Source organism: Rhizobium leguminosarum bv. trifolii WSM2297 (assembly GCF_000271845.1).
Map to the genome: position 1 here is coordinate 3,945,104 of NZ_JH719395.1, position 54,313 is coordinate 3,999,416.

General features: G+C 62.6%; 54 protein-coding genes and 1 pseudogene (1 of these 55 only partly in view). 18 read left to right on the forward strand and 37 right to left on the reverse strand.

Annotated elements, in window-relative coordinates; genetic code table 11:
* Positions 1-23: 23 nt before the first annotated feature.
* On the forward strand, positions 24-494 hold the full coding sequence (locus RLEG4DRAFT_RS34260) for a nucleoside deaminase (protein ID WP_003583744.1): 471 nt from the start codon (positions 24-26) through the stop codon (positions 492-494).
* Between the two features lie 255 nt (positions 495-749).
* Here the strand turns inward: RLEG4DRAFT_RS34260 and cysK are convergent, their stop codons facing one another.
* Positions 750-1,712, reverse strand: coding sequence for a cysteine synthase A (cysK, locus tag RLEG4DRAFT_RS34265; protein WP_003583747.1), 963 nt, complete (start codon positions 1,710-1,712; stop codon positions 750-752).
* A gap of 143 nt (positions 1,713-1,855) precedes the next feature.
* Positions 1,856-2,473, reverse strand: a complete 618-nt coding sequence (locus RLEG4DRAFT_RS34270) for a LysE family translocator (RefSeq protein WP_003583749.1) — start codon at positions 2,471-2,473, stop codon at positions 1,856-1,858.
* 231 nt (positions 2,474-2,704) lie between these two features.
* Between RLEG4DRAFT_RS34270 and RLEG4DRAFT_RS34275 the strand changes: the two genes are divergently transcribed.
* On the forward strand, positions 2,705-3,223 hold the full coding sequence (locus RLEG4DRAFT_RS34275) for a Dps family protein (RefSeq protein ID WP_003583751.1): 519 nt from the start codon (positions 2,705-2,707) through the stop codon (positions 3,221-3,223).
* A gap of 45 nt (positions 3,224-3,268) precedes the next feature.
* Here RLEG4DRAFT_RS34275 and RLEG4DRAFT_RS34280 read toward each other — a convergent pair whose 3' ends face one another.
* A complete protein-coding gene (locus RLEG4DRAFT_RS34280; protein WP_003583753.1) occupies positions 3,269-4,171 on the reverse strand; it encodes a DMT family transporter in 903 nt (300 codons plus the stop codon).
* Between the two features lie 112 nt (positions 4,172-4,283).
* Between RLEG4DRAFT_RS34280 and RLEG4DRAFT_RS34285 the strand changes: the two genes are divergently transcribed.
* Positions 4,284-4,748 (forward strand): Lrp/AsnC family transcriptional regulator, encoded by a 465-nt coding sequence (locus RLEG4DRAFT_RS34285; protein WP_003583755.1) that lies wholly within the window; start codon positions 4,284-4,286, stop codon positions 4,746-4,748.
* Positions 4,749-4,866: 118 nt separating this feature from the next.
* On the opposite strand, the pseudogene RLEG4DRAFT_RS34290 reads toward RLEG4DRAFT_RS34285, so the two are convergent.
* From RLEG4DRAFT_RS34290 to dut, 3 genes and pseudogenes are all read right to left on the reverse strand, one after another.
* Positions 4,867-5,755, reverse strand: a pseudogene (locus RLEG4DRAFT_RS34290) (GNAT family N-acetyltransferase).
* A gap of 125 nt (positions 5,756-5,880) precedes the next feature.
* The gene (locus RLEG4DRAFT_RS34295) at positions 5,881-6,651 is read right to left on the reverse strand and encodes a hypothetical protein (RefSeq protein ID WP_003583759.1); all 771 of its coding nucleotides are present in this window, start codon (positions 6,649-6,651) and stop codon (positions 5,881-5,883) included.
* A 72-nt stretch (positions 6,652-6,723) separates the two neighbouring features.
* Complete coding sequence (gene dut / locus RLEG4DRAFT_RS34300; RefSeq protein ID WP_003583761.1) at positions 6,724-7,194, reverse strand: dUTP diphosphatase; 471 nt, start codon at positions 7,192-7,194, stop codon at positions 6,724-6,726.
* A 90-nt stretch (positions 7,195-7,284) separates the two neighbouring features.
* Between dut and RLEG4DRAFT_RS34305 the strand changes: the two genes are divergently transcribed.
* On the forward strand, positions 7,285-8,868 hold the full coding sequence (locus RLEG4DRAFT_RS34305) for a peptide chain release factor 3 (protein ID WP_003583763.1): 1,584 nt from the start codon (positions 7,285-7,287) through the stop codon (positions 8,866-8,868).
* 21 nt (positions 8,869-8,889) lie between these two features.
* On the opposite strand, the gene RLEG4DRAFT_RS34310 is transcribed toward RLEG4DRAFT_RS34305, so the two are convergent.
* A complete protein-coding gene (locus tag RLEG4DRAFT_RS34310; protein ID WP_003583766.1) occupies positions 8,890-9,783 on the reverse strand; it encodes a LysR substrate-binding domain-containing protein in 894 nt (297 codons plus the stop codon).
* Between the two features lie 114 nt (positions 9,784-9,897).
* Between RLEG4DRAFT_RS34310 and RLEG4DRAFT_RS34315 the strand changes: the two genes are divergently transcribed.
* A complete protein-coding gene (locus RLEG4DRAFT_RS34315; RefSeq protein WP_003583768.1) occupies positions 9,898-10,605 on the forward strand; it encodes a glutathione S-transferase family protein in 708 nt (235 codons plus the stop codon).
* A gap of 74 nt (positions 10,606-10,679) precedes the next feature.
* Here RLEG4DRAFT_RS34315 and RLEG4DRAFT_RS34320 read toward each other — a convergent pair whose 3' ends face one another.
* From RLEG4DRAFT_RS34320 to RLEG4DRAFT_RS34335, 4 genes are all read right to left on the reverse strand, one after another.
* Positions 10,680-11,081, reverse strand: a complete 402-nt coding sequence (locus RLEG4DRAFT_RS34320) for a GFA family protein (protein ID WP_003583771.1) — start codon at positions 11,079-11,081, stop codon at positions 10,680-10,682.
* 10 nt (positions 11,082-11,091) lie between these two features.
* On the reverse strand, positions 11,092-12,624 hold the full coding sequence (locus tag RLEG4DRAFT_RS34325) for a S10 family peptidase (RefSeq protein ID WP_037095004.1): 1,533 nt from the start codon (positions 12,622-12,624) through the stop codon (positions 11,092-11,094).
* 124 nt (positions 12,625-12,748) lie between these two features.
* Positions 12,749-14,038 (reverse strand): CynX/NimT family MFS transporter, encoded by a 1,290-nt coding sequence (locus tag RLEG4DRAFT_RS34330; RefSeq protein WP_003583774.1) that lies wholly within the window; start codon positions 14,036-14,038, stop codon positions 12,749-12,751.
* Positions 14,035-14,712, reverse strand: coding sequence for a FadR/GntR family transcriptional regulator (locus tag RLEG4DRAFT_RS34335; protein ID WP_003583776.1), 678 nt, complete (start codon positions 14,710-14,712; stop codon positions 14,035-14,037). Before RLEG4DRAFT_RS34335 ends, RLEG4DRAFT_RS34330 begins: the two co-directional genes overlap by 4 nt.
* Positions 14,713-15,220: 508 nt before the next feature.
* On the opposite strand from RLEG4DRAFT_RS34335, the gene RLEG4DRAFT_RS34340 reads away from it, so the two are divergent.
* Positions 15,221-16,033, forward strand: coding sequence for a class II glutamine amidotransferase (locus RLEG4DRAFT_RS34340; RefSeq protein ID WP_003583778.1), 813 nt, complete (start codon positions 15,221-15,223; stop codon positions 16,031-16,033).
* A gap of 29 nt (positions 16,034-16,062) precedes the next feature.
* Here the strand turns inward: RLEG4DRAFT_RS34340 and coaBC are convergent, their stop codons facing one another.
* The 3 genes from coaBC to RLEG4DRAFT_RS34355 form a co-directional block, all read right to left on the reverse strand.
* On the reverse strand, positions 16,063-17,268 hold the full coding sequence (gene coaBC / locus RLEG4DRAFT_RS34345) for a bifunctional phosphopantothenoylcysteine decarboxylase/phosphopantothenate--cysteine ligase CoaBC (RefSeq protein ID WP_003583780.1): 1,206 nt from the start codon (positions 17,266-17,268) through the stop codon (positions 16,063-16,065).
* A gap of 139 nt (positions 17,269-17,407) precedes the next feature.
* The gene (locus RLEG4DRAFT_RS34350; protein ID WP_003583782.1) at positions 17,408-18,157 is read right to left on the reverse strand and encodes an SDR family oxidoreductase; all 750 of its coding nucleotides are present in this window, start codon (positions 18,155-18,157) and stop codon (positions 17,408-17,410) included.
* A 111-nt stretch (positions 18,158-18,268) separates the two neighbouring features.
* Positions 18,269-19,033: an SDR family oxidoreductase gene (locus RLEG4DRAFT_RS34355; RefSeq protein WP_003583783.1), complete on the reverse strand. Its 765-nt coding sequence runs from the start codon at positions 19,031-19,033 to the stop codon at positions 18,269-18,271.
* A 124-nt stretch (positions 19,034-19,157) separates the two neighbouring features.
* Here RLEG4DRAFT_RS34355 and RLEG4DRAFT_RS34360 point away from each other — a divergent pair, with 124 nt between their 5' ends.
* The 3 genes from RLEG4DRAFT_RS34360 to RLEG4DRAFT_RS34370 are packed head-to-tail and all read left to right on the forward strand — an operon-like array spanning position 19,158 to position 21,720.
* The gene (locus RLEG4DRAFT_RS34360) at positions 19,158-20,069 is read left to right on the forward strand and encodes a LysR family transcriptional regulator (RefSeq protein WP_003583785.1); all 912 of its coding nucleotides are present in this window, start codon (positions 19,158-19,160) and stop codon (positions 20,067-20,069) included.
* Between the two features lie 20 nt (positions 20,070-20,089).
* The gene (locus tag RLEG4DRAFT_RS34365; RefSeq protein ID WP_003583786.1) at positions 20,090-21,337 is read left to right on the forward strand and encodes an MFS transporter; all 1,248 of its coding nucleotides are present in this window, start codon (positions 20,090-20,092) and stop codon (positions 21,335-21,337) included.
* Positions 21,334-21,720 carry a VOC family protein gene (locus RLEG4DRAFT_RS34370; protein ID WP_003583788.1) on the forward strand — a complete coding sequence of 129 codons (387 nt, stop codon included), beginning with the start codon at positions 21,334-21,336 and terminating at the stop codon, positions 21,718-21,720. Before RLEG4DRAFT_RS34365 ends, RLEG4DRAFT_RS34370 begins: the two co-directional genes overlap by 4 nt.
* Here the strand turns inward: RLEG4DRAFT_RS34370 and RLEG4DRAFT_RS39550 are convergent.
* The 9 genes from RLEG4DRAFT_RS39550 to ubiE form a co-directional block, all read right to left on the reverse strand.
* Positions 21,666-21,938, reverse strand: coding sequence for an AbrB/MazE/SpoVT family DNA-binding domain-containing protein (locus RLEG4DRAFT_RS39550; RefSeq protein ID WP_003583790.1), 273 nt, complete (start codon positions 21,936-21,938; stop codon positions 21,666-21,668). The genes RLEG4DRAFT_RS34370 and RLEG4DRAFT_RS39550 overlap by 55 nt on opposite strands.
* A gap of 50 nt (positions 21,939-21,988) precedes the next feature.
* Positions 21,989-23,650: a urocanate hydratase gene (locus tag RLEG4DRAFT_RS34375; protein ID WP_003583792.1), complete on the reverse strand. Its 1,662-nt coding sequence runs from the start codon at positions 23,648-23,650 to the stop codon at positions 21,989-21,991.
* 237 nt (positions 23,651-23,887) lie between these two features.
* Complete coding sequence (locus tag RLEG4DRAFT_RS34380) at positions 23,888-24,217, reverse strand: TfoX/Sxy family protein (protein ID WP_003583794.1); 330 nt, start codon at positions 24,215-24,217, stop codon at positions 23,888-23,890.
* Positions 24,218-24,220: 3 nt separating this feature from the next.
* Positions 24,221-25,318 carry a DUF917 domain-containing protein gene (locus RLEG4DRAFT_RS34385; RefSeq protein ID WP_003583796.1) on the reverse strand — a complete coding sequence of 366 codons (1,098 nt, stop codon included), beginning with the start codon at positions 25,316-25,318 and terminating at the stop codon, positions 24,221-24,223.
* Positions 25,299-26,579 (reverse strand): Zn-dependent hydrolase, encoded by a 1,281-nt coding sequence (locus RLEG4DRAFT_RS34390; protein WP_003583798.1) that lies wholly within the window; start codon positions 26,577-26,579, stop codon positions 25,299-25,301. The genes RLEG4DRAFT_RS34385 and RLEG4DRAFT_RS34390 overlap by 20 nt, the downstream gene beginning before the upstream one ends.
* Positions 26,576-27,955 carry a dihydroorotase gene (locus RLEG4DRAFT_RS34395; RefSeq protein WP_003583800.1) on the reverse strand — a complete coding sequence of 460 codons (1,380 nt, stop codon included), beginning with the start codon at positions 27,953-27,955 and terminating at the stop codon, positions 26,576-26,578. Before RLEG4DRAFT_RS34395 ends, RLEG4DRAFT_RS34390 begins: the two co-directional genes overlap by 4 nt.
* 13 nt (positions 27,956-27,968) lie before the next feature.
* Positions 27,969-29,558 carry an aromatic amino acid lyase gene (locus RLEG4DRAFT_RS34400; protein WP_003583801.1) on the reverse strand — a complete coding sequence of 530 codons (1,590 nt, stop codon included), beginning with the start codon at positions 29,556-29,558 and terminating at the stop codon, positions 27,969-27,971.
* A gap of 90 nt (positions 29,559-29,648) precedes the next feature.
* Entirely contained in the window at positions 29,649-31,223 is a 1,575-nt protein-coding gene (gene ubiB, locus RLEG4DRAFT_RS34405) for a 2-polyprenylphenol 6-hydroxylase (protein ID WP_003583804.1), read from the reverse strand.
* A gap of 50 nt (positions 31,224-31,273) precedes the next feature.
* Positions 31,274-32,050, reverse strand: a complete 777-nt coding sequence (gene ubiE / locus RLEG4DRAFT_RS34410) for a bifunctional demethylmenaquinone methyltransferase/2-methoxy-6-polyprenyl-1,4-benzoquinol methylase UbiE (protein ID WP_003583805.1) — start codon at positions 32,048-32,050, stop codon at positions 31,274-31,276.
* 149 nt (positions 32,051-32,199) lie between these two features.
* Here ubiE and mutM point away from each other — a divergent pair, with 149 nt between their 5' ends.
* The 5 genes from mutM to RLEG4DRAFT_RS34435 all read left to right on the forward strand — a co-directional run bounded on the left by mutM (position 32,200) and on the right by RLEG4DRAFT_RS34435 (position 38,072).
* Positions 32,200-33,105, forward strand: a complete 906-nt coding sequence (gene mutM / locus RLEG4DRAFT_RS34415) for a bifunctional DNA-formamidopyrimidine glycosylase/DNA-(apurinic or apyrimidinic site) lyase (protein WP_003583807.1) — start codon at positions 32,200-32,202, stop codon at positions 33,103-33,105.
* Between the two features lie 20 nt (positions 33,106-33,125).
* Positions 33,126-33,899 carry an enoyl-CoA hydratase gene (locus RLEG4DRAFT_RS34420; RefSeq protein ID WP_003583809.1) on the forward strand — a complete coding sequence of 258 codons (774 nt, stop codon included), beginning with the start codon at positions 33,126-33,128 and terminating at the stop codon, positions 33,897-33,899.
* A gap of 191 nt (positions 33,900-34,090) precedes the next feature.
* Entirely contained in the window at positions 34,091-34,369 is a 279-nt protein-coding gene (rpsT, locus tag RLEG4DRAFT_RS34425) for a 30S ribosomal protein S20 (RefSeq protein ID WP_003570835.1), read from the forward strand.
* An 857-nt stretch (positions 34,370-35,226) separates the two neighbouring features.
* Entirely contained in the window at positions 35,227-36,777 is a 1,551-nt protein-coding gene (gene dnaA / locus RLEG4DRAFT_RS34430) for a chromosomal replication initiator protein DnaA (RefSeq protein ID WP_003583811.1), read from the forward strand.
* 212 nt (positions 36,778-36,989) lie between these two features.
* Positions 36,990-38,072 (forward strand): saccharopine dehydrogenase family protein, encoded by a 1,083-nt coding sequence (locus RLEG4DRAFT_RS34435; protein WP_003583813.1) that lies wholly within the window; start codon positions 36,990-36,992, stop codon positions 38,070-38,072.
* A 65-nt stretch (positions 38,073-38,137) separates the two neighbouring features.
* Here the strand turns inward: RLEG4DRAFT_RS34435 and hemW are convergent, their stop codons facing one another.
* The 4 genes from hemW to rph are packed head-to-tail and all read right to left on the reverse strand — an operon-like array spanning position 38,138 to position 41,136.
* Positions 38,138-39,340, reverse strand: a complete 1,203-nt coding sequence (gene hemW, locus RLEG4DRAFT_RS34440) for a radical SAM family heme chaperone HemW (protein WP_003583815.1) — start codon at positions 39,338-39,340, stop codon at positions 38,138-38,140.
* 9 nt (positions 39,341-39,349) lie between these two features.
* Positions 39,350-39,994 (reverse strand): RdgB/HAM1 family non-canonical purine NTP pyrophosphatase, encoded by a 645-nt coding sequence (gene rdgB, locus RLEG4DRAFT_RS34445; RefSeq protein ID WP_003583816.1) that lies wholly within the window; start codon positions 39,992-39,994, stop codon positions 39,350-39,352.
* The gene (locus RLEG4DRAFT_RS34450; RefSeq protein WP_003583818.1) at positions 39,995-40,420 is read right to left on the reverse strand and encodes a VOC family protein; all 426 of its coding nucleotides are present in this window, start codon (positions 40,418-40,420) and stop codon (positions 39,995-39,997) included. It abuts the gene before it with no gap.
* Entirely contained in the window at positions 40,417-41,136 is a 720-nt protein-coding gene (gene rph, locus RLEG4DRAFT_RS34455; RefSeq protein WP_003570827.1) for a ribonuclease PH, read from the reverse strand. The genes RLEG4DRAFT_RS34450 and rph overlap by 4 nt, the downstream gene beginning before the upstream one ends.
* 127 nt (positions 41,137-41,263) lie before the next feature.
* On the opposite strand from rph, the gene hrcA reads away from it, so the two are divergent.
* Positions 41,264-42,352 (forward strand): heat-inducible transcriptional repressor HrcA, encoded by a 1,089-nt coding sequence (gene hrcA / locus RLEG4DRAFT_RS34460; RefSeq protein WP_003583821.1) that lies wholly within the window; start codon positions 41,264-41,266, stop codon positions 42,350-42,352.
* Positions 42,353-42,461: 109 nt separating this feature from the next.
* Complete coding sequence (gene grpE, locus RLEG4DRAFT_RS34465; protein WP_003583823.1) at positions 42,462-43,094, forward strand: nucleotide exchange factor GrpE; 633 nt, start codon at positions 42,462-42,464, stop codon at positions 43,092-43,094.
* A 40-nt stretch (positions 43,095-43,134) separates the two neighbouring features.
* On the opposite strand, the gene RLEG4DRAFT_RS34470 is transcribed toward grpE, so the two are convergent.
* A complete protein-coding gene (locus RLEG4DRAFT_RS34470) occupies positions 43,135-44,079 on the reverse strand; it encodes a nucleoside hydrolase (protein ID WP_003583825.1) in 945 nt (314 codons plus the stop codon).
* A 292-nt stretch (positions 44,080-44,371) separates the two neighbouring features.
* On the opposite strand from RLEG4DRAFT_RS34470, the gene RLEG4DRAFT_RS34475 reads away from it, so the two are divergent.
* Both RLEG4DRAFT_RS34475 and RLEG4DRAFT_RS34480 read left to right on the forward strand, forming a co-directional pair.
* Positions 44,372-44,797, forward strand: coding sequence for an Hsp20 family protein (locus tag RLEG4DRAFT_RS34475; protein ID WP_003583826.1), 426 nt, complete (start codon positions 44,372-44,374; stop codon positions 44,795-44,797).
* Positions 44,798-44,844: 47 nt separating this feature from the next.
* Positions 44,845-45,102, forward strand: coding sequence for a DUF1150 family protein (locus tag RLEG4DRAFT_RS34480; RefSeq protein WP_003570822.1), 258 nt, complete (start codon positions 44,845-44,847; stop codon positions 45,100-45,102).
* A gap of 143 nt (positions 45,103-45,245) precedes the next feature.
* On the opposite strand, the gene RLEG4DRAFT_RS34485 is transcribed toward RLEG4DRAFT_RS34480, so the two are convergent.
* The 9 genes from RLEG4DRAFT_RS34485 to miaB all read right to left on the reverse strand — a co-directional run.
* Positions 45,246-45,776: a dihydrofolate reductase family protein gene (locus tag RLEG4DRAFT_RS34485; protein ID WP_003583829.1), complete on the reverse strand. Its 531-nt coding sequence runs from the start codon at positions 45,774-45,776 to the stop codon at positions 45,246-45,248.
* Positions 45,777-45,961: 185 nt separating this feature from the next.
* Positions 45,962-46,663 carry a tRNA (guanine(46)-N(7))-methyltransferase TrmB gene (gene trmB, locus RLEG4DRAFT_RS34490; protein ID WP_003583830.1) on the reverse strand — a complete coding sequence of 234 codons (702 nt, stop codon included), beginning with the start codon at positions 46,661-46,663 and terminating at the stop codon, positions 45,962-45,964.
* An 8-nt stretch (positions 46,664-46,671) separates the two neighbouring features.
* On the reverse strand, positions 46,672-47,910 hold the full coding sequence (metK, locus tag RLEG4DRAFT_RS34495) for a methionine adenosyltransferase (protein ID WP_003583832.1): 1,239 nt from the start codon (positions 47,908-47,910) through the stop codon (positions 46,672-46,674).
* 177 nt (positions 47,911-48,087) lie between these two features.
* Positions 48,088-48,507 carry a helix-turn-helix domain-containing protein gene (locus RLEG4DRAFT_RS34500; RefSeq protein ID WP_003583833.1) on the reverse strand — a complete coding sequence of 140 codons (420 nt, stop codon included), beginning with the start codon at positions 48,505-48,507 and terminating at the stop codon, positions 48,088-48,090.
* A 148-nt stretch (positions 48,508-48,655) separates the two neighbouring features.
* Positions 48,656-50,260, reverse strand: coding sequence for an apolipoprotein N-acyltransferase (lnt, locus tag RLEG4DRAFT_RS34505; RefSeq protein WP_003583835.1), 1,605 nt, complete (start codon positions 50,258-50,260; stop codon positions 48,656-48,658).
* Between the two features lie 66 nt (positions 50,261-50,326).
* Positions 50,327-51,481 (reverse strand): hemolysin family protein, encoded by a 1,155-nt coding sequence (locus RLEG4DRAFT_RS34510; RefSeq protein ID WP_003583836.1) that lies wholly within the window; start codon positions 51,479-51,481, stop codon positions 50,327-50,329.
* Entirely contained in the window at positions 51,478-51,993 is a 516-nt protein-coding gene (ybeY, locus tag RLEG4DRAFT_RS34515) for an rRNA maturation RNase YbeY (RefSeq protein ID WP_003583837.1), read from the reverse strand. Before ybeY ends, RLEG4DRAFT_RS34510 begins: the two co-directional genes overlap by 4 nt.
* Positions 51,993-53,048: a PhoH family protein gene (locus tag RLEG4DRAFT_RS34520; protein WP_003583838.1), complete on the reverse strand. Its 1,056-nt coding sequence runs from the start codon at positions 53,046-53,048 to the stop codon at positions 51,993-51,995. Before RLEG4DRAFT_RS34520 ends, ybeY begins: the two co-directional genes overlap by 1 nt.
* Positions 53,049-53,066: 18 nt before the next feature.
* Positions 53,067-54,313, reverse strand: partial view of a tRNA (N6-isopentenyl adenosine(37)-C2)-methylthiotransferase MiaB gene (gene miaB / locus RLEG4DRAFT_RS34525; protein ID WP_003583839.1) — the 3' portion only. 163 nt of this gene lie beyond the right edge of the window; 1,247 of the gene's 1,410 nt are visible here — the last part of the coding sequence; its start codon lies beyond the right edge, outside the window; it ends in the stop codon at positions 53,067-53,069.

The window sequence follows — 54,313 nt, forward strand, 5'->3', positions numbered from 1 at the left end:
CTCTAGCTTTTTCGGGGACTCTGATGGAAAACCACGAGCCGTTTTTACGCGAGGCGATTGCGCTCTCGAAATCCGCCATGGAACGCGGCGACGAACCGTTTGGCTCGGTGCTGGTGAAGGACGGCGTCATCCTGCGCGCCGAAAACAGCGTCTTCACCGGCCACGACATGACCAACCACGCCGAGATGAATCTGGTTAAACTGGCGGCGCAGCATTACGACACTGCTTTTCTCGCTGACTGCACGCTCTACACCAGCACGGAACCGTGCGCGATGTGCTCCGGGGCGATTTACTGGTCGGGCATCGGGCGGATAGTGTTTGCCTGCTCTGAAACGCGGCTTGGCGAGATCGCCGGGATCGGGTTGAACGTGCCGAGCCGGGCGGTGTTGCAAACCGGCGCACGCGTTGTCACTGTGGTTGGCCCAACGAACCTCGAAGACGAAGCCGCCGAAATACATCAGGAATTCTGGCCGAAGCATCTGGGCAAGGCTTGAGCCTAGGACTCATTGATTAAAGAGGGGCAGCTATGATGGGTGCACCCGCACAGTGTGCCCCTCGCTCTTCAATCGCCGTCATCCTCGGCCTTGTGCCGAGGGCCTGCTGCGTATGATATTGACCGGCGCAGATGCTTAGGGCCCAAGCCCGAGCATGACGATAGAGGAGTTGGCCAAAGGTCTGAAGGTGGACGCCGAAGCGCGCCGATACTCCTTGAGATCAATTGACCGGGAACGCCCCGGCCAAAGCCAATCTCAGCTCCCGAGCCCCTCAAACAGCGCCGTCGACAAATAACGCTCCGCAAAGGACGGGATGATGATGACGATGTTCTTGCCGGCATTTTCGGGACGCCTGCCGACCTTGATGGCGGCGGTCAGTGCTGCACCTGAGGAGATGCCGACCGGCACACCTTCCAGCCGTGCGACCAGGCGCGCCTGTTCGAAGGCCTCGTCGTTGGTGACGGTGACGACTTCGTCGTAGATGCCGGTGTCGAGGATTTTTGGGGCGAAGCCGGCGCCGATGCCCTGGATCTTGTGTGGACCGGGATTGCCGCCGGAGAGGATCGGTGAATCGGCCGGTTCGACGGCGATGATCTGGATCTCGGGCTTGCGGCTTTTCAGCACCTGGCCGACGCCGGTGATCGTGCCGCCGGTGCCGATGCCGGAGACGACGATGTCGACCGTGCCGTCGGTGTCGTTCCAGATTTCCTCGGCCGTCGTCTTTCTATGGATTTCGGGATTGGCCGGGTTTTCGAACTGCTGCGGAATGACGGCGTCGGGAAGCGACCCCGCCAGCTCCTCGGCCTTGGCAATGGCGCCCTTCATGCCTTTCGGTCCCTCGGTCAGCACCAGTTCGGCGCCGAGCAGCGCCAGCATCTTGCGGCGCTCGACCGACATGGTTTCCGGCATTGTGAGGATCAGCCGATAGCCCTTGGCGGCGGCGGCAAAGGCAAGCGCGATGCCTGTATTGCCGGAGGTCGGCTCGATCAGCACGGTCTTCCCGGGGGTGATCTTTCCCTGGGCTTCGAGGCTTTCGATCATCGCGACGCCGATGCGGTCCTTGACGGAGGCGATCGGGTTGAAGAATTCGAGCTTGCCGATCAGGTTGGCGACGACGCCCTTTTCCCGCGCCAGCTTGTCGAAGCGCACGAGCGGCGTGTTGCCGATGGTCTCGGTGATCGAGGAATAGATACGGCCGCGGCCGGGCTTGTGCGACATGAGTGCCTCCCTTTGAAATCCTGTTCGTAAAATCGAGGAGGAGAATAGGGTCAAAGGCGTGAAGAGGCCAGACCGCGTTCATGCCGGCGGAGCGGGGTGCGGAGAAAAAACCTTTGGAAACCGCTTCTTGCCGAATGTTTATTTCAGGCCGCCCGGGTGGCGATGAAGGCCGCCGTGCCGGCGAGGATGCCGGCCGCGACCCGATTCAGCACCTGCAAGGCGCGTGGCTTTTTCAGCATCGTCCGGGCCCGCGAGGCAAGCAGCATGTAGGGCACCAGTACGACGATCAGCACCACGAAGGTGACGGCGAGCAGCATCGCGTAGTCGCTGAGGCCGATATTACCGATATCGATCAGCGTCGGTGCCAGCGCGACATAAAACAGCATGGTCTTCGGATTGCCGAGCGTCACCAAGAGGCCCGAGAGAAAGGATAGGCCGATATTGCTGGATTTCTTCGCCGCGATATCCTGCGGCAGCAGTCCCGCCGTCCATAGTTTCCAGGCGATATAGCCGAGATAGAGTGCGCCGGCGATCTTGATGACGATGAAGACCTCGGTGAAGGTCTGCGCCACGAAGGCAAGGCCGAGGATGACGGCGGTGAGGTAGGTCATGTCGCCGAGCACCAGGCCGAGACCCATGAAGAAAGTCTCGCGGAAATTCGAGCCGAGCGCGCGTGCGACGATCGCGGTGATCCCGGGTCCCGGAATGGCGGCGGCGATGAACAGTGCTCCGGCATAGGCGATGAGGGCGGTAAGGCTCATCTTTCATATCCATTGGATTGCGTGAACTCTCTATAGGCACGCATTGCGGTGTCATCAATGCTTCGGCGCTGATCGGTCCATCACCATGAGGAATAGGTCTGCGGCACCATGATCCACTTGGAAAGCGATCCGGCCTTGCTAGTTTTCCCTCTGCACCCGCCCCATCCTCATTCCTTGCACGTTTGAGGACACGCGGCGCTGTCGAGATTTTCATCACCAAGGAGAGAATGGATGTCCCCGACCTCAGCCGAAACCCGCAGGCTTTCGCCGCTCAAGACGCCCACCAGCCTGTCGACCAACGCCGTCACCGATATTTCGGCAGCGTTGACCGCCCTGCTTGCCGATGTCTTCACGCTTTATCTGAAAACCAAGAACTTCCACTGGCACATGTCCGGCCCGCATTTCCGCGACTACCACCTGCTGCTCGACGAGCAGGCAGAGCAGATCTTCGCCATGACCGACGACATTGCCGAGCGCGCCCGCAAGATCGGCGGCGTGACGCTGCGCTCCATCGGCCAGATCGCTCGCCAGCAGCGCATCGCCGACAATGACGCGGATTTCGTCACGGCCGAGGACATGCTGTCGGAACTGCGCGAGGATAACGGTCAGCTCGTTTCGCTGCTGCGTGAGGTGCACGATCTCTGCGACGAGCACAATGATGTCGCAACCGCCAGTCTGATCGAGAACTGGATCGACGAGTCCGAACGTCGCACCTGGTTCCTGTTTGAAACGACCCGGCCGCAGAAATAATATTGGCAGCCGGGCGCGGTGTCATCTGTGCGGCGCGCCCGCCTCTCAGCTCTGAAGCGCTCTCGGCCGCAGCCATCTCGGGCTCCAGCCGAGGTTCATGCCGGCGGCGGCAATGAGGATGATGGCGGCGCCTGCGACCTGCATCGGCTGCAGCGCGTGGCCGAAGGCCAGCCGGTCGACAAGGATGGCCGCGATCGGATAGAGGAAGGAGAGCGCGCCTGTCAGATGTGTCGGCAGCCTCTGGATGGCGCCGTAGAGCAGCACATACATCAGTCCGGTATGGACGACGCCGACGGTAATGAGGATCGCCCATGTCCCCGCATCCGCGGGCGGATGGGAAAAGTCAGTCATCGGCGCCAGCATCAGCATGCCGGTTGCGACCTGGATCAGCGCGATCAGATGCGGCGGCGTGCCTTTCAGCCATTTCGCGGCAAGCGCTGCCAGCGCGTAGAAGAAGGCCGCACCCAGCGCCATCAAGATGCCGAGGCCGTAGCCGTCGAAGGTATTGCCGCTCCCACCCGGTTTCGCCTGGACGATCGCCACCATGCCGGCGAAAGCGAGCGCCAGCCAGAACAGCTTGGTGGCGGTGATCTTTTCGCCGAGAAACAGTGCGCCGAGCATCAGCAGCATGAAGGGCTGGGTGTTGTAGACCGTCGTGGCGATCGAGATCGTCGCATGCGAATAGGACGCAAACAGCAGCAGCCAGTTCAACACGATGGCGACGCCGCCGAAGACGGCAATGCCGAAGGTGCGCAGGGTGAGGATACCGGGCCGCAACAGCCCGAGAGCCCCGCATATGACGAGCAGGGTCAGCGCGCCGAACAGGCAGCGCCAGAAGACCACACCGCTGACCGGCTGGCCCGACATGACCACGAACCAGCCGATCGTCCCCGAGATCAGCATCGCTGCCGTCATTTCCGCTGTGCCCCTTTTGATGTCGCTGCTCATGATCGCCTCCGTTTTCAATGACATCAGAATATTGCGGCGACGAACGATTTTATATAATCATAGAAAGGAGTATAATCAAAATCTCCTAATCATATGAGGAAAGACGGACGTTATGCCTAATGATGTGCAATCGCTCGACGAAACAGATCAGGCCATTCTGGAAGCGCTGGCCGGCAACGCCCGTATCTCGCTGAAGGAGCTGGCGCAGCAGGTGGGGCTTTCCTCGCCAAGCGCTGCCGAGCGCCTGCGGCGGCTGGAGGAGCGCGGCGTCATCAAGGCCTTCACCATCGATCTCGATCCTGCCGCCGTCGGTTATCCCCTGCAGGCGATCGTCCGCGTTCGCCCGTTGCCGGGACAGCTGCACATCGTCGAGCGGCTGATCCAGGAAATTCCCGAAATCGTCGAATGCGACAAGGTGACCGGCGAGGATTGTTTTATCGCCCGCCTGGTGATCCGCTCGATGGCGGAACTCGATGGCCTCCTCGACAGGGTTGCAGAACGGGCGGAGACCAACACCGCGATGATCAAAGCCTCGCCCGTCAAACGCCGCCTGCCGCCGCTTTCACGGAAAAAGTAAATCGGCGAACATGCCCTTGGAGCAATTCCAGGAAAACTGCGAAGCGGTTTTCCGTCCGCAATTGCGTAAACACAAAAGGTTAGAGCGGTACTGCGCTTCCGTGAAAACCTGAACCGCTCTAGAAATCCGTCATCGGCGACAGCATCGCCGGAAATTGCGGAGCCTCATTGCCGAGCCCGCGCAGCATCAGCACTGTGCCGCTCTCCACCGGCTGCGGCGCGCCCGCCCAGTCGAGCTTGTCGGGACGGAAAAGCACCGGGCGCGATCTTCAGCTCGCCGAGGATTGCTGCAAGCGTCGGGATTTCCGCCGCCACGACATCGACAAGGCTGAAGCGACCCGCCTTATCCATCTTCCAGGCGACTACCGCTCGCATGTCTTCAATGAAGCTGACGCGGACATCGGGATCGAGCTGGGTGTTGATGAGAAACATGGCTGCGTTCGCCGCGACCGAGAGCGACGTCGAAACCGGGCTTCGTGCCTTCAGCAGCGATTGCAGCAGGGCAAGATCATCCGCATTGGTCGGCGCAAGCAGCCGGGCAGGTCCGGCGAAAACCGCAGGGTCTGGTGCCGCTCCCCCATATCGATGCTGCGCTATCGCGCGAAAACTGTAGGCTTCGTAGAGCGACGGCTTGTCGGTAAAAAGGATGACGGCTTCAAAACCCTGCCGCTCGCACCAGTTAAGCGCTTTCGCCGTCAAGTCCCGGTAGAGCCCGCGGCCACGCCATGCCGGCCGCACCGCACCCGATTGCAGCCCGGCGGCATGGACGATCCGGCCGTTCAGGACGAAGGGCAGCGCAAAGGCCGAGATATTGGCCGCAAGCTCGCCCTTCGCATCGAACCAGCCGAACGGCATGCTGGTGGAATCAGGGCCGCCGAGCTGCTGCAGCGGGCCGATATCGATGCCGAAAATATCCTTGAGCAGACAGACCAAGGCCGCCCAGCCGGCCGGGTCGCCGAAGTAATCCTGCCGGAAGCTCAGGCCGGCGCTGTCGAGGCGATTTGCCATGAGAGGATGTCTCGCAAAAGTGTGCAGCGGTGCTTGAACCAAGATTGATGTGACGCGCTTACGAATCCGCGATCGACGGTATACCGCAAGGGAATGCGAGGCGGCCTCGACCAATCCCGAGGTCCTTATTTCCCTTCAGCGAGAGCGCCTTTCAAACACTTCCCAAGTTGCTCTTTTTTATCGATGAGAGATCTGCATTCGCGAATGGCATATGCTGCCGCCATTTCGGCATTAATCCTAAACCCCGGAATTCTTTCGGGATTGAAAGTCGTAGCATCTCGGCCAAAGGCATCCGTAACTCCGACCGACTGTAGTAGGACTCCATAAAGGCAGCCCACCGGATTGATGTCGCGGTCTACTAGCACATTGATAATCGGGTTTCCCACTCGGCTCTCGTGATAACATGTCGACGTGTCCGGTTTGCTTCGGAGCGTATCTATATCGTGTACTGCTATTTGGCCCAATTTTGCCAATTTAAGCGCGTCACGATCAATGAATACGTCGAGTATCTGAGTATTTGACGGCTGGTTCTGATCACCGAAGGGCACATATGGCACAGCAGACGAGTAATCTATGGATCGACTGGCATTGAGATTGATACTGATCTCCGCGTAAGCGCTGATCGCAGAGAAGACGCGCAAAAGCTCAATCTGAAAAGATTGAATACTGCTCCTCTCCATACCCTTCACATTGAAGACGATGTTGATGTCGATTGGCTTGTCGACGTCGAGGATCGGCGTTGTCGATTTCGCCATGGCAAACGCGACGATCTCTTCCAAAGACAAAGATGAGCGAATCGACTGGAGCTTTGTTGAATCGATCGCAAGCGTCGGTGTCCCAATCAGCGCTGCAGCCAGAGCCGCAACCACGCCCCATGACGTTCTCTGAAATGACATAAACGCTCCCAACAAACGCTGCTCTTTTCGCCTCAGCAACCGACCAGTCGCCTCGATGTTCGACCTGCTCGACTACACACCAGTAGAGCCGAAGCCGCCGGCGCCGCGTGTCGTCTCGCTTGCGGCTGCACTTTCGGCCACCCGCATTTGGGTTACCGGCGCAATCACCATCTGGGCGATGCGCATGCCGCGCTCGATGACAAAGGGTTCGTCGCCGAGATTGACGAGCAGCACCTTCACCTCGCCGCGATAATCGCTGTCGACGGTGCCTGGTGTATTCAGGCAGGTGATGCCGTTTTTGAAGGCAAGACCGGAGCGCGGCCGCACCTGGCCTTCGAAACCCTCGGGGATTTCGAAGATGAAGCCGGTCGGCACCAGCGCCCGTTGGCCGGGCGAAAGCGTCAGCGGCGTGGCCCCGTCGATGGCGGCGCGCAGGTCCATGCCGGCCGCCCCCTTGCTTTCATAGGCAGGCAGGTCGAGGCCTTCGCCATTGGCCAGGCGGATGAGGTTCAGTGTCGGGCGGGTGTCGTGATGAATGGTCATGGCCCATTACTTTGTGCGGGGAAGAGCAAGGTCAATTGCAAAGCCGGGCTTTAATCGCTAGATACGCGGCAATTCCACAGGATTCACAGTATGGCCGAAAGTCTCGCCGAGGCGGTTTCCCGCCGCCGCACATTCGCTATTATCGCCCACCCGGACGCGGGCAAGACGACGCTCACCGAAAAGCTGCTGCTGTTCGGCGGCGCCATTCAGCTTGCCGGCGAAGTCAAGGCGAAAAAGGATCGCATGCAGACCCGCTCCGACTGGATGAAGATCGAGCGCGAGCGCGGCATCTCCGTCGTCACCTCGGTGATGACCTTCGAATATAACGACAACGTCTTCAACATCCTCGATACCCCCGGTCACGAGGATTTCGCCGACGACACCTATCGCACGCTGACGGCCGTCGACGCGGCCGTCATGGTCATCGATGCCGCCAAGGGTATCGAGCCGCGCACGCTGAAGCTCTTCGAAGTCTGCCGCATGCGCGACATCCCGATCATCACCTTCATCAACAAGATGGACCGCGAAAGCCGCGATCCCTTCGAGATCCTCGACGAGGTGGAAGAGAAGCTGGCGCTGGATACCGCGCCGATCACCTGGCCGATCGGCCGCTCGAAGACCTTCTGCGGCTCCTACAATATTGCCGCCAACACGGTGCGCGGCTCGGATACCGAAGTCGAGGGAACGCCGGTCAACGGCCCGCAGAGCGTTGCCGGCCGGCTGCCGGAAAACGAGCGCCAGGCCTTCGTCGAGGAAACCGAACTGGCGATCGAGGCCTGCCGCCCCTTCGACCGCGAGTCCTTCCTGGAAGGCCATATGACGCCGGTGTTTTTCGGCTCGGCGCTGCGCAATTTCGGCGTTCGCGACCTCATCAACGCGCTCGGCGAGTTCGCGCCGCCGCCGCGTGATCAGGTTGCCGACATCAGGACCGTGCATGCGACCGACGACAAGATGACGGCCTTCGTCTTCAAGATCCAGGCCAACATGGACCCTAACCATCGTGACCGCATCGCCTTTGCCCGCATCTGCTCCGGGAAGCTCGAGCGCGGTATGAAGGCGAGGCTGGCCCGCACCGGCAAGCAGCTCGGCCTGACGGCGCCGCAATTCTTCTTCGCCTCGCAGCGCCAGCTCGCCGACACCGCCTATGCCGGCGATGTCGTCGGCATTCCCAACCACGGCACGCTCCGCATCGGCGATACGCTGACCGAAGGCGAATCGCTGGTCTTCCAGGGCGTGCCGAACTTCTCGCCGGAAATCCTGCGCCGCGTGCGTCTCGAAGATGCGATGAAGGCGAAGAAGCTCAAGGAGGCCCTTCAGCAGATGGCAGAGGAAGGCGTCGTTCAGCTGTTCTCGCCGGAAGACGGCTCGCCGGCGATCGTCGGCGTCGTCGGCGCCCTGCAGCTCGACGTTCTGAAGGAGCGGCTGATGGCCGAATACGGCCTGCCGGTCTCATTCGAAATGTCGCGCTTCTCCGTCTGCCGCTGGATCTCGGCCGACCAGCCGGCCGATTTGGAAAAATTCCTCACCGTCAAGCGCGGCGATATCGCCCGAGATCTCGACGGCGATCCGGTCTTCCTCGCCCAGGACGGTTTCTCGCTGCGTTACGAATCGGAACGCCATCCGGCGATCAAGATGGTCGCCATCAAGGAATATCACGCCGCCAAGGCGGCGTGACCGCCATAGAAGTCCAGTTATTTAGCCGGCCAGCCGCTCGGCCAAAAAATCGACGACGGCGCGCACCGCCGGCAATTGGCCACGCCGGTGCGGCATCAGGATCGTCGTCTCGATGCTGCCAGCCGTCCATTGCGGCAGCAGCCGCACCAACCGACCCTCTGCAAGCGCCTTCCGGCAGACCGATGTCGGCAGGCAGGTGATGCCGAGCCCGGCTGCGGCCGCTTCCATCAGCACATAGGGCTCATCCGCCGCCATGACGGACTGCAATGTGACCAGCGCCTCCTCGCCGCTATCGCAATAGAGCCGCCATTGATTGTCGGTCAGGCTGGTCATGATCGTCGCATGCTCCGCCAGCTCCTCCGGCCGGCGCGGTTCGCCATGGGCGCTCACATAATCCGGCGAGGCGAGAATGAAGAACGGATGGCTGGCAAGCCGCCGCTGCACCAGCGCGGAATCCGGCAGCGGCATCCGGTGGCTGCGTAGCGCGATGTCGAAGCCTTCCTGCACGATGTCGACGAAACGGTCGGTCACGTGCACGGAAAGTCGGAGCTTCGGGTATCGTGCCGTCAGCGCCGGCAGATGTTCCGTCAGCGTGAACTGCGCCGTTGGCACCGAGGCGGTCAGGCGGACGCTGCCGGCGGGTTCAGCCAGATGCCGCCGCACGATGCCCTCGGCCATCTCCGCCTCGATAATCGAGGCCTGGGCGTGCTGAAAGAACTCCCGGCCGAGTTCGGTCAGCGCGAAACTTCGCGACGTGCGTTGAATCAGCCGGACGCCAAGCCGTCCCTCCAGCTCCGCAACCCGTTTGCTGACCGTAGATTTCGGCATGCCGAGATGTCTCGCCGCGGCGGTGAAGCTGCCGCTGTCAACCGCCTGCACGAAGAGATGAAGGTCGTTGAGGTTGAAAAGCGCCATGATCATCTTCCATGCATGTGGACATTGCAGTGCATTTATAGCCGCTACCGCCAGATCGTCCACATCTGCACATTGATCGCGTCCAAACACATTCAATTCTGAAAGGAACGATTGATGTCACCCATATTGTTTTACGGCGTCCCGGAAGGTTGCTCTTTCGGCTCGATCGTCGCGCTGGAATGGTCCGGCCTGCCGTATCGGCTCTGCCGTGTCGAGATGCCGGAAATGGTCTCCAGCGATGACTACCTCCGGATCAACCCGGTCGGCGAAACACCGTCGCTGTTGCTCGACGATGGCAGGGTCATCAGCGAAAGCATGGCGATCCTCCAGCATATCGGCGCCCGCACGGTCGGCAGCGGCAGGGCTTTTGTGCAGGGGTCGGAGGATTTCGATCGTCTGAACCAGATGCTCGCTTTTCTCAACACGACTTTCTTCAAGGCCTTCGGGCCGCTCTGGTATGCGTTCGAACATGCGCTGCAGCCGGATGAAAAGCAGGCCCTCACGGCCTATGGCATCGCGGCGGTCGAAAAGGCGCATTATACGCTGGAACGTCTGCTCGATGGCCGCGAATGGCTTGTCGGAAACGGCCCAAGCCTGGCCGATGCCTATTTCGTCGGGATCGCCCGCTGGAACGATTTTCATAAGGTCGTCGACCGAAGCCAGTTTCCCGGTCTGCATCGCCTCTATGAGCGGATGCAGCAGCAACCGGCCGTGCGTTTTGCGCATGCGATCGAGCACCGGCAGGAGGCAAAAAGCAGCGGCGGTTTCCTCGGCGAGGTCGATCTGACCGAAGCTCTCGGCCTTTTGAAGCAGGCAGCCTGACGCGGGTGGCCATCGCAGCTTCGGGTGCGATGGCCGCTACCGAAATAGTCTGCGGCCTAAACGTCCTTGCCGCTTCAATCCTCGCCATCGAACCGCGGCAGCGGCTCGATATTTTCCACCCATGACAAAGCCGACCGGCACCATATCTGTTTCTTCGGTGCCAGGTCCCGCCGCTGGTCGATGCTGCCGAGGCGGATGCCGATTGCGCCGCCGTCGCCGTTCGTGCGGTAGAGCGGCGATCCGCAATTCGGGCAGAAGAATTGCCGGCTGAGGCCGCCGCTATCGCCATATTTCGTGTAGCCGCGCGGCTCGCCTGAAATCAGCTGGAAACTCGCCGGTCGCGACGGTGCGGTGATGCGATAGGCCGAGCCCGTCAGCCGCTGGCAATCGGTGCAATGGCAGATCGAAACCCGCTCCGGATCGATTTCGGCCTGATAGCGGATCGTTCCGCAATGGCATCCCCCGGTGATATGCATCGGCTTTTCCTCAATCCGCCGGCGGAGCGGCCGCGTGTGTGGCGTAGAAGGCCTTGGCATCCGCCGTGAAGGCGGTCCGCTGATCGGCATTCGTATAGAACATATGGCCGCCGCGATAGAGTTTCAGCCCGACCCGGCCGCGGGCGAGCGACGGCGGCAGGTGGTCGACCACATAGCGGCTGACCCCGTAAGGCGTCACCAGATCGCTGTAGCCATGGGCGATCAGCAGATGGAAGGCCGTGTTCGAGGCAAGCAACTGCCGGATGTCGTCGGTGGCGCTGGCTTGCAAGCGCGATCCGCCGCCGCGTCCGCCGCCCCATTCCCAGCGCCGGCTGATATCGCTGTCGAGCAGCGAATAGGTCATTTCTGTCTTGAAGCCCAGTTCGTTGCGGGCATAGTCGGCAAAGGCGCCGCCATAGGCGCGGGCGAAGCCGTCGAGGATGGCGTCGTCGCCGCGGTCGTAATCCGATTCCGGATAGGGGTCGGGTGCCGCAAAGGAAGCGTCGTAGGGGCTCGTCACCGAGCCGCTGCCGGCGTCGGAATGTTTGACGAAGGAATTGCCGAGGAAGCCGCGGTTGCGGGTGACGATATCCTCGGGAATGCCCGTTAGCTTGGCGATCTTGCCATAGAAGGCGGCGGCATCGGCGCCCGTCGGCGGCGGCCCGGCGAGCGTCGTCAGATAGGTCCCGAGCGCGAAGGTCTCGGTCTCGCGCTGCTTCTCTTCGTCAAAGGCATTGTGGCGGTCGAGTTCGGCCGCCGCGAGCGACGGCAGTTCCAGTGCGGCGCCGAGTGGGAACTGATCGGCGTTGAACATCAGCTGGCCCTCGAGCAGGGGCGATAGCATCACCGCGCCGGCGACGATGATGCCCTGGCTTTCCTGCAGCGCCGAGGCGACCTTGGCGGCGCGGAAGCCACCATAACTTTCGCCGAGCAGATATTTCGGCGAATTGGAGCGGTTGTTATGCGCGACATAGAGGGCGATCGCCTTGGCGATGCTCTGGGCATCCGAGTTGACGTTATAGTAGTTGGCGGCGTCGTCCGCCTTCACCGTCCGGCTCCAGCCGGTGCCGATCGGATCGATCAGCACCAGATCGGTGAAATCCAGCCAGCTTTGCGGGTTGTCCACCAGTTTCGCATGGGCGCCGTCGCGTGCCTGAGGGCCGAAATCGAGCACTTTGGGCCCGACCAGCCCGAGATGCAGGAAGGCGGAAGCCGCACCCGGCCCGCCATTGAAGGCAAAGGTCAACGGCCGGTCCGGCCCTGCGTCCTTGGCGACATAGGCGGTATAGAAGATCGCGCCGGTCGGCGCTCCGTCCTGGCCGAAGAGATCGAGCGTGCCGGCGGTCGCGGTGTAGGCGATCTTCCGGCCGCCGATCGTCAGCTCGTGCTCGGTGACGGAATCGGCCGGCAGCAGCTTCAGCACGCCGTCGCGCGCACTGCTCTCGACATTTGCCTCGGGGTGAGCGCTTTCTTGTGCGGGAGAAAGGGCAGGGGCCAGCGACCCGGCAAGTGCTGCAAGCAGAAACAGTAGATGTAAACGCAAGATGTCTCCTCCGGCGGTGCGGTCTGTGAGCTTGAGATAGCGTAGCATCCGAGATCGGCGACGGGCATCAAGAGATGGTGATGGGCCACTGAAGGAGGAAGGGAGCGGAGAAGCGAGCGGCGGCTCAGCCGCCCTTCTCCACAGCGTGCACATTGACCTCGACCGCCCGGCCGGCCCTCCAGCCGTTGATTGCCGCGCCGAGCCCCAGGGCGACGAAGAGCAGCGCGCACCAGGAAAAACTGCCGGTCCAGCCGCGAATGAGGCCGACGATCAGCGGGCCGATTGCCGCAAGCAGGTAACCGACGCATTGCGCCATGCCGGAAAGATGGGCGGCGACATCGGGATCGCGCGAGCGCAGCACGATCGTCGTCATCGCCGCTGCGATCAATCCGCCCTGGCCGATGCCTTGCAGCACCGCCCACAGCCAGACCGTCGAAAGCGGCGCAAAGAGCAGGCCGAGCAGGGCGGTGACGGCGACGCCGCAGAGGCTGGCATTAATCAGCCGCTGGTCCTTTCCGCGCACGGCGATATGCGGCACAACAAGGCAGGATGTCGCCTGCACCATCACCGAGAGCGAAACGATTGCCCCGGCGGTGACACCGTCGAGCCCGCGTTCGCGCAGGATTGGAACCAGCCAGCCGAAGACGCAATAGGCGAGCGCCGACTGCAGTCCCATGAACAGCGTCACCTGCCAGGCGAGCCGGTCGCGCCAGAGGCCTTCGACGCGAAAGCCGTTTCGCCTTGCCCGGCCGCCGGTTCGCAGAACCTGCGGCAGCCAGATGAGCCCGACGGCGAGCGCCGGCAGCGCCCAGACGGCAAGCGCGCCCGCGAGGGAACCGCCGAGCGCGTGCTCGATCGGCAGCGTCAGCCCGGCGGCACTTGCCGCACCGGCGCAGAGCGCCATCGTGTAGAAGCCGGTCATCAGCGCGGCGCGTCCGGCGAAATCGCGCTTCACCAGTCCCGGCAGCAGCACGTTGCCGATGGCGATGCAGGCGCCGGCAAGTGCTGTGCCGATGAAGAGCAGCGGCACGGAGGAAAAGCCGCGCAATGCAGTGCCGAGCGCCAGCAGCAGGACAACGCCGAGCAGTGTGCGCTCCGAACCGAGGCGCTGGGCAAGGCGAGGCGCAAGCGGCGAAAAGGCGCCGAGGCAGACGACCGGAAGCGTGGTCAGCAGGCTGGCGCCGAGCGCGCTGAGCCCGAGCTCCGAGCGGATCTCAGGCAAAAGCGCCGAAGCGCTTGAGAAGACCGGGCGCAGGTTGAAGGCGATCAGCACCAGGCTGGCGCCGAGCAGAAAACGATCGGCGGCGCCGCGCACCGGCGTTGCTTGTGGCGGTGGCCGGCTGCCGGCCTCGGCGTCGATTAGCAGGTCGTCGGCGGCGTCGAGTGCGTTGATATCGGTGGAGGGCATGGTCATGACAGGATCATCCGGTCGAGGGCGACGAGAACCGGCGCCATGAAGCGGCGCACCGCCGCATCCGCCTGGTCGGGATCGCCGGTTTCGATGGCGTCGACGATATCGGCATGCGCCTGCATATCCGGTTCGGGAATATCCTTGCCGAGCGTCGCCGCTATGGTATCGGCGATCGAAGCCGAGAAGAAATCGTAGATCTCGATCATCGCCCGATTGCCGGAAGCGGCGATGATGGCCTTGTGAAAGGCGAGGTCGCGTTCGATGAAGGCGGATTGATTGCCGCCGTCGTAACTGCCGCGTTCGGCAAGCAACTGGCGGAGCCCGGCAACCGTCGCCGGCGTCTTGCGGATTGCCGTCAGCCGGGCAGCCTCGACATCGAGCGCCAGGCGCGCCTCGAACTGGTCGCGCAGGCTGGCGCGCCGCGCCATCGTCAGCGGCCGGCCGGCATCGCTGGTCGAGCGGACATAGGTTCCCGAACCCTGCCGGGTTTCGAGATAACCCTGGGATACGAGAACCCGCACCGCCTCGCGCACTGTGCCGCGGCTGACGCAGAGTATCGCCGACAGCGAGGCCTCGTTCGGCAATTTCTCGCCGACCGCCCAGCGTTTGCCGAGAATGTCGCTGCGGATCGCCTCGATCGCCTCATCGGCGAGATTGGTCTTGCTGAGTGCACGCATCCTATTACTCACTAAGTCATCTGATGACTTAGTGAGTAATAGGATTTGATTGTTTCGTCAACGCGATCCCAGCAAGGCAATAAAAAAGGGCCGCCTCGGCGACCCTTTCCATGAGTTTGGCCTCTAACTGGCCTGGACTGTCTATGCAGCCCCAGGAAGGCGGGATTACAGCGAGGGCTGCCTCGCTTTCATCACTTCTCCCATGCCCGTTACGAGGTCCGAAATCTCATTAGACATTGGATCACCTTCCTTTCGTTCTGTTGCTGATGGCTCAAAGGTAGGCTGATTCGTCCGAGATGCAAGAAGAAATCCGCGCGGCGCCCTTCCTCGGCCAGCTCAGCTGTTCACAAGAGAAGACAAGCTTTCGCCGAATTTGAACATCCCAAGCGTCATGAAAGCGTCATCATGCGCTTGCAAACCGGCGCCGCGTTAAGCTGTTATTAGCCTCAGCGTTCGACAATTTAGAGCATTCCCGCCGATGCGGCGGCGGGTTCCGGAGCAAGAAGCCATGTGTCGCTGGGCAGCCTATCGCGGAGACCCTCTCTATCTCGAGGAGCTGGTATCCTCGCCCTGCCATTCGCTGATCGAGCAGTCCCATTGCGCCACCCGCGCCAAGACGGCGACGAACGGCGATGGCTTCGGCATCGCCTGGTATGGCGACAGGCCGGAGCCCGGCCGCTACCGCGATATCCTGCCGGCATGGTCGGATTGCAATCTGAAAAGCCTGGCCCGGCAGATCCGCTCGCCGCTCTTCCTCGCCCATGTCCGTGCTGCCACAGGCGGCGGCACGCGCCGCGACAACTGCCATCCCTTCACCCATGACACCTGGTCCTTCATGCACAACGGCCAGATCTCCGGCTTCGAACGCCTCCGCCGACCGATGGAGGCGATGCTGGACGACGAGCTGTTCAACGCCCGCGGCGGCACCACCGATTCCGAGCTAATGTTCCTGCTGGCGTTGCAGTTCGGCTTACGCGAGGAGCCGATCGCGGCGATGGCCGATATGGTCGGCTTCGTCGAGGACCTGGCTGAAAACATCATCGGCTCGATCCTGCTGCGCTTTACTGCAGCCTTCTCCGACGGCAATGCGCTCTATGCGATCCGCTATGCCACCGATCGCAAGGCGCCGACGCTCTATGCCTCTCCGGTGGGTGCCGGCTATTGCCTCGTCTCCGAGCCGTTGAACGACGATGGCGATGCCTGGGCGGAAATTCCGAACGGCAGCGCCGTCACCGTCGGCAAAAACGGCATCGACGTCTCCGACTTCCGGCCCGGAAAGCGAAGCGGCGCCAAGCCGCAGCGCGTGGCTATCTCAGCCTGAAACGCTAGGCCGTCAGCGACGCCGCCTGACTAGCGGAGCCGTTCGGCGATCAGCGCCGCCAGCCTTTCGGCAACCTCTTCCTTGGCCAGGTCAGGCCATTGCTCGACGCCGTCGCGGCGAATGAGTTTGACGCTGTTGCGGCTGCCGCCCATGATGCCGGTCGCAGGCGAAACGTCGTTGGCAACGATCAGGTCGGCGCCCTTCCGCTCGAGTTTAGCCTTCGCATTGCTTTCGACGTCCTGCGTCTCGGCGGCAAAGCCGATCACCAGCTTCGGCCGCATCGTGTGATGTCCCAGAGTTTTCAGGATGTCCGGGTTCTCGGTCAGCGCCAGCGTAGGAATGGATTCGCCGGGATGTTTCTTCAGCTTCTGGTCGGCGGCCGAGGCGACGCGCCAATCCGCCACCGCCGCGACCATCACCGCGACATCGGCCGGCAGCGCGGCCAGCACGGCATCGCGCATTTCCTCCGCCCGCTCGACATGCACGACATTGACGCCGACCGGATCGGCGATTGTCACCGGCCCCGATACCAGCGTCACCTCGGCCCCGAGCTTGGCAAGGGCTGCGGCGATCGCATGGCCCTGCCGGCCGGAGGAGCGGTTGGCGATATAGCGCACCGGATCGATCGGCTCGTGAGTCGGCCCCGACGTGACGATCGCCTTGCGCCCCCTCAGCGGCTTTTCTCCGTCGTCGAGCAGGGTTTCGGCGGCTGCGACGATCTCCAGCGGCTCCGCCATCCGGCCGAGCCCGGCCTCTTGGCTCTCCGCCATCTCGCCGGCCATCGGCCCGACGAAACGTACGCCGTCGGCTCTCAGCGTCGCCGCATTGCGCCGCGTCGCCGGATGCGCCCACATTCTGGGGTTCATCGCTGGTGCCGCCAGCACCGGTCTCGCGGTCGCCAGAAGCACGGTCGAGGCGAGATCGTCGGCAAGCCCGTTCGCCATCTTCGCCATCAGGTCGGCCGTGGCAGGGGCGATGATCACCAGGTCGCAGTCGCGCGCCAACCTGATATGGCCGACATCCTGTTCGTCCTGGCGCGAAAACAGATCGACGAAGACATGATCGGCCGCCAGCGCGCCGACGGCAAGCGGCGTGACGAATTCCTGCGCCCCCTTGGTCATCACCGGGCGCACGCTGGCGCCGCGCTCGCGTAGCCGGCGGATCAGATCCAGGCTCTTATAGGCGGCGATGCCGCCGGAGATGATGAGGAGGATGCGTTTTCCGCTGAGAGCCATGGCTTTCTTCCCGTCGCCTTATTGACCGGCCCCGACCCTAAGCCTTTGGCGGAGAACATGCAATCACAGGGACGACATGCATCGGCCGCAGCCGGCGAGTGCCGCCCCATTCATGACATCAGCCGTTATTTTTGTGGACTCAGAGGTTGCTCATCCCGCCGTCGATAACGAGTTCGCTGCCGACGATATAGGCGGCCTCATCGGAGGCGAGAAAGACGATCGTCTTCGCGACTTCGCTGGGGGTTCCGAAGCGGCCGACAGGAATCTGGGACTGGATCTCAGCGGTCATCGCCTTGGAATCGGCCTCCGACGCCCCGAGCTTGCTATAGAGCGGCGTGGCGATCGGACCCGGGCTGACGGCGTTGACGCGGATGCCGCGGCCGATGAGTTCGCCCGATAGCGTCTTGGCAAGCGTCAGCAACGCACCCTTCGTCAGGGAATAGACGCTGGAGTTCGGCATGCCGATATGAGCGTTGATCGAGGTATTGAGCACGATCGCCGCCTGCTTCGAAAAGATCGGCAGCAGCGACTGGATGAGGAAAAACGGCCCCTTGACGTTGATCGCCACCGACTTGTCGAAGGCGGCTTCGCTCCACTGTTCCAGCGGCCCGAATTCGGCGACGCCGGCATTGACGAAGAGGATGTCGAGCGTGCCGAAAGCCTCTCTCACTGTATCGGCGACGGCCTTCTGGCCGGTCGCATTGCCGGCATCGGCCTGGATGACGATCGCTTTGTCGCCGAGTTCGCGACGGGCGGTTTCGACGCTTGCGGCGCTGCTGCCGGTGACAACGACACGGGCGCCTTCGGCGATGAACTGGCGGGCGGTTTCGATGCCGATGCCGCTGGTGCCGCCGGTGATGAGGGCCTTCTTGTTCTGAAGACGTGACATGATGAAGTTCCTTCAATCGGATGTTGGGCCGCGGCCCGTTGTTGGTCAGTGGGAGGGTGCTCCGGAAGGAAAGGCCATCCATCCGGAGCGGGTAGTCGAGCTTGGCTTTCGTCAGGTGCGGGTGATCGAAGCGCCGCCATCGACCAACGATGCCGTGCCGGTGACGAAGCTCGCATCGTCGGAGGCGAGGTAGAGGACCGAGCGGGCCAGTTCCTCAGGGGCTGCGACGCGCTTCAGCGCATGCAGGTTGGTGACGAAGGCCTGCTTGTCTGGCGTATCGTTCATGTCCCGGTACATGTCGGTATCGACCGCACCCGGCAGGATGGCATTGACGCGCACGCCCTGCTGGCCGAATTCGGCGGCCAGCGCCTGCGTCAGGCCGATCAGGCCGGATTTGCTGGCGGCATAGGCGGCCACGCCGGGAAAGGCGAAGCTGTAGCCGACGAAGGTCGAGGTGAAGATCACCGAGCCGCCGCCATTCTTCACCATTTCACCGATCTGATGTTTGGCAGCGAGGAAGGAGGCGGTGAGATTGATCGCCAGCGCGTCGCTGAAGCCTGTTTCCGAAACAGCCGTGCTCGGCCCGGCTTCGCCGAGCGTGCCGGCATTGTTGAAGGCGATATCGAGCTTGCCGTAGTTGGTCACGGCGGTCGCGACCAGCGCCTTATGGTATTCTTCCGACCGGACGTCGCCGGCAACCGCAACGGCGTCGCCGCCCTCCGCCTTGATCTCTGCGACGAGGCTGTCGAGTTCGCGCTGGCGACGGGCGCCGACGACGACCTTGGCGCCTTCGGCGGCAAAGAGCTTTGCCGTGACGCGGCCGATGCCGGAGCTTGCGCCGGTCACGATCGCGACCTTGTTGTTCAAGCGGTTCATCTTTCCATCTCCTGTGTTTGATCAGAGGCGGCCCTGCCGCCCTTCCGTTGACAGGAAGATGGCATTTTCCGTTCGTTCGGATTAGTCTCCAGATTGGGGAATTCGAATTCGGAAAGACCGAACGATGATCAGGATCGAAGGCATTGCGGCTTTTGTCGCTGTGGTCGAGGCAGGCTCGGTCAGCGAGGCGGCTCGGCGGCTGCGGCTTTCCAAATCCGTCGTCAGCGAACGGTTGGCAGAGCTTGAGAAGTCGCTCGGCGGCGTGCTGCTGCATCGGACGACGCGCAAGCTCACCTTGACGGAGGATGGCGCCGTCTTCCTGGAGCGCGCCGGCCGCATCGTCCGGGAGATCGACGAGGCCGCCGCCGATATGGCGGAGCGGCGCGGAACATTGTCGGGCCCGATCCGCATTGCCGCCCCTGTCACCTTCGGCCGCATGCATCTCGGTCCGGCGCTTTATCCCTTCCTTGTCGAACATCCCGACATCGAACTCACCCTCGATATCGATGATCGGCGCGTCGACGCGTCCTCGGACGGCTATGACGCCGTCATCCGCAACGGCCCGATCGCCGATAGCCGGCTGGTCGCTTGGAAGCTGACGCGCAGCCGCCGCCTGCTCTGCGCCTCGCCGGATTACCTCGCGCGCCGGGGCATGCCGTCGTCGCTGGCCGATCTGAACAGCCATCGCGGCATCTTCTACACCAATCGCGGCGTTGCCGACTGGCGTTTCCAGACGCCCGAGGGTGCGATCGTCGTCCGGGCGAAACTGGGGCTCGGCATCAATAATGGCGACATGCTGCGCGACGCCGCGATTGCCGGCCTCGGCATCGCCCTGCTGCCGGCCTTCATCGCCGGCCCGGCCATCCGCGAGGGGCAGCTTGCAGAAATCGATGTCGGCCACAGCCCGGAGGCCGAGTTCATCTATATGGCCCATCCCGAAGGCCGAAACCCCTCGGCCAAGCTGCGGGCCATCGCCGATCACCTGAAGAAGAGCTTCGGCGATCCGCCCTATTGGGATTTGGTGGCGGACTCATGAATTCGGCAGGGGATGAAAATATGCCGGCAGCGCATGCCGTGAAGACCTCCGGAAAAACCGTGATCCCAGCAGAGAAGGTCTATCTCAAGCGGGGCGCCGGCGCTTATCGCCGCGCCAGCCTGGCGCTTTTCCTCTCCGGCTTTTCCACCTTTTCGCTGCTCTATTGCGTGCAGCCGCTGCTGCCGGTCTTTTCGCAGGAATTCTCCGTCAGTCCGGCCGAAAGCTCGCTGTCCCTATCGCTCTCCACCGGCTTCCTGGCGGTCGCCATCGTCTGTGCCGCCGCCCTCTCGGAAGGTCTTGGCCGCTGCAGCCTGATGTCGATCTCGCTTGTTGGTGCGGCATTGCTGACGATCGCCACGGCTTTTGCCCCGGACTGGCACCTGCTGCTTGTCATCCGCGCCCTGCAGGGCCTCGTTCTCGGCGGCGTGCCTGCCGTCGCCATGGCCTATCTCGCCGAGGAAATCGATCCGCGCGGCCTGGGTGCCACTATGGGCCTCTATGTCGGCGGCACGGCCTTCGGCGGCATGTCCGGCCGTGTGCTGACCGGCGTCCTCGCCGAATATTTCAGCTGGCGGCCGGCGCTTTTCATCATCGGCGCTATCGGCCTTGCCGCGGCGATCGGCTTCATCGCCCTGCTGCCGCCGTCACGGAATTTCGTCCGCCGGCCGGGCTTCGACCCGCGCTTCCATGCGAAAGCTTGGTTCGGCCATCTTGCCAATCCGGCGCTGCCCTTCCTCTTCGCCATCGCCTTCCTGGCGATGGGCTCCTTCGTGACCATCTACAATTATGCCGGTTTCCGTCTGGTGGCGCCGCCCTACGGCCTCAACCAGACCGAACTCGGCCTGATTTTCACCGTCTATCTCTTCGGCATCGGCGCCTCCTCGATCGGCGGCCTCATCGGAGACCGGATCGGGCATTTTCGCGTGCTTCTCTTCGGTCTCGCGCTGACCGCCAGCGGCTGCGCGCTGACGCTCTTCGCCCCGCTTCCATCAATCATCCTCGGCATCATCGTGCTCACCACCGGTTTCTTCATGAGCCATTCCATCGCCAGCGGCCTTGTCGGCAAGCTGGCGCGCGGTACAAAGGGGCATGCCTCGTCGCTCTATATGCTGGCCTACTATGTCGGCTCCAGCCTGATGGGCTCGGCCGGCGGCTGGTTCTTCGCGGTCGAAGGCTGGGCGGCTGTCGTCATCTTCACGCTTGCCATGCTGGCGCTGGCCTTTATTTCAGCCTGTGTCGCCCGGCACCTCGCGAAAGGAAAAGAATGATCCGCATAGACCGTCTCGATCATCTCGTGCTGACCGTCGCCGATATCGCAGCCACCTGCGATTTCTACGCCCGCATCCTCGGCATGTCGGTCGAAACCTTTGCGGAAGGCCGCAAGGCGCTGAAATTCGGCCGCCAGAAGATCAATCTGCATCAAGCCGGGCACGAATTCGATCCCAAGGCAAGGCATCCGATCCCTGGCTCCGGCGACCTCTGCTTCATCACCGGGACGCCGCTTGCCGATGCCATCGCCGATCTGCAGGCCGCAGGCGTTGCGATCGAAGAAGGCCCGGTCGAGCGCACCGGCGCGACCGGCCGTCTACGCTCGGTCTATTTCAGGGATCCCGACGGCAATCTTATCGAAGTTTCGAATCTGATCGATTGATGCTCCTGCTGAGCAGGCTGCTCTTCCACAGCTGTCGCAAAGTCGGGATCAACGGGGCCGGTCACGTCGGCAAGCCATTCCCAACCATCGGAAATCGGCTCCAGGATGATCGCGCGCCCCTGGCGTCTGATCGCGACGGTATCGCCAGCGAAGCGGAATTGCTTGGGCAGTCGGACGGCCTGGGAGCGCCCGGACCAGAAGATCTTTGCTGTTTCCATGTCATGGCCCCGATGAGATATGACAATGATTGCAGCATTCGCGATCCAGTTCAACCAAGCCTTATATACGGCACGTCCTTCTTCGCCACCTCGTCCAGCGCGTCCTCATAACCGGCGTCGGCGTAACGCATGACGCCAAGCGCCGTATCGTTGGTCAGCGCATGGTCGAGCCGCTCGTCCGCGGCATCGGTGCCGTCGGCGACGACGGTGACGCCGCAGCTGGTCATGTAGCCGGCATAGCCGCCGCCGCCGGAATGGACGACGACGAGATCGGCCATCGAGGAGCAGAGCATCATCGCATCGATCAGCGGCCAGTCGGCGATCGCGTCGGAGCCGTCCTTCATCCGCTCGGTCATGATATTGGGGTGCGCCATGGCGCCGGCATCGAGATGGTCGCGCGAGAAGGCGACCGGGCCTTTGAGTTCGCCGTCTGCGACCAGCGCATTGACGCGCCGTGCAAGGGCGGTGCGTTCGCCGTGGCCGAGCCAGGCAATACGGGCCGGAAGCCCCTCGAAGGGAACGTGCTCGCGCGCCAGCCGGATCCAGTTGGTGATGATCTTGTTGTCGGGAAACATGTCGAGCAGCAGGTCGTCGATGCGGGCGATATCGCTCTCCTCGCCTGACAGAGCCATCCAGCGGAACGGGCCGATTGCTCGGGCAAATAGCGGCCTGAGATAGGCTTCGGTGAAGATCGGGATGTCGAAGGCGTTGGTGACGCCGCCCTCCTTCGCCTGCGTGCGGATCAGGTTGCCGTTGTCGAAGACTTCGGCGCCCTTCTTCTGGAATTCCAGCATTGCGTTGACATGCTCGACGATCGAGGCGCGGCTCGCGGCCATCAATTGCCCCTGGCCGTCGTCGCGCAGCCCCTTGACCTGATCGAGGCTCATGCCCTTCGGCACATAACCGTAGACGAGGTCGTGCGCCGAGGTCTGGTCGGTGACGATGTCGGGCACGATGCCGCGCCGGGCGATTTCGGGATAGACCTCGGCGGCATTGCCGACGAGCCCGACGGAAAGCGCCCGCTTGTCCTTCACCGCCCTGTCGATCATCTGCAGAGCGGTATCGAGGTCCGGCGCGATCTCCTGGAGATAACCGATCTGCTGGCGTTTGCGGGCGCGTTCCGGATCGATGTCGATGCAGAGGATCGCCGCCCCCGCCATGCGGCCGGCGAGCGGCTGCGCGCCGCCCATGCCGCCGAGGCCGGCCGTCAGCACGAACCGGCCGAGGAGATCGCCGCCGAAACGCCGTTCGGCAATGCGCATGAAAATCTCATAAGTGCCCTGGATAACGCCCTGGCTGCCGATATATTGCCAGGCACCGGCCGTCAGCCCGCCCCAGCAGATCAGTCCCTTGCGCTGCAGCTCGTAGAACACCTCGGCCTTTGCCCATTGCCCGACAATATTGCAGTTCGCCATGATGACGAGCGGCGCCTTGGCATGCGTTCGCACCAGACCGATCGGCTTGCCGGACTGGATGAGCAGCGTCTGATCCTCGTCCATCTCGGTCAGCGCCTTGACGATGCCTTTATGCGCCGCCCAGTTGCGGGCGGCCTTGCCGAGCGCGGCATAGACGATCAGGTTTTCGGGATCCTCGCCGACAGCAAGCACGTTCTCCAGAAGCCGCAGCAGCGCCTCCTGCCGCCAGCCCTTGGCGCGCAAATCCGGCCCGCCGGGAATCGGAAATTTCGGATGACGTGGATTGGCCTTCGGCATCGTGGGTTCCTCGCTTGGTTTGCTTTTTTCCCTTCACCCCTGCCGGGGGTCCGAAGGACGGGTCGAGACCTGTGGCTCGACCCCGGTCAGTGGCCCGAAGGGTCGGAGGAGGGGGCCGCATGGCAGGACTCCTATGTTGCCCTTCGCTTGCGCTCAGTGCATTCGCGGCCTTGCCGCTCACCCCCCTCATCTGTCCTTCGGACATCTTCTCCCCGCTGGGGAGAAGAAGGAATGGCGTCACTTGCCCGGCAGCGATTCCACATGGGCAAGCGCCGCATCGAGCAGGCGCCGTCTCAGGGCATCGTCGCCGTAAGCCTCGGCGGAGGCGCGCAGCCAGCCGTGCATCACCCGCTCGCCCATCAGCATCTGGATCACGCCGGGCAGCGCCAGCGCCCAGCCGTCATTGCCCTTGCCGAGACGGACGAGCATGCCGTCACTGCGCGCGCCGCAGAGTAGATTGCCGTTCAGCAGGAAGGCCCGGCCGCCGAACATGGACTTTTCACTGAGGCCAGGCCGATCGCCGAATTCCTCACGCAGCAGTTCTTCAAGGCCGGGATCGCGTGCCATGGCTCAGGCCTTCGTTTCGAGTGCATAGCGGGCGATCTCGATCCCCATCGCCTTTTCGACGACGGGATAGACGGTGGGATCGAGGACGCTTGCCGAGAGCGGAATGATCTCCTTCGGCACATGCAGGATGAAGACAGGCATGCCCTCCTTGAGCTGGCCGACGCTGAGCGGCTCGCCCTCCGGCGACAACGTGGTGATCACCGCCGGAAAGGTCGCAAGCCGCCCGCCATCCGCATCGTCCACCGCCATATATTCGTTCATCACATGCAGCGTCACCGATTTTGCGCCTGTGCCGACGGTGACCGTGCCGATGTCGAAGGCTTCCTTGGTGTAATCGACGTCCTTCCGGGCAATGACGCCCTCGGCGAGGATGTGGCCGCCCGTCGTCTTGCAGATCGCGTCGATGACACCAGATCCGCCTCTTTTCTCCGCCGCGATGATCGCCTCGCCGAGCGCAAGCGCCATCGAGATGCCGCCGAGCGCGGCATGGCTGCGGACATAGGAAGCCCTGAGCGGATTGCGGCAGCTGGCGATGAAACCGCCGGATTGATCGGCGGCGGCCCGCAGCACCGGCGATATCTTCGCCGTCGCGCCCTTCACCACCAGCTCGATATAACGGTTTTCGGCGCGATTGCCGCCGACGGCGGTCTGGATCATCGGCTCGGGCGAGCCGGCCATGCCGATCGAGCCCATGTCGCCTGTGGGATGGGCGCGGATATCGCCGACCGCATCGACCACCTTGGTGCCGAGGATCGCCGATGGCAGCCAGCCGTTCAGCGTCGAGGATTTCCCGTTCTGGCCGATGATCAGCCCGGAAAGCCTTTCGCCCAGCGCCTCCTGCAGCAGTTGCACGGCCTTCACATAATCGATGCCCTGCATTTCCCAAGGCGTGGTGGAGGCCGGCGCGCCGATTGCCGCCGCCGTGGCGATCCACTCCTCGTCCTTCAGTTCGTCGATCGAAACCAGCTCCGGCCTGCCGACATTGACGGCCGCAAGCCCAAGCATGCGCCCGTGATCGGCCCAGCCGCCGCCGCCGGCGGCATAGACGGAGCCGCCCTTGACGGCGGCTTCCACGTCCTTCTCAACCAGTATGCGTCCCATTCGCCTTCTCCTGATCCGAGCTTTTGTCCATCTCGCGCACCGCCTCGAAAAGCACGGCGGCGCCGAGTGCGATATCGTCATTCTCAGCCCACTCATCGGCCGAGTGGCTGCGGCCGTCCCGGCAGGGAACGAAGATCATCGCCGCCGGCGCCACCTTGGCGATCCAGGCGGTATCGTGTCCCGCGCCGGATGCCATGCGCCGATGTTTGGCGCCGACACGGACGCAGGCAGCTTCCAGCGTCGCAAGCAGCCCGGCATCAGCAGGCGTCGGCAGATTGTCGGAAACCCGGTTCGGCGCCTTGATCGCCACGCCGCAGGCCGTCGCCAGTTTTTCGACATGGCCGCCGAGCCAGCGGCAGAAAGCCTCCATGTCGGCGCGGATTTCCGCCCGCCCGTCGATCAACAGCACCACCTTCGACGGCACGACATTGGCGGAATTCGGCTCGATCCGGAATTCGCCAACCGTCGCCGCGAAGTGTCCCGGCGTTTTGGCAAGCTCGGCGGCGGCATTGCGGATATCGAGCACGAGTTGTGAGGCCGCCACCAGCGCGTCCGCTCGCCGGTCCATCGGCGTCGTGCCGGCATGGTCGGCCCGCCCCTCGACGATGATCTCGATACGGGTGATGCCCGCGATCGCGGTGACGATGCCGATATCCTCCCTTTCGGCTTCGAGCACCGGCCCCTGTTCGATATGCAGCTCGAGGAAGCCTGCTATATCGGGCCGCTTCTGCTGCCCCAGAACGCTCGGCCTGCCGCCCACCTGCACGATGCCTTCGGCGAGGTCGCGCCCATCGCTGACGCGCGAAAGCCAGGCCTCCGGCAATTGCCCGGTCATGCCGCGGCTGCCGATGCAGGACACGCCGAAGATGCTCACCTCCTCGGCAAGGAAGTCGACGATCTCCAGATCGTGGTCGAGCTCGATAGCCTGGTCGCCAAGCGCGCGTGCCACCTCAAGCGCCGAAATCACCCCGGCAATGCCGTCGAAGCGGCCGCCGTCCGGTACCGTATCGGAATGCGAACCGAGCATGATGGTGCCGAGCCATGGTTTGCGGCCGGTGCGCCGGCCGATCAGATTGCCGGCGGCATCGATCCGCGTTTCCAGCCCCGCCGCCTTCATCCGCGCTTCGATATAGGCCCGACCTTCGAGAAAGAGCGGCGAGAAAGCCCGCCGCGTCCAGGGATGCCCCGGCTCGGTGATTGCGGCCAGCGCCTCGATATCCCCGGCGATCCGGCCGGCATTGACGGGCAGATTGCGGCTCATGCACCGGCTCCCGCAATGACCTGGCGCGGCAGCGGCCGGACGAACCGGCCGCTGCCGGGCTCGGCCAGCACCTTCCCGCCCTCGGCAATCTTTTCGCCTCTGAGATAGGTTGCCGAGACGGTCCAGGGCAGGCGAATGCCCTTATAGGGGCTCCAGCCGACGACATTGTTGCCGCTCGCCGCGGCATCATAGATGCTCTCCCGCGGCTCCAGCACTGTTATATCGGCGTCCTTGCCAGGGGTCAGCGCTCCCTTGACATGGTCGAGCCGGAAATGCCTGGCTGGATTCTCCGCCATCAGCCGGGCTGCCCATGTCAGCGGAATGCCGCGTTCGCTGGCACCCTTGACGAACAGCGGCACCATCACCTCGAGGCCGGGAACACCCGACGCGTTGGCGAGCATGTCGGGGTTGGTCTTGCGATTTTCCGACCAACTGACGTGATCGGTGGAAACCAGCCAGACATCGCCGTCGGCGACTTTCCGCCACAGCGTCTCCACCTCGGCGCGCGGCCGCACCGGCGGATTGATCTTCGCCTTGCCGCCGAGGCGCTTCACGTCGTTCTCTTCGTCGAGCGTCAGATAATGGATGCAGCACTCGACCGTCGCGTCAAAACCGTCGCGGCGATAGGCGCGGGCGATATCGTAGCCGCGGCCGAGCGAGCAGTGCACCACATGCGCCGGGCAGTGGGTCACGGCGCCGGTCTCGAAGATCGTATGCATCGCCAGCAGCTCGGTAATCGGCGGCCGCGACAGGCCGTGCGCCCGCCAATCGGTGATGCCGCTTGCCTTCACCTGCTCCACATAGCTGCGCACCGCCTCGTCGTCTTCATTGTGCACGCCTGCCGTCAGCCCCGTCGGCGCGATTGCCGCAAAGCAGGCGTCGAGCAGGGCAGGGGGAATGCGCGGAAAACGTTTTGGGTCGGTGCCGAAGGTCGAGAATTTGAAGGCTGCGACGCCTGCCTCGACCATCTCGGCAATCCGCGCCGGGCCTTCGTCCGGATCGATGGTGCCGTAAAGCGCGAAGTCGACGCGCGCCTGCGGTCCGGCATGGTCGATCTTGCGTCTGACCGCCGCCGCCGAGCAGACGAGATCGCCCTCGTCATAGGGCATGTCGACAATCGTGGTAACGCCGCCGGCGGCTGCCGATCGCGTCGACCAGATGAAATCCTCTTGGTCTTTCTGGGAAAGCGAATGCACCTGGGCGTCGATGGCGCCGGGCAGGATCAGCGCTTTGCCGAGCAGATGCCGTTCGCGCGCCGCAGGCGGCACGCCGAGGCCGACCTCGGCAATCTTGCCGTCGCGCGCGGCGACATAACCCGCTTCGAGAATGCGGTCCGGCAGCACCACCGTGCCCTGCAGAACGAGATCGAAATCCATGCCGATTCCCTTCCTAAGCTGAAATCAGAGGCTCCTGGCGGGTCAGCCGCTCCTCGATGCGCTCCAGCGAGCCGAGCGCGAAGAAATCGTCGAAGGAGGCGATCGGGACCTGCTCGGTCAGCTTCGAGAGAAACTCGTCCGAGCCGAGTTCCTCCTCGATCGCTTCCACCTCGGCCGAAAGCGGCCGGTCGACGATATAGAAATCTGCATGTTTGCGCACCACCTCGTAGAGCATGGCGGCGACACCCTTCGGTTCATCGCCGAGAATGTCGATCGCCTGGGCCGACAGCAGCGCCTCGAGCGCCGCCAGGCGCTTCAGCGCCTGCATCTGCCGCTCGAAACGCTCGATCACCAGCGGCAGGAAGGCCGCTTCGTCCTCCAGCCCGGCCGCCACCACCAGCGACTGCGCCGAAACCGGATTGGACATCGACAGCACGCGCGAAAAAATCTCGCCGGCGAGCTTGATGATCGGCCCGAAACCGGTGGCGATCCGCCCCGGCGGCACGAGATTGACCGGCAGGTCGCGCCGCTGGCCGTTGCCGAGAATGACGCAGCGGTTGAAGGCATTGCGCGCCGCATGCGCCATGCAGAGGGCTGCCGATTCGAGCAGGATCGTCACATCGAGTGGTAGCGAGCCGCCCGACGTCATCACCCGTCCTTCCACAACGACGGGATTATCGTCGGAGCGCCCGGTGGCGGCTAGGATCTTGTGGCCGGTCGACAGCAGGTTCTCGATCACCGCGCCGAACACCTGGGCGATCATCCGCAGGCTGAGCGGATCCTGCACATGCGTTGCCACAGGCCAGTTCCAGTCGTCGGAGGCATTGCAGAGCCAGGCGCCGATCAGCGCCTCGCGCGCCGTGCCGACATGGCGGACGGCCTTCCAGGGATCACGGGACGCGCCGAGCGCGCCGGCCGCCATCATCGCCGTCGCCAGCAGAATGCGGATCGAAGCGGCGGCATTGCGCGTGGTTTCGGCTGCCGCCGCAAAGCTCACCGCATTGATGCTGAGCGAGGCGAGGCTGTCGCGCGGCGCCATCCGCACCGGCTGCAGCCCGGCCGCCCGGAAGGCGTCGGCCGCCTGCATCCGCTGGCCGCGATAGACCGCTTCGCCGACGCCGGTCAGCACCGCGCCGATCTGCCCCATCAGCCCGATGTCGGCGCAGCCGATCGAGCCGGTGCGGCGTACGACCGGGATGAGATCGGCTTCGAGCATGGTGATATAGGCCTGAATCAGTTCCGGCGTGCAGCCGACCTGGCCGGTCAGCGCCGTATTGACGCGGATCGCCATGGCGTTGCGCACGACGTTGCAGGAAAAGGGGGTGCCGGTGCCGAAATGATGGGCGCGCACCAGCCCGAGATTGAAAGTGTCGAGTTCGTCGGCTGACCACTCGACATCCTTCATGGCGCCGACGCCGGTCGTCGAGCCGTAGACGGGCATGCCGGAGGCGATCGCATCCTCGACGATCTCGCGGGCGATGGCGATGCGGGCCATGCCGGTTGCCGAAGCCGAAATCGTCGCCTTGCCTGCACCGATCGCCGCCATCTCGGCAAAACCGAGCGGTCGTCCGGAAAGTTCGATGCCAGGGCGTTCGTGCTGCATGTGCCGTATCTCCTAAACTGCGAGACTAAGCGAGCCCTCCCTAAGATGGGATATCCTAAATGCCGAACACAGCATGTTATCGAAAGACGGTCAGCTCAGCATCCAGGCAATATAGAGAAGCGTCAATGCGATGATCCACAGCGCAATCCTGGCCGAACGGTTATGCCGCGCCTCGGCCTTGCCGATCGCTTCGGCCGTCTCAGCGTCGAAGCGCAGACCGTGTTCGCTCATATGCAGGAGCTGGTGATGGAATTTTTCGGTCTTCGCCGCAATTTCCGGCACGGCTTCGGCGAGCTTCACGGCCGCCTTCAGCCCGTCCTTCAGATCGGTGGCGATCCGCTTCGGGCCGAGATTGTTGCGGATCCAGTCGCCGACCACAGGTTCGGAGGCCTTCCACATGTTGAAGCGTGGGTTGAGCATGCGCGACACGCCTTCGACCACCACCATGGTCTTCTGCAGCATCACCAGTTCCGGCCGCGTCGCCATGTCGAAGAGCTCGGTCACTTCGAACAGCAGCGTCAACAGCTTGCCCATCGAGATCGTCTCGGCCGGCTGTCCGTGGATCGGCTCGCCGATCGCCCGGATCGCCTGGGCAAAGCTCTCGACATTGTGGTGTCCCGGAACATAACCGGCCTCGAAATGCACCTCGGCAACGCGGATATAATCGCGGGTGATGAAGCCGTAGAGGATTTCGGCGAGGAAGCGCCGTTCCTTTTTGCCGAGCCGCCCGACAATGCCCATGTCGACGGCGACGATCATGCCGTCGGCATCGACGAAGAGATTGCCCGGATGCATGTCGGCGTGGAAAAAGCCGTCGCGCAGCGTATGGCGCAGGAACGACTGGATCAGCGTATCGGCAAGCAGGTTGAGATCGTGGCCGGCCGCCCGCAGACCCTCCACATCGGACATCCTCGTGCCGTCGATCCACTCCATGGTGATGACGTCGCGGCCGGTGCGCTCCCAGTCGACCTTCGGCACTCGGAAGCCGGGATCCCTCTCGGTATTTTCGGCGATCTCGGAAAGCGCTGCGGCCTCCAGGCGAAGATCCATCTCCACCTTCGTCGTCTGTTCCAGCGTCTTCGTCACCTCGACCGGCCGCAGCCGCCGGCTGGAGGCTAGGAAACGCTCCTGCATATGGGCAACGAGATACATCGCCTCGATGTCATGGGCAAAGCGCTGGCGCACGCCCGGCCGCACGATCTTGACGGCGACCTTCTTGCGGCCCTCTGATGTCTCGACCTCGGCCGGATGCACCTGGGCGATCGAGGCGGCGGCGATCGGATCGCCGAAGCTGGCATAGAGTTCGCCGATCGGCCGTCCGAGCGATCCCTCGATATTGGCCTTGGCGGCGGCCGCGGGAAAGAAGGCCATCCGGTCCTGAAGCTGCGACAGGTCGTTGGCGAATTCGACGCCGACGACATCCGGCCGGGTCGCCAGGAACTGGCCGATCTTCACATAGGAGGGGCCCAGCCGCTCGACGGCCTGCGCCAATCGGTCGCTGCGCTTTTGATGCCGTGCCTTGCTTCGCTCGAAAATCGTCACGAAGGATTTGGCAAGCGCGATCGGCGGCGGCAGGCCTTCGGACGGAAGAGCTGATACGACGCCCTCACGCACGAGCACCCAGCCGACGCGCCAAAGGCGGAAATAGGCTCCGAAAGTGCTCATGCAGTTTTGCCTGCTTGCGAAGGCGTGGCCAATTTCTCCACCCTCATTCCTCAGAGCTTCCAGCCGGAATGAAGGGCGGCGATGCCGCCGGTATAATTGGTATAGCTGACGCGCGAAAAGCCGGCATGGCGGATCATTGCCGCGAAATTCTCCTGGTTCGGGAACTTGCGGATCGATTCCACCAGATATTGGTAGGGTTCGGCATCACCGGTGATCGCCTTGCCGAATTGCGGAATGGCATTGAACGACCAGGCGTCGTAGATCTTGTCGAGAAGCGGCATGTCGACTTCGGAAAATTCCAAGACCAGCAAACGCCCGCCGCGCTTCAACACGCGATAGGCCTCAGACAGCGCCACATCGATCCGCGGCACGTTGCGGATGCCGAAGGCGATCGTATAGGCGTCGAAGCTGGCCGCCTCGAAGGGCAGTTCCTCGGCATTCGCCTCGACGAAGGTGAGATTGCCGGAAAGCTTCTTCTTTTCCGCCCGCTCGGCCCCGACGCCGAGCATCGAGCCGTTGATATCGAGCACGGTCGCATGCGCCTGCCTGCCGGAAGCCTCGACGATGCGGAAGGCGATGTCGCCGGTGCCGCCGGCAACGTCCAGCACCTTGTAACCCGGCTCCTTGCGCGGATTGAGCGCCGAAATCATCGCATCCTTCCAGGCGCGATGCATGCCCATCGACATGACGTCGTTCATGATGTCGTAGCGCTTGGCGACCTTGTGGAACACCTGGTTGACCAGGCCCTGCTTCTCGCCGTCAGACACCTCACGGAAGCCATAGGAGGTCTCCATGCCGCCATCGGCGGAGGTGCGGCTTTCTGACATCAGACTGCTCCATTCCTTAAGATTCGGGCGCGGCGGCCATAGCGAAAGACCGCGCGCGACGTTATCACTGGGCCGCGCTCTCGGCGGCACCCTGGCGCTATAGCGCACATCGTCGTCGGTTGAAACACGTTAGACATAGATGGGTTAAGATGCCGGAATTGCCAGAAGTCGAGACGGTGAAACGCGGCCTGGCGCCGGCGATGGAGGGGGCTCGTATCGCGAAGCTGGAACTGCGCCGCGGCGATCTGCGCTTCCCCTTTCCCGATGCTTTCGCCGACAGGGTTTCCGGCCGCACCATCGTCAGCCTCGGCCGCCGCGCCAAATATCTTCTGGTCGATCTCGACGACGGCAACACGCTGATTTCCCATCTCGGCATGTCCGGTTCTTTCCGTATCGAAGAGCGTCGCATCGAAGAAGGTGCCGCCTCCGCCACGCCGGGCGAATTCCATCACCTCCGGTCGAAGGACGAGAAACACGATCACGTCGTCTTTCATCTGGAAGGTTCGGGCGGCCCGCGGCGGGTCGTTTACAACGACCCGCGCCGTTTCGGCTTCATGGATATGGTGGGGCGTGCCGATCTCGCCGCCCATCCCTTCTTCCGCGACCTCGGCCCGGAGCCGACGGGAAACGAGCTTGGCGCCGCCTATCTCGCCGAACGCTTCCGCGACAAGGCGCAGCCGCTCAAGAGCGCGCTCCTCGACCAGAAGAATATTGCCGGTCTCGGCAATATCTATGTCTGCGAGGCTCTGTGGCGGGCGCATTTGTCGCCGGCCCGCGCCGCCGGCACGCTGGTGACCGCAGGCGGCCGGCCGAAGGAACAGCTTAACCTGCTCGTCGCCGCGATCCGCGAGGTCATTGCCGATGCGATCGCCGCCGGCGGCTCGTCGCTGCGCGATCATATTCAGACCGACGGGTCGCTCGGCTACTTCCAGCATTCCTTCTCCGTCTATGATCGCGAAGGTCAGGCTTGCCGCACGCCGGGCTGCGGCGGTACGGTCGCCCGTATCGTCCAGGCGGGCCGCTCCACCTTCTATTGCGCCACCTGCCAGAAATAAGAGAGAAACGGGAGAACAGCATGGCCTATGAGACCCTGATCGTCGAAACCCGAGGCAATGTCGGCCTCGTCAGGCTGAACCGCCCGCAGGCGCTGAACGCCCTGAATTCCACCGTGCTCAAGGAGTTGAAGCAGGCCTATGTCGCCTTCCATGCCGACGAGGCGGTGGGCGCGATCGTGCTCACCGGTTCCGAGCGCGCCTTTGCCGCCGGAGCCGATATCAAGGAGATGCAGCCGCTTGCCTTCGCCGATATCTATAAGAGTGATTTCATCGGCGGCTGGGATGAGGTCGCCAAGGCCCGCAAACCGGTGATCGCTGCCGTCAGCGGCTTTGCCCTCGGCGGCGGCTGCGAGCTCGCCATGATGTGCGATTTCATCATCGCCTCGGAGACGGCGAAGTTCGGCCAGCCGGAAATCACCCTCGGCGTCATTCCCGGCATGGGCGGTTCGCAGCGGCTGACGCGCGCCGTCGGCAAGGCGAAGGCCATGGATCTGATCCTGACCGGCCGCATGATGGATGCGGCGGAGGCCGAACGCTCGGGACTCGTTTCGCGTGTGGTGGCGCCCGAGCGTCTTCTCGACGAGGCTTTCGCCGCGGCCGAAAAGATTGCCTCGCTTTCTCAGCCTTCGGTCCTGATGGCCAAGGAGGCGGTCAACCGCGCCTTCGAGACGACACTGGAAGAGGGTTTGCGTTTCGAGCGCCGGCTGTTCCACAGCCTCTTTGCCACCGACGACCAGAAAGAAGGCATGGCGGCCTTCGTCGAGAAGCGCAAACCGGCTTTTACGCACCGTTGAATGCTTTTAGGCGGTTCCCGCTGCAAAGCTTGAAAATCCGCGTTGACGTGGGCCGGCTTTAGAGTTATATGCCCGCCCACGGTTCGGAAAGCCGGTTTGGTTTTCCGCGATTGCTCCCGCATTGCTGGATTTTGTGGCCGCAGGGCCCGCGGTAATGGCGGAGTTTGTTCGAATTCTTGAGAGAGGCATCCATGGCCAATACAACTTCGGCGAAAAAAGCGACCCGCAAGATCGCCCGCCGTACCGACGTCAATAAGGCTCGTCGCTCGCGCGTTCGTACTTTCGTTCGCCAGGTCGAAGAGGCTATCGCATCCGGCGACGCCGCCAAGGCGAAGGAAGCTTTCCTGGCCGCTCAGCCCGAGCTTGCCCGCGCCGCCAGCAAGGGCGTGCTGCACGCCAACACGGCATCGCGCAAGGTCTCGCGTCTGGCCGCTCGTGTGAAGGCTCTTTCGGTCACCGCGACAGCGTAATCTTCCATTAACGACCTCTTCGTTATGATTAGCCCGGTAATTTTACCGGGCTTTTTCGATTCCGCCGATCAGCTCCTGTATGGTTAATCTCACGACAGTTTCGTGTCAGCGCCATGACAGGAAAAAGCATTTAAAAACAAAAACTTGCGCAAGGATGCTTCGACACTGCGCGACTCTGCCCCACGCTTCCGTGACCAGGGGGGAGTCAAGAAGATTTTTATTTTTTTTCTTTCCATGCGTGTCAAAATAGCCCGAACGGGGAATCTCCTTGATTCAAAAGCGATTCTTTTTTGACGGTGGTGTGACGCCCGAAAAGGGTGGGCGGAGTCAATGGCCGCTTCTTAATTTTGCGTAAAATTCATCGTTGATATTGCCTTTTGATCCTGCCTAAATGGCCTCCAACAAAGGGCGCGGACATCACCTGCAGAGGCTCGGTCTTAACTGCCACGTCGGCAGGGCGATAAGTTTGTGCCATTTGTTACGGAGCCTTGCGCTTCCGTTTTTTCAAGCACTTGACGGATTTGGGCCGTAACGTGGCTGTTACGGGCAGGGATGTTTTGTGTCTTCGGCAGCCACACGTTTAAGGCGAGGTCGCCGGAGAAGGTTAAAGTAATATTGCGTTCGGGCTGGTCGGCCGAAAACGAGGATCGACCGCCAGCCTGGCACGGAAAGCCGATGAAGGTTGCCGCATGACTGCGGTCCCTGCAACGGAATTTTGTGCCGGTCCCTTCGGGGGCAGTGTTTGAGTGAACCGGCAGGCAAGCGGCTTCATGAGGATGCCGTCAGCTCGCCAAAGCGGGGAATAATCGGGCGGCTATTTTAGCGGAAGCCGCCCGGTGGAATTGAAAGGCGGCATTATGCAGATGAATACGATGACGGCGGGCGGGCTCGACAATGGGGATGTGGCGCCGCAGACGTTTGGCTCCATTCGCCTTGAAGCGGGAGAAACAAAGGCGGAAATGCAGCACAGCATCTTGTTTGAGCGCGTCAACGCGCGCTTGAAGGCACAGGTCGGTCCTGACGTTTATGCCAGCTGGTTCGCCAGGCTGAAGCTTCATTCGGTATCGAAGAGCGTGGTTCGCCTGTCGGTTCCCACCACCTTCCTGAAGTCGTGGATCAACAATCGTTATCTCGATCTCATCACCGGTCTGTTCCAGGCCGAGGATCCGGAAATTCTGAAGATCGAAGTCCTGGTGCGCACGGCGACACGCAGCGGCACGAAGGCGCTCGATGAGGCGGTCCAGCCCGAGCCGGTCGTTGCGCCCCAGGCGCGCCGTCCCGCAAGCGCCCAGCCGGCCGGTCAGGCCGTCCAGCAGGCGGTTTCCTCCGTTGCCGCGGCAAGGCCCGCAAGCTTTGGCTCGCCGCTTTTCGGTTCGCCGCTCGATAGCCGCTTCACCTTCGACACCTTCGTCGAAGGCAGCTCGAACCGCGTCGCGCTTGCCGCGGCAAAGACGATCGCCGAAGCCGGGTCCGGCGCCGTGCGTTTCAATCCACTGTTCATCCATTCGACGGTCGGTCTCGGCAAGACCCACCTGCTGCAGGCGATTGCCAATGCGGCGGTGCAGAACCCGCGGGCACTGCGCGTCGTCTATCTGACGGCGGAATACTTCATGTGGCGCTTCGCCACCGCGATCCGCGACAACGATGCGCTGACGCTGAAGGATTCGCTGCGCAACATCGATCTCCTGATCATCGACGACATGCAGTTCCTGCAGGGCAAGATGATCCAGCATGAGTTCTGCCATCTGCTCAACATGCTGCTCGACAGCGCCAAGCAGGTGGTCGTCGCTGCCGACCGCGCCCCCTGGGAGCTGGAATCACTCGATCCTCGCGTCCGCTCGCGCCTGCAGGGCGGTGTGGCGATCGAATTCGACGCGCCGGATTATGAGATGCGCCTCGAGATCCTCAGGCGTCGCCTTGCTGCGGCCCGGCTTGAAGATCCGTCGTTGGAAATTCCGGCTGAACTGCTCCAGCACGTCGCCCGCAACGTCACGGCCAGCGGCCGCGAGCTGGAAGGCGCTTTCAACCAGCTGGTCTTCCGCCGCTCCTTCGAGCCGAACCTGTCGATCGAGCGCGTCGACGAACTGCTGGCCCATCTCGTCGGCTCCGGCGAACCGCGCCGCGTGCGCATCGAGGACATCCAGCGCATCGTCGCCAGGCACTACAATGTCTCGCGCCAGGAACTGGTCTCCAATCGCCGCACCCGCGTCATCGTCAAGCCGCGCCAGATCGCCATGTATCTGTCGAAGACGCTGACGCCGCGCTCCTTCCCCGAGATCGGTCGCCGTTTCGGCGGACGCGATCACACGACCGTGCTGCACGCCGTGCGCAAGATCGAGGAGCTGATTTCCGGCGACACCAAGCTGTCGCACGAAGTCGAGCTTCTGAAGCGGCTGATCAACGAATAAAATTCAAAGTGTTCCAGTGTCGTTTGCGCGTCTGGAAAGATGCGTGACATTCTAAAAATTCGACGGCCGGAAGCGATTCCGGCCGTTTTCTTTTATAAGCTTTTTATTCTATACCTCCGGCCATCCAATGCCTGTGGCCCGCAAGGGTGCAGCGGTTTTGGAATGATGACATAAGACGAAGAAGCGCCGAAAAGGGCGCAATGGGAGGAATGATGAGTTTCAGAAAGATCGCCGTTCTCGGTCTCGGCAAGGTTGGACGGCTGGCGGCAACGCTGTTGCATGAAGGCGGCTTCGAGGTCATTGGTGTCGATGCGCAACTGCCGCTGGGCGACGTCCCGTTCAAGTGCCGCACCGGCGATATCTCCGACCCTGCGGTGATCCGCGAGCTGCTCTCCAATGTCGAGGCGGTGCTCTCCTGCCTGCCTTATCATTTGAATATCGAGCTGGCGCGCGCCGCCCATCTCGCCGGCATTCATTATTTCGACCTGACCGAAGACGTCCCCACCACCAATTTCATCATCGAACTGTCGAAGACCGCCCGCGGCCTGATGGCGCCGCAATGCGGCCTGGCCCCGGGTTTCGTCGGCATTGTCGGCGCCAGCCTGGCCGACGGCTTCGATCGCTGCCGTTCGATCCGCATGCGCGTCGGCGCCTTGCCGCAGCATCCGACGGGACTGCTCGGCTATGCCTTCAACTGGTCGCCTGAGGGCGTCGTCAACGAATATCTGAATGATTGCGAGGTCATCGAGGGCGGGGTGCGCAAGCTCGTCTCGCCAATGGAATGGCATGAAACCGTCTATGTCGGCGGCGTCAAGCTCGAAGCCTTCACGACCTCGGGCGGTCTCGGCACCATGTGCGACACCATGCTCGGCAAGATCGACAATCTCGACTACAAGACCATGCGTTATCCCGGTCATATGGAACTGATGAATTTCTTCTTCCATGAGCTCCTGATGCGCGACAAGCGCAAGCTTGCCGGCGAGATCCTGACCAATGCCAAGCCGCCGGTTGAAGACGACGTCGTCTACGTCCATGTCGCCGCCGAAGGCACGGAGACGGGCGGCCTGCGCCGCAAGGAGTTCGTGCGCGCCTATTACCCGATCGAGATTGCCGGCGCGCGCCGCACGGCGATCGCCTGGACGACGTCGGCCTCCGTCGTCGCCGTCATCGAAATGGTCCGCGACGGCCTGCTGCCGGCGACCGGCTTCCTACACCAGGAGCATATTCCGCTGGAGATGTTCCTGAAGACGCCGACCGGCAGCCTGTTCAAGGCGGGCGCCACCAACCACAGCTGAAAAATGCCTATCGGTGCGGAGGCGATGTCAAGCCGCCGCACTGATAGGCAATGATCCTATGGACCTCAGCAGGCGAGATCGGCGACGACGGAATCGAGGATCAGCATGCCTGAGGGTGTGCAGCGGAGGCGTGAATTGCCGATTCGCTCGATGAATTTGTGCTCGAGCAGAAACTCTTCGCGTTTCGGGTCGAGGTCGCGGCCGGAAAGCTGCTGCCAGCGGGCGAGGTCGACGCCTTCGCGAAGCCGCAGCCCCATCAGCAGCAATTCGTCGGACTGTTCCTCGTAGCCGAGCCGTTCCTCGTCGAGAATGCCGTGGCCGTCGCGTTCGACCATGTCGAGCCAGGCTTCCGGCTTGCGCTCGGTCGCCGTTGCGATCTTTTCCGGGCCGCGCGTCAGCCGGCCGTGCGCGCCCGGGCCGATGCCGGCATAATCGCCGTAGCGCCAATAGGTCAGGTTGTGCCGGCTTTCAGCGCCCGGCCGGGCATGGTTGGAGACCTCGTAGGCGGGCATGCCTTCGCGCGCCGTGATCTCCTGCGTTGCCTCGTAGAGCACGGCCGATTGCTCGCCATCCGGCACGATGAGCTTGCCGGATTTGTGCAGGCCGTAGAAGGGCGTGCCTTCCTCGATAGTCAGCTGATAGAGCGAGAGGTGGTCGACCGCATAGGAGATCGCCTCTCTCAGCTCTTTTTCCCATTCTTCGACCGTCTGGTCCGGCCGGGCATAGATCAGATCGAAGGACATGCGCGGGAAAATCTCGCGCGCCAGCCGGATCGCCTTCAGCGCGTCGGCGACATCATGCAGCCGGCCGAGGAATTTCAGGTCCCGGTCGTTCAGCGCCTGCACGCCGAGCGAGACGCGGTTGACGCCGGCCGCCCGGTAGCCGCGGAAGCGCTCGGCCTCGACGCTGGACGGATTGGCCTCCATGGTAATCTCGATGCCCGCGGGCACATGCCAGTGTCTCGCGATGCCGTCGAGAATGGCCGAGACCGTTTCCGGCTTCATCAGCGAGGGCGTGCCGCCGCCGAGGAAGATGCTCGTCACCGTCTTCGGGCCGCTCATTGCCCTGACCGTCGCCATCTCCTTCAGGAAGGCTGATGCAAAGCGCTCCTGGTCCACCGGCTGGTGGCGCACATGGCTGTTGAAATCGCAATAGGGACACTTCGCAGCGCAGAACGGCCAATGCACATAGACGCCGAAGCCGGGCTCGCCGGTATCGGGCAGCAGTGCGGCGTCGCGTGAGGGGCTTGGCGTGTCGAAATTGTCCACGTGGTGACCTTATGCCTCCAGGCAGGTTTCGACAAAGAGTTTGAAGGCACGGGCCCGATGCGACAGCGCCTGCGGCTTGCCGACGCTCCAGCCGTGTTTTTCCTCGCTGCTCATCTCACCGAAGGTGGTGTCGTAACCCTCGGGCTGGAAAACCGGATCGTAGCCGAAGCCCTGAGTGCCGCGCGGCGGCCAGGCGACGCTGCCCTCCACCTCGCCGCGGAAGAGCTCCGTATGCCCGTCCGGCCAGGCAAGGCAGAGCACGCTGACGAAACGCGCGCCACGCTGTTCCGGCTTGGTCGCGCCGGCATCCTGCAGCGCCTTTTCCACCTTCGCCATCGCCATGTCGAAATCACGTGTGCCGTCCGAGGTCTCCGCCCAATTGGCGGTGTAGACGCCGGGGTCGCCGTCAAGCGCATCGACCACCAGCCCGGAATCGTCCGACAGTGCCGGCATGCCGGCGGCATTGGCCGAGGCGACCGCCTTGATCGTCGCATTCTCCTCGAAGCTCGTGCCGGTTTCGTCAGGCTCGACGAAATTCAGCTCGGCCGCCGACTTGGCGGTGAAGCCGAGCGGGCCGATCAATTCCTGGATCTCGCGGATCTTGCCGGCATTGTGGCTGGCAACGACAATAGTCTTCGTTTCGAGCTTGCGCATTCAGATATCCTGTTCGATGCCCCAGATTTTAGCCTCCGCGCATTCCAGGCTGTTGCCGGCGGGATCGCGGAAATAGATCGAGCGGCCGCCGTTCGGCCAATGCACTTCGGATTCGATCGTCACACCGGCCGCTCTCAACCGCCCAGCCATGGCATCGATATTGCGGCCGGAGACCCTGAAGCAGGCGTGGCCTTGCCCGGTCGTGCCGTGCGGCGGCACCTGCAGCGCGTCGGGCGCCGGCGGCTTCACGGTTTCCTCGGGGTTGAAGATCAGGAGAACGCCGGGGCCGCAACGGAAGAAGACATGCCGGTTGGCAGCGCGGGTAATCTTTTCAAGTCCGAGAACGTTCTCGTAGAACGTCTCGGCCTCATCGAGATCCCGCGCATAGAGCGCCGTTTCCAACATGCCTTCCAGCATGGGGTTCATCCCGCAATCGCCTGTTTCTGCAGGGCGACGAGTTCGCCGATGCCGTTCTTGGCAAGACCCATCAGCGAGGTGAATTCCTCTTCGGAAAACGGCGTGCCTTCGGCCGTGCCCTGGATTTCGACGATGCCGCCAGCGCCGGTCATCACGAAGTTGGCGTCGGTCTCGGCCGAGGAATCCTCGAGGTAATCGAGGTCGATCACCGGCTGGCTGGCGAAAACGCCGCAGGAGATGGCGGCGACATGGTCCTTGAGGACCCGGTCGACCTTGATCATGTTGCGGCTTTCCATCCATTTCAGGCAGTCGTAAAGCGCAATCCAGCCGCCGGTGATCGAGGCTGTCCGGGTACCGCCATCGGCCTGGATGACGTCGCAATCAAGGGTGATCTGCCGCTCGCCGAGCGCCTGCAGATCGACGACGGCGCGCAGCGACCGGCCGATCAGCCGTTGGATTTCCTGGGTGCGGCCGCCCTGCTTACCGGCGGCGGCCTCGCGCTTCATGCGCTCGCCGGTCGCCCGCGGCAGCATGCCGTATTCGGCCGTGACCCAGCCCTTGCCGGTATTGCGCAGCCATGGCGGCGTCTTTTCTTCGAGGCTGGCGGTGCAGAGCACATGCGTATCGCCGAATTTCACCAGGCAGGAGCCTTCCGCATGCTTGGAAAAATTGCGCTCGAACGAGACCTTGCGCATCTGGTCGATTTTTCTGCCTGAAGGCCGCATTCTTATCTCCTGGGGTTTGTTGACCGCTTCTACGATTGGCGGCGCCTATTTGCAAATTCCCTTTTGCCACGGGTGCGAGTTTGACTTAACTTTCGCGAAGTATCATCAGCGCGGGTTCGTAAGCTTCATGGGCATCAGGTCGACATCGGTTTCGGATGCCGTTGCTGCGCTGGACGAGCGCTCCAGGGAAATTTTTCGCCGCATCGTCGAAGGTTATCTGGAGAGCGGCGAGCCGCTCGGTTCGCGCAATCTGTCCCGCCTGCTGCCGATGTCGCTGTCGCCGGCCTCGGTGCGCAACGTCATGAGCGATCTGGAAGATCTCGGCCTGATCTATTCGCCGCACACCAGCGCCGGCCGGCTGCCGACCCAGATCGGCCTGCGCTTCTTCGTCGATGCCTTCATGCAGGTCGGCGACCTCTCGGCCGAGGACCGCGCCAGCATCGATCGGCAGGTGCGGGCCGAAAGCGGCGGCAATCCGGTGGAATCGATGATGAACGAGGCGAGCCGCATGCTGTCGGGCATTTCGCGCGGCGCCGGCCTCGTCATCACCTCGAAAAGCGATCCGGTGCTGAAACATGTCGAGTTCATTCGGCTGGAGCCGACAAAGGCGCTTGCCGTACTCGTCGGCGATCACGATCAGGTGGAAAATCGTATTATCGAGCTGCCGGCGGGCGTCACTTCCTCGCAGCTGGCGGAGGCGGCGAATTTTCTCAATGCCCACATGTCCGGCCAGACCCTGCCGGAGCTCCGCAAACAATTGAGCCAGCTGAAGGACAACGTCCGTCACGAGCTCGATGCCCTGTCGCGTGATCTCGTCGAGCGCGGCATCGCCGTCTGGGCCGGCAGCCCGGACGAGGGAAAGCCGACGCAGCTGATCATCCGCGGCCGCGCCAACCTGCTCGAAGGCCTCGCCGGCGCCGAGGATCTCGACCGGCTGCGCCTGCTGTTCGACGATCTCGAAAAGAAGGACAGCCTGATCGAGATCCTCAATCTCGCCGAAACCGGTTCGGGCGTGCGCATCTTCATCGGTTCGGAAAACAAGCTGTTTTCGCTGTCCGGCTCGTCGCTGATCGTCGCGCCCTATCGTGACGACGACGATCGCATCGTCGGCGCCGTCGGCGTCATCGGCCCGACCCGGCTCAATTATTCCCGCATCGTGCCGATGGTGGACTATACCGCCCAGCTCGTTTCCCGGCTTTCGCGCAATCCGCTTTGACCAGTTTGACGAAGACCGCGGAATTTTCGCTTCTTTGTCACGCAGACTTGATTTTTTTCGGTCAAACCTCGATATCGGGCGCATCTGAAGACACCAACCGGAGACCGTCATGACCGATGACACGACGAAAAACGGACCTGACGCAACTGCGGCCGATGCCGCAGCCGACGCTGCCGCCTACGTCGACAACGATTTAACGCAGGAAGAGGCCTCCCAGCCGGACCCGCTCGAGCTTCTCAAAACCGAAAACGGCGAGCTGCGCGACCGCTATCTGCGCCTTGCTGCCGAGATGGACAATCTGCGCCGGCGCACCGAGCGCGAGGTGAAGGATGCCAAGTCCTATTCCGTCGCGGGTTTCGCGCGTGACATGCTTGCCGTCTCGGACAATCTGCGCCGGGCGCTGGATGCCATCCCTCCGGAGACCAAGGAGGCGGCCGATGCCGGCCTCAGCACCCTGATCGAGGGTGTCGAGATGACCGAGCGCGCCATGCTCTCGGCGCTCGAGCGCCACGGCGTTCGCAAGCTGGAGCCGGTCGGCCAGAAGTTCGACCCGAATTTCCATCAGGCAATGTTCGAGGTGCCGAACCCTGAGGTGCCGAACAACACGGTCGTCCAGGTCGTGCAGGCAGGTTTCACTATCGGCGAGCGCGTGCTGCGCCCGGCCATGGTCGGTGTCGCCAAGGGCGGCCCTAAGCCGACCGAAGCCGAAACCAATTCCGTCTTCGACGAAAAGGACGCCTGAGATCGCTTTCCTTCCCCTCGTGGAGAAGGAAAGCCAAAAATCAGATGCGGGCGAAACGTTCGATCAACAGATCGAAGAAGCCGTCCGCATCCACATGGCGCATGACTTTTGCATTGCGCTTGCGCTCGGTGACATGCCACCAGTCGACGACAGTCATGCCGACGGTGAGTTCGGAACGGACCTCGATTTCGACATTGCAGTCCCGGCCTTTGAATAGCTCCGGCTTCAGCAGGTAGGCGATCACGGTCGGATCATGCAGCGGCCCGCCGTCGGAGCCGTATTTCTCGATGTCGAAGCGCTCGAAGAATTCCAGCATCTCGACCATCGCCTTAACAGGCGCCGTGCCGATTTCGGCCATGCGCCTCACCCGGTCCTTGCGGGTCAGCAACTGGTGGGTCACGTCGAGCGGCATCATCACGATCGGCACGCCTGAGCGAAAGACGATATCGGCGGCCTCGGGATCGACGTAAATATTGAATTCCGCTGCCGGCGTGATGTTGCCGCCCTCGAAAAAGCCGCCGCCCATCATCACCAGTTCGCGGATGCGCGGGGCGATGTCGGGCGCCTTCTGCAAGGCCATGCCGATATTGGTGAGCGGTCCGAGCGTGCAGAGCGTCACCGTGCCTTCCGGCTCGCGGCGCAGCGTCTCAATGATGAAGTCGACCGAATGGCCGGGCTGCAGCGCCATCGTCGGTTCGGCGAGCTGAGGACCGTCGAGGCCGGTCTTGCCGTGCACATGTTCGGCCGTCACCAGCTTGCGGGCGATCGGCCTGTCTGCGCCGGCGAAAACCTTGGTCTCCCTCCGGCCGCAGAGCTCGCAGACGATGCGCGCATTGCGGCTGGTCAGCGAAAGCGGCACGTTGCCGGCAACCGTGGTGATCCCCAGCACCTCCAGCTCGTCCGGGCTGCCGAAGGCCAGCATGATGGCGGCCGCGTCGTCCTGGCCGGGATCCGTGTCGATGATGATCTTTCTCACGCTTGCCATTCGATCGTTCCATCCCTCGCCATGCCCGCTGTCTCGGCATGCAGCATTTATTCATTTTCCGTCACAAATCAGCACATTTGGCGCCGGCACGTTTTGATGCGAGGCAGCCAGCGCTTTGTCAAGCAAGGAGGTTCGCGGCCCTCTTAAAATCGAGAGCGGCTTAAAATCGAGCGGGCGACGCCGACCGGCCGCCTGTGCCTTGCAGCGCCGGGTTGCTGTCCCCATATTAGCGGCATCCGGATGCTGCGCTTGAGGTCCGGGATGGTCGCTTGCATCAAGGACTTGAAAAGAGATGAGTCGCATTACCCCTTTCGCCAGCCCGCTGCTTCTGGGCTTCGATGCCATGGAAAAGACGCTGGAGCGCATTTCCAAGGCGAGCGACGGTTATCCGCCCTACAATATCGAACGGATCGGCGCCGATAGCGGCGCGCCGGAACGTCTGCGCATCACCCTGGCTGTCGCCGGTTTTAGCGAAGAGGAACTCGATGTCTCCATTGAGGAGAACCAGCTTCTGATTCGCGGCCGTCAGGTGGAGCAGGGGGAACGGGACTATCTCTATCGCGGCATCGCCGCCCGCCAGTTCCAGCGCACCTTCGTTCTTGCCGACGGCATGCAGGTGCTGGGAGCCGGCCTGAAGAACGGTCTGCTCTCCGTCGATCTAATTCGTCCGGAACCCGCGCGCATGGTCAAGAAAATTAACATTTCGGTTTCACAGTAGCACAACGGTTTGTCGAACCGTTGGTCCCTTCTTCCGGAGGAACAGGAATGTTGATGAAAGAAGCCACGTCTCACTTGACCAAATCCGAGCTTGCCCACATCGGCAGCGGTGAGGTCGCCTATATCAGAAAGATGCGCACCGAAGAGGTCGCCAAGTGTTTTCCAGAGGCGCCGGATATCGATCCGAACGTCGATCTCTGGGCACTTTTCGGCGCCGACGGCACGCCGATCCTCTTGACGGACAACCGCTCCAGCACCTTCTTCAAGGCTGCCGAGGACGAACTGAAGACGGTCAGCCTGCACTGACCGTCAAATAGTCCCCGTCGCGTTTCACCGCTCTTGCGGCGCGTGAGTCAGTTTAACTAATGTCTCCGCGGTCGAGGCGCTGCCGCGACATATGCGCGTCGCCGATCAGCATCAACGGCGATTTCCATTCGGGAGTCGCGAGATCACGCCGGAACGTAGGTCAACCGGATCACGTCCTCGCCAAACCGCTCATGTGCCGCAAGGCGGAGCGGCGGCCGGGGTCCGGCGAAATATGGCTTGCCGTGACCGAGCACGACCGGGTGCAGGTAGATCCGATACTCATCGATCAGGCCAAGTTCGGTCAGGCTTTGCGCCAAGTCCGGGCCAGCAACTTCTATCTCTCCATCGCGCTCTGCCTTCAACGCGCGGATCGCGCCCTCAAGATCCTCCTCGACAAGCCTGGCGTTGGGCCCGACAGACTTCAACGAGCGCGAGACGACCCATTTCGGCTGGTTCCGCCACGCCGCCGCGTAGGCTCGTCGCTCTGCATCCCATTCTGGATGCTCGTCGTCCCAGTAACGCATGACCTCATACATTCGCCGACCGTACACACTGCCCGCTTGCCGTTCAGCCTCTTCGACGAAGTGCCGGAAGAGCGTCGGGCTTGGCCCAAACTTCATATGATCGACGTAGCCGTCCAGGGATTGGTTCATTCCGAACACGAGCTTAGCCATATCCGCTGCCCTCCTTGAATGGCACATCCGCGAGACTGATTGCAGTATGTAATCGGTCACAAGATAGATCGACTGATTTTATAATGCAATTGGTTTTGGGTGCGCACGAACGCCCGCGCTCAGGCTGCCCGATCAACCTCACGCAAGGAGCTGGGGATTGTCGGAGCCTGCGCGTCTCCTGGGGCTCAGATCTTCCTGAAAGTCAGATAGGCCGAAGAGCGGCCTTCACGCCGGGCCTTGGCCTCGTAACGCGTGCTCGGCCAGCCCTCGTAAGGCGTCAGCCAGTCCGCTGCATTGGCGGCTATCCATTCGAAGCCGCCATGGTCGCGGCATTTGAGCAGCGTCCAGTTGACATAGGTGTCGATGTCGGAGGCAAAGCAGAACAGGCCGGCGGGCTTCAGCACGCGATGAAAGCGGTCGAGATTGGTCTTCGAGACGAAGCGGCGTTTCCAGTGCTTCCGCTTGGGCCAGGGGTCGGGATAGAGCAGGTCGATCTGATCGAGCGAAGCGTCCGGCAGCCAGTCGAGCAGTTGCGTCGCGTCGTCATTGTAGACGCGGATATTGCGTGCCCCGGTCTCGCCGATGCGCGACAGCAGCTTCTGCATGGAATTGACGAAGGGTTCGACGCCGATAAAGCCGGTGGAAGGTTTTTCCAGGGCGCGGTGGATCAGGTGTTCGCCACCGCCGAAACCGATTTCCAGCCGCAATTTTTCGACCGGAACCGGGAAGAGGGAGGTCAGCGGCTCCGAGGGAGCCGCTGAGAGATCGATAAGGAATGCCGGCAGCAGACTGTTCAGCGTCTCGGCCTGCTGTTCGCGCAGGGCTTTGCCCTTGCGGCGACCGAAGAAGGCTTCCGTCGCCCGGCCGCGGCGTTCCATATCCGTCATGCTTTATCTCAGGCCTTCACGCTTTCCTTGAGCGCCTTCACCAGGTCGGTGCGCTCCCAGGAGAACGAGCCGTCGCGGCCGGCCTTGCGGCCGAAATGGCCATAGGCGGAGGTCTTGGCATAGATCGGCTTGTTGAGGTCGAGATGGCGGCGGATGCCCGACGGAGACAGGTCCATGTTCTTGCGGATAGCCGCTTCGACCTGATCCTCGCTGACCTTGCCGGTGCCGTGCAGGTCGACATAGATCGACAGCGGCTGGGCGACGCCGATCGCGTAGGAAATCTGGATCGTGCAGCGGTCGGCAAGGCCGGCGGCTACGACGTTCTTGGCAAGGTAGCGGGCGGCATAGGCGGCCGAACGGTCGACCTTCGTCGTGTCCTTGCCGGAGAATGCGCCGCCGCCATGCGGAGCGGCGCCGCCGTAGGTGTCGACGATGATCTTGCGGCCGGTGAGGCCTGCATCGCCGTCCGGTCCGCCGATGACGAACTTGCCGGTCGGGTTGATGTACCAGTTGCAATCGTCGGCGATCTTCAACTCGCCGAGCGCTTCGCGGATATAGGGCTCGACGACGGCGCGGACCTTCGCCGAATCCCAGCTCTCGTCGAGATGCTGGGTGGAAAGCACGATCGAGGTTGCTTCGGACGGCTTGCCGTCGACGTAGCGCACCGTCACCTGGCTCTTGGCGTCGGGGCCGAGCTTGGCGACTTCGCCGTCGCCCTTCTTGCGGGCAACCGCGAGCAGCTGCAGGATCTTGTGGGAATAATAGATCGGGGCCGGCATCAGGTCCGGCGTTTCCTTGCAGGCGTAACCGAACATGATGCCCTGGTCGCCGGCGCCTTCATTGCCCTGCTGGTCGGCGGCGCTGTCGACGCCCTGCGCGATGTCGGCCGACTGCGAGTGCAACAGCACGTCGATCTTGGCCTTCTTCCAGTGGAAACCGTCCTGCTCGTAACCGATATCCTTGATGGCGCGGCGGGCGGCGGCCTTGAACTTCGAAGGATTGATGACGTCCTTGCCGTCCTTGTCCTTCTTCATCAGGCTCGGCGGCAGGCGGACTTCACCGGCGATGACGACGCGGTTGGTGGTCGCCAGCGTTTCGCAGGCAATGCGCACGCCCCATGGATTGACACCGGTCTTGGCCGCTTCGCGGTAGACCAGATCGACAATCTCGTCGGAGATGCGGTCACAGACCTTGTCCGGATGGCCTTCGGCAACAGACTCGCTGGTAAAGAGATAATTCGCGCGCATTCCGGGATTCCCCTCAAAGAACAAAAGCTAGCTAGTAAGTACTCAGTTCGAGGCTCGATGACAAGCGTAGAAGGACATAAATATATCTTTATATCTGCGGCAAAGTGACAAATTTTGCCCCAAAAACGCAAAAAAGCGGCCTTTCGACCGCTTTTCGGATTTTGCGATGGAGGTGGTTCAGTCGGCGTCGGCCTCGGCCGCCAAAGCCTTCACCAGCTCCACGACCTTGCGGCGAACCTTCGGATCGGAAATCTTGACGAAGGCGCGGTTGAGCTGCAGGCCTTCGGAAGAGGAGAGGAAATCGACGACGTAATTCGAGCTGGAGGCTTCGGACATGCCGCCGCCGGCGCCGGAATGTTCGCCGGGCGCGTCCTCGAAGAAAAAGGAAACCGGAACATTGAGGATGTTCGAGATATTCTGCAGACGGCTTGCGCCGACGCGGTTGGTGCCCTTTTCGTATTTCTGGATTTGCTGGAAGGTGATGCCGAGGCTTTCGCCGAGTTTTTCTTGGCTCATGCCCAGCATTGTTCGGCGAAGACGAATACGGCTGCCAACATGGATGTCGATCGGGTTAGGCTTCTTTTTGTTTTCAATCATGGTCGTGCCCTAGCTAAGAATTTCAACCTGTTTAACCGGCATGCCCCTGATCCATCCCAAACGCCACGTTGCAAGCGGTGAGAATCCACCTTTGAACATACGTTCGAAACGCCGATTGTCATCACTATGCAATTTTAGGGGTTTTCGGTCAATTCAACCCGGAAATAAAACCTCTGCGAGAAACCAGCGCAATCAAAATGAGCAGCGCCTCCGTCAACCAGAAGTATGTTTGCCGGGGAAATGTTGTTCCGGCTTCTACACCGAGCCTATCAAGAGTTGCATCAATAAAGCCGGTTTGTTCGAGATCGAGGCCTGTAATAATCTCCCCTTGTGCATTCACAATTGCTGAAATACCGCTGTTGGCGTCGCGAATCAGCGGCAGTCCGGTTTCAACAGCCCGCACCCGCGCCTGCTGGAAGTGCTGATAGGGGCCGGGTGTCGCACCGAACCAGGCATCGTTGGTGATATTGAGGATCGCATTGGCGTCTTTGATGTCGCCGGTCATCTCATCGGGGAAAATGATCTCGTAGCAGATCAGCGGATAGAGATTGAGCCCGCCGGGCAGCGCCAGCAGGTGCCGGCTCGCCGCTGCTGAAAACCCTCCCGGCATCTCGACGACGTTCTGGATACCGAATTCGTTGAGCAGGTCTTCGAAGGGCAGGTATTCGCCGAACGGCACCAGATGCACCTTGTCGGAGGCCGCGATGATCTGACCACGGCCGTCGATCACGTAGATGGAATTATAGTAGCGCGTTGGCGTCCCGGGCCCCATCTCCTCGGCGCGCACCGCGCCGGCGATCAGGATCTGGTTGTCGTCGAGCGTATCGGCGATCCGCGTCAGCGCATCCTGGTTGTCGGTGAGGATGAAGGGGATCGAGGTTTCCGGCCAGACGATGATATCGGGCTTGCGCCCGCCATTTTTCGGTGTTTCGGCCGACAGCTTCAGATGCGTCTCGAAGATTGCAGCGCGGTCGGCGTCGTTGTCCATCTTCGCCGCCTGATCGATGGCCGGCTGCACCAGCCGCACCACCGGCTGCTTGTCCTGAGGCAAGGCTTCTGCCCGCGGCGCGAAATAGAGGCCATAAGCGCCATAACCGAGATGGGCGGCAAACAGCAGGACGGCGAGCGCAATGCCCGTCCGCGCGCCTTGCCGTGTGCCGATAAGGGCCGGGGCTGAAAAGACGAAGACGGCAAGGGCCGTCACCCCCATCGCGCCGATCACATGCGCCGATTGCATCATCAGCGGAACCGGCATCATGCCGTAGCCGATGGCGTTCCAGGGAAAGCCGGTCAGGATCACGCTTCGAAGCCATTCCATCAGCCCGAAGCCGGCAGCCAGTGCGGCGATCCGTCCCATGCCGTCGGACCAGAAGATGCGGGCAAGGGCGGCCGCCAGCCCGTAGAAAATTGCCAGACAGGCCGGCAGCCCGAGAATGGCGAGCGGCAGCGCCCAGGCGAATTCCTCCTGATCGACCAGCAGCGCATGACCGAGCCACCAGAGACCGGCGACGAAATAGCCGAAGCCGAACAGCCAGCCGGTGGCAAAGGCCGGCCACAGCCGGCCGATCAGGCCGCTGTCAGGCGAAGCCGCCGCCCCGTCGATCAGCCAGACGAGCAGCGTGAAGGAGAGGAACATTGCCGCGAAGAAGCCGAAGGGCGGCAGCGCCAGCACAGCGAATGCTCCGGCGGCGATGGCCAGCAGCGACCGTTTCAAACCCCAGACGAGGATAACCCTGTCCGCAAGCCGCTCCATGCGCACTCCCATCAAACCGCGAATCAACCCGTTCGCAGTCTTTCAAAAAAGCGGCTCTTTGTCCTGTCAGTTGGCGGTCGATCCCGCCGGCCGGTCGTCGCCGCCATCGGAGCCGGGCGGGACGTCGCCATCCACCTTGGGGCGGCGGCGGATCGCATGGCGCTTGCGGGTGATGCGCAGCCGTTTGATGCGGCGCGGATCGGCGTCGAGGATGTGGAATTCGAAGCCGGGCAGCGCCTGGACGACCTCGCCGCGCACCGGGATGCGGCCAAGCGCGGAGAAGATCAGGCCGCCCAGCGTATCGACCTCGTCGACCTGCTCGCTGATGTCGAAATCCGGCCCGATCGCTGCGGCGATCTCTTCCAGTTCGACGCGGGCATCGGCGATGAAGACGTCTTCGGCGACCCGCTTGAACATCACCTCTTCGTCGTCATGTTCGTCATCGATGTCGCCGACCACCATTTCGACGATGTCCTCATGCGAGGCGAGCCCGTCGGTGCCGCCATATTCATCGATGACCAGCGCCATCTGCGTGCGGTTGACCTGCATGCGGCGCAACAGGTCGGAGGCCAGCATCGACGGCGGCACGAACAGGATCTTGCGGATGATGCCGGCTTCCGTCAGCGTCTTCTGCAGGTCGACGCGGGCGAGATCCAAATTCGGCTTGGCCGAACGCGTGGTCTTCTGGATGTTTTCGGGCGCAACCTCGATTGCCGGCAGCGCCGGCACGGCAACGGCCGGTTTGGTCGGGCCGCGGCGCTTGTTGCGCGCCTGCTTGGCGACATAGGAGAGCAGGTCGCGGATATGCACCATGCCGCGCGGATCGTCGAGCGTATCGGCATAGACGGGCATGCGCGAGCGGCCGGATTCCTCAAACAGGATCATCAACTCGCCGATGGTGATGTTCTGATCGACCGCCTCGATATCGGCGCGCGGCACCATCACGTCGGCGACACGCACCTCGCGAAAGCGCAGGATGTTGTGCAGCATGGCCCGTTCGTCGGGCGAAAAGGCGTCGTCGCCGGCCGCATCGGTCATCAGCGCGTCGGCAAGATCTTCGCGCAGCCGCGAGCCCTGCTGCGGGCGAAGGATGCGCGCGGCGCGCGACCAGAAGGATTGAGATCGGCCGGATGGCCGACTACTACTGCCCGCCTCGTCCGAAGAGGAGGATGGCTCGGAGTCCTTGGCGTCTGCCGCCGCCTTCGTCGTAAAGTCGCTCATGGTTCCATTTTAAGGTCTTGACCCTCGTAGGGATCAGATAGGCCGAGCTGCGCCAAAATGCGAGTCTCCAGCCCCTCCATAATTTCGGCTTCGGCACTATTCATATGGTCGTAGCCGAGAAGATGCAAGAAACCGTGCACCAGAAGATGGGTCAGGTGGTCGTCAAAACTCTTTTCCAGCTCGACGGTTTCCCGTTCCACCGTCTCCCGGGCGATGATGATGTCGCCGAGCATCGGACCGGGCATCTTGCCGGGCTGAACCGGAAAGGCCGGAAAGGAGAGCACGTTGGTCGCCTTGTCCTTGCCGCGCCATTCGGCGTTGATGTCCTGGATCGAGGCGTCGTCGGTGAAAACAAGCGAAACCTCGGGCGGCATGGTCGGGAAGGGCTGTTTCTCGCTGTCGCGGAGATAGACCACGGCCGCGCCGAGCACGCGTTCGCAAAAGGACAGCAGCGTCTCCTCGCCCGGCCAGCCGATGTCGTCGACGCTGATCTGGATATCGAGTTCTGCCATCAGTCCTGCCGGCGGACTTCTTCGGCTTCGGCGGCATAGGTCGAATCATAGGCCCTGACGATGCGCCCGACCAGCGGATGGCGGACGACGTCGGTATCCTTGAAGCGAACGATCGAGATGCCCTCGACGCCGTTCAGAAGCTGCAGCGCCTCGACGAGTCCGGATTTGACGCCGCGCGGCAGGTCGATCTGGCTCGGGTCGCCGGTGACGATCATCCGGGCATTTTCGCCGAGACGCGTCAGGAACATCTTCATCTGCATCGATGTCGTGTTCTGCGCTTCGTCGAGGATGATGGCGGCGTTAGCAAGCGTGCGGCCGCGCATGAAAGCGAGCGGCGCGATTTCGATGACGCCGGCGGTGATCGCCCGATCGACCTTGTCGGCCGGGATCATGTCGTAGAGCGCGTCATAGAGCGGACGCAGATAGGGATCGACCTTTTCCTTCATGTCGCCGGGCAGGAAGCCCAGGCGCTCGCCGGCCTCGACGGCCGGGCGCGACAGGATGATCTTTTCGACCGCGCCGCGTTCCAGCAACTGGGCGGCATGGGCGACGGCGAGATAGGTCTTGCCGGTGCCGGCCGGGCCGACGCCGAAGACCAGCTCGGCACGTTCCAGCGCCCTTATATAGGCGTCCTGCGTCGGCGTGCGGGCGATGATTGTCTTCTTGCGGGTGGAAACCTGCGCCATCGTCAGCTTGGCCTTGCGCTCCATGGTGGGAAGGCTGAGTTGATCGTCGGCGGCGACCGCCATGCGGATTGCGCCTTCGACGTCGGATCGTTCCACGCTGCCGCCTTTCTGAAGCTTTTCATAGAGATAGTCGAGCGTGCGCCGCGCCTGGGTGGTGGTCACGACATCGCCTGTGATAACGACGGAATTGCCGCGAGCCCGCGCATCGATGTTGAGCCGTTCTTCGAGCAGCTTGAGGTTCTGGTCGAATTGACCGAAGAGCTCGCTGGCGAAGCGGTTGTTCTCGAACGTCAGGACGAAGTGATTGGAGTCGCTCGGCGTGCGGGGGTGGTGGCGCGGTGAAGAAGAAACCAATTCTTGTCCGTTCAAGCGGTCGGGCTCCTTGGGTTAAACCGCAGCCTCTGCGCGTTCGGCAAACAGGCTGTTGTTTCCGGTTCCTGTGATTCGCACTTTAACAATGTCACCGATTTGCGATGCTTTTGCATCAACATTCACGGATTGAAGCCAGGGAGAACGGCCAATCAGCTGTTCGGGCATGCGACCGGGCTTTTCCAGCAACAGTTCGATCTCTTTGCCGACGCAGGATTCGGCGAATTCCTGCTGCTGCTTCAGGAGAAGCGCTTGCAGGCGTTCCAGCCGTTCTGCCTTGATCTGTTCCGGCACCTGGTCCTTCAGTTCCGCGCCGGGCGTGCCCGGCCGTGTCGAGTATTTGAATGAAAAGGCCTGTGCATAACGGACCTCCTCCACAAGCCTGAGTGTATCCTCAAAATCGGCGTCTGTCTCCCCCGGAAAGCCGGTAATGAAATCGCCCGACAGCGCGATATCGGGCCGCACCGCGCGGATACGTTCGATCAGCGTCAGATATTCGGCGGCCGTGTGGCGCCGGTTCATGGCTTTGAGGATCCGGTCGGAGCCCGATTGCACCGGCAGGTGCAGATAGGGCATCAGCGCGCGAAGGTCGCGATGGGCGTTGATCAGCCGGTCGTCCATGTCGCGCGGATGGCTGGTGGTGTAGCGCAGCCGCGCAAGGCCGGGGATCTCGGCAAGCCGGTAGAGCAGGTCGCCGAGACTCCAGGCCTCGCCCTGCGGCCCGGCGCCGTGCCAGGCATTGACGTTCTGCCCGAGCAGGGTGATCTCGCGCACCCCGCCCTCGACGAGCTTTTCGGCCTCCTCGACGATCTGAGAGACCGGCCGCGACACTTCCGAACCGCGTGTATAGGGCACGACGCAGAAGGTGCAGAACTTGTCGCAACCCTCCTGCACCGTCAGAAAGGCGGTGACGCCGCGGGCGCGGATCTTTTTGCTCTCGGCGATCGGCAGATGTTCGAACTTGTCCTCGATCGCATACTCGGTATCGACGACCCGCTGGCCCTCCTTGGCCCGGCGCAACGCCTCCGGCAGCCGGTGATAGGTCTGCGGACCGATGACGACGTCGACGGCGGGCGCGCGGCGCAGGATCTCTTCGCCTTCGGCCTGGGCGACGCAGCCGGCAACGCCGATCATCATCTCCCGTCCGTCTGCCGCCTTCCTCTTTTTCATGTCGCGCAGCCGTCCGAGCGCCGAATAGACCTTCTCGGCCGCCTTCTCTCTTATATGGCAGGTGTTCAGCAGAACGAGATCCGCTTCTTCCATAT

Excerpts from the sequence above, each read along its gene's own strand:
- RLEG4DRAFT_RS34260 (WP_003583744.1), top strand. The coding sequence starts at position 24 with ATGGAAAACCACGAGCCGTTTTTACGCGAGGCGATTGCGCTCTCGAAA.
- cysK (WP_003583747.1), bottom strand. The coding sequence starts at position 1,712 with ATGTCGCACAAGCCCGGCCGCGGCCGTATCTATTCCTCGATCACCGAG.
- RLEG4DRAFT_RS34270 (WP_003583749.1), bottom strand. The coding sequence starts at position 2,473 with ATGAGCCTTACCGCCCTCATCGCCTATGCCGGAGCACTGTTCATCGCC.
- RLEG4DRAFT_RS34275 (WP_003583751.1), top strand. The coding sequence starts at position 2,705 with ATGTCCCCGACCTCAGCCGAAACCCGCAGGCTTTCGCCGCTCAAGACG.
- RLEG4DRAFT_RS34280 (WP_003583753.1), bottom strand. The coding sequence starts at position 4,171 with ATGAGCAGCGACATCAAAAGGGGCACAGCGGAAATGACGGCAGCGATG.
- RLEG4DRAFT_RS34285 (WP_003583755.1), top strand. The coding sequence starts at position 4,284 with ATGCCTAATGATGTGCAATCGCTCGACGAAACAGATCAGGCCATTCTG.
- RLEG4DRAFT_RS34295 (WP_003583759.1), bottom strand. The coding sequence starts at position 6,651 with ATGTCATTTCAGAGAACGTCATGGGGCGTGGTTGCGGCTCTGGCTGCA.
- dut (WP_003583761.1), bottom strand. The coding sequence starts at position 7,194 with ATGACCATTCATCACGACACCCGCCCGACACTGAACCTCATCCGCCTG.
- RLEG4DRAFT_RS34305 (WP_003583763.1), top strand. The coding sequence starts at position 7,285 with ATGGCCGAAAGTCTCGCCGAGGCGGTTTCCCGCCGCCGCACATTCGCT.
- RLEG4DRAFT_RS34310 (WP_003583766.1), bottom strand. The coding sequence starts at position 9,783 with ATGGCGCTTTTCAACCTCAACGACCTTCATCTCTTCGTGCAGGCGGTT.
- RLEG4DRAFT_RS34315 (WP_003583768.1), top strand. The coding sequence starts at position 9,898 with ATGTCACCCATATTGTTTTACGGCGTCCCGGAAGGTTGCTCTTTCGGC.
- RLEG4DRAFT_RS34320 (WP_003583771.1), bottom strand. The coding sequence starts at position 11,081 with ATGCATATCACCGGGGGATGCCATTGCGGAACGATCCGCTATCAGGCC.
- RLEG4DRAFT_RS34330 (WP_003583774.1), bottom strand. The coding sequence starts at position 14,038 with ATGACCATGCCCTCCACCGATATCAACGCACTCGACGCCGCCGACGAC.
- RLEG4DRAFT_RS34335 (WP_003583776.1), bottom strand. The coding sequence starts at position 14,712 with ATGCGTGCACTCAGCAAGACCAATCTCGCCGATGAGGCGATCGAGGCG.
- RLEG4DRAFT_RS34340 (WP_003583778.1), top strand. The coding sequence starts at position 15,221 with ATGTGTCGCTGGGCAGCCTATCGCGGAGACCCTCTCTATCTCGAGGAG.
- coaBC (WP_003583780.1), bottom strand. The coding sequence starts at position 17,268 with ATGGCTCTCAGCGGAAAACGCATCCTCCTCATCATCTCCGGCGGCATC.
- RLEG4DRAFT_RS34350 (WP_003583782.1), bottom strand. The coding sequence starts at position 18,157 with ATGTCACGTCTTCAGAACAAGAAGGCCCTCATCACCGGCGGCACCAGC.
- RLEG4DRAFT_RS34355 (WP_003583783.1), bottom strand. The coding sequence starts at position 19,033 with ATGAACCGCTTGAACAACAAGGTCGCGATCGTGACCGGCGCAAGCTCC.
- RLEG4DRAFT_RS34360 (WP_003583785.1), top strand. The coding sequence starts at position 19,158 with ATGATCAGGATCGAAGGCATTGCGGCTTTTGTCGCTGTGGTCGAGGCA.
- RLEG4DRAFT_RS34365 (WP_003583786.1), top strand. The coding sequence starts at position 20,090 with ATGCCGGCAGCGCATGCCGTGAAGACCTCCGGAAAAACCGTGATCCCA.
- RLEG4DRAFT_RS34370 (WP_003583788.1), top strand. The coding sequence starts at position 21,334 with ATGATCCGCATAGACCGTCTCGATCATCTCGTGCTGACCGTCGCCGAT.
- RLEG4DRAFT_RS39550 (WP_003583790.1), bottom strand. The coding sequence starts at position 21,938 with ATGGAAACAGCAAAGATCTTCTGGTCCGGGCGCTCCCAGGCCGTCCGA.
- RLEG4DRAFT_RS34375 (WP_003583792.1), bottom strand. The coding sequence starts at position 23,650 with ATGCCGAAGGCCAATCCACGTCATCCGAAATTTCCGATTCCCGGCGGG.
- RLEG4DRAFT_RS34380 (WP_003583794.1), bottom strand. The coding sequence starts at position 24,217 with ATGGCACGCGATCCCGGCCTTGAAGAACTGCTGCGTGAGGAATTCGGC.
- RLEG4DRAFT_RS34385 (WP_003583796.1), bottom strand. The coding sequence starts at position 25,318 with ATGGGACGCATACTGGTTGAGAAGGACGTGGAAGCCGCCGTCAAGGGC.
- RLEG4DRAFT_RS34390 (WP_003583798.1), bottom strand. The coding sequence starts at position 26,579 with ATGAGCCGCAATCTGCCCGTCAATGCCGGCCGGATCGCCGGGGATATC.
- RLEG4DRAFT_RS34395 (WP_003583800.1), bottom strand. The coding sequence starts at position 27,955 with ATGGATTTCGATCTCGTTCTGCAGGGCACGGTGGTGCTGCCGGACCGC.
- RLEG4DRAFT_RS34400 (WP_003583801.1), bottom strand. The coding sequence starts at position 29,558 with ATGCAGCACGAACGCCCTGGCATCGAACTTTCCGGACGACCGCTCGGT.
- ubiB (WP_003583804.1), bottom strand. The coding sequence starts at position 31,223 with ATGAGCACTTTCGGAGCCTATTTCCGCCTTTGGCGCGTCGGCTGGGTG.
- ubiE (WP_003583805.1), bottom strand. The coding sequence starts at position 32,050 with ATGTCAGAAAGCCGCACCTCCGCCGATGGCGGCATGGAGACCTCCTAT.
- mutM (WP_003583807.1), top strand. The coding sequence starts at position 32,200 with ATGCCGGAATTGCCAGAAGTCGAGACGGTGAAACGCGGCCTGGCGCCG.
- RLEG4DRAFT_RS34420 (WP_003583809.1), top strand. The coding sequence starts at position 33,126 with ATGGCCTATGAGACCCTGATCGTCGAAACCCGAGGCAATGTCGGCCTC.
- rpsT (WP_003570835.1), top strand. The coding sequence starts at position 34,091 with ATGGCCAATACAACTTCGGCGAAAAAAGCGACCCGCAAGATCGCCCGC.
- dnaA (WP_003583811.1), top strand. The coding sequence starts at position 35,227 with ATGCAGATGAATACGATGACGGCGGGCGGGCTCGACAATGGGGATGTG.
- RLEG4DRAFT_RS34435 (WP_003583813.1), top strand. The coding sequence starts at position 36,990 with ATGAGTTTCAGAAAGATCGCCGTTCTCGGTCTCGGCAAGGTTGGACGG.
- rdgB (WP_003583816.1), bottom strand. The coding sequence starts at position 39,994 with ATGCGCAAGCTCGAAACGAAGACTATTGTCGTTGCCAGCCACAATGCC.
- RLEG4DRAFT_RS34450 (WP_003583818.1), bottom strand. The coding sequence starts at position 40,420 with ATGAACCCCATGCTGGAAGGCATGTTGGAAACGGCGCTCTATGCGCGG.
- rph (WP_003570827.1), bottom strand. The coding sequence starts at position 41,136 with ATGCGGCCTTCAGGCAGAAAAATCGACCAGATGCGCAAGGTCTCGTTC.
- hrcA (WP_003583821.1), top strand. The coding sequence starts at position 41,264 with ATGGGCATCAGGTCGACATCGGTTTCGGATGCCGTTGCTGCGCTGGAC.
- grpE (WP_003583823.1), top strand. The coding sequence starts at position 42,462 with ATGACCGATGACACGACGAAAAACGGACCTGACGCAACTGCGGCCGAT.
- RLEG4DRAFT_RS34470 (WP_003583825.1), bottom strand. The coding sequence starts at position 44,079 with ATGGCAAGCGTGAGAAAGATCATCATCGACACGGATCCCGGCCAGGAC.
- RLEG4DRAFT_RS34475 (WP_003583826.1), top strand. The coding sequence starts at position 44,372 with ATGAGTCGCATTACCCCTTTCGCCAGCCCGCTGCTTCTGGGCTTCGAT.
- RLEG4DRAFT_RS34480 (WP_003570822.1), top strand. The coding sequence starts at position 44,845 with ATGTTGATGAAAGAAGCCACGTCTCACTTGACCAAATCCGAGCTTGCC.
- RLEG4DRAFT_RS34485 (WP_003583829.1), bottom strand. The coding sequence starts at position 45,776 with ATGGCTAAGCTCGTGTTCGGAATGAACCAATCCCTGGACGGCTACGTC.
- trmB (WP_003583830.1), bottom strand. The coding sequence starts at position 46,663 with ATGACGGATATGGAACGCCGCGGCCGGGCGACGGAAGCCTTCTTCGGT.
- metK (WP_003583832.1), bottom strand. The coding sequence starts at position 47,910 with ATGCGCGCGAATTATCTCTTTACCAGCGAGTCTGTTGCCGAAGGCCAT.
- RLEG4DRAFT_RS34500 (WP_003583833.1), bottom strand. The coding sequence starts at position 48,507 with ATGATTGAAAACAAAAAGAAGCCTAACCCGATCGACATCCATGTTGGC.
- lnt (WP_003583835.1), bottom strand. The coding sequence starts at position 50,260 with ATGGAGCGGCTTGCGGACAGGGTTATCCTCGTCTGGGGTTTGAAACGG.
- RLEG4DRAFT_RS34510 (WP_003583836.1), bottom strand. The coding sequence starts at position 51,481 with ATGAGCGACTTTACGACGAAGGCGGCGGCAGACGCCAAGGACTCCGAG.
- ybeY (WP_003583837.1), bottom strand. The coding sequence starts at position 51,993 with ATGGCAGAACTCGATATCCAGATCAGCGTCGACGACATCGGCTGGCCG.